The sequence below is a fragment of the Methylosinus sp. sav-2 genome (assembly GCF_004366495.1).
Lineage (GTDB): Bacteria > Pseudomonadota > Alphaproteobacteria > Rhizobiales > Beijerinckiaceae > Methylosinus.
The window spans coordinates 281,697-336,833 of sequence record NZ_SOEJ01000001.1; the positions used below are offsets into that span (position 1 = coordinate 281,697).

Annotated in this window: 56 protein-coding genes (2 of these 56 running past the window's edge); 27 read left to right on the top strand and 29 right to left on the bottom strand. The window is 65.6% G+C overall.

The window, feature by feature from the left end; all coding sequences use genetic code 11:
- A protein-coding gene (locus EDE12_RS01325; protein WP_026599940.1) for an RluA family pseudouridine synthase crosses the window boundary here: on the top strand, positions 1-586 show its 3' portion. 446 nt of this gene lie to the left of the window's left edge; the window shows 586 of its 1,032 coding nt (coding positions 447-1,032); its start codon lies beyond the left edge, outside the window; its stop codon occupies positions 584-586.
- Between the two features lie 24 nt (positions 587-610).
- Positions 611-1,042: a DUF2267 domain-containing protein gene (locus EDE12_RS01330; RefSeq protein ID WP_024878373.1), complete on the top strand. Its 432-nt coding sequence runs from the start codon at positions 611-613 to the stop codon at positions 1,040-1,042.
- Positions 1,043-1,057: 15 nt separating this feature from the next.
- Here the strand turns inward: EDE12_RS01330 and EDE12_RS01335 are convergent, their stop codons facing one another.
- Positions 1,058-1,918, bottom strand: a complete 861-nt coding sequence (locus EDE12_RS01335) for a LysR family transcriptional regulator (RefSeq protein WP_026599939.1) — start codon at positions 1,916-1,918, stop codon at positions 1,058-1,060.
- 97 nt (positions 1,919-2,015) lie between these two features.
- Here EDE12_RS01335 and EDE12_RS01340 point away from each other — a divergent pair, with 97 nt between their 5' ends.
- The 6 genes from EDE12_RS01340 (at position 2,016) to EDE12_RS01365 (ending at position 6,400) form a co-directional block, all read left to right on the top strand.
- The gene (locus tag EDE12_RS01340) at positions 2,016-3,005 is read left to right on the top strand and encodes a zinc-dependent alcohol dehydrogenase family protein (RefSeq protein WP_026599938.1); all 990 of its coding nucleotides are present in this window, start codon (positions 2,016-2,018) and stop codon (positions 3,003-3,005) included.
- Positions 3,006-3,238: 233 nt separating this feature from the next.
- Complete coding sequence (rpoH, locus tag EDE12_RS01345) at positions 3,239-4,129, top strand: RNA polymerase sigma factor RpoH (protein ID WP_026599937.1); 891 nt, start codon at positions 3,239-3,241, stop codon at positions 4,127-4,129.
- Positions 4,130-4,230: 101 nt separating this feature from the next.
- Positions 4,231-5,166 (top strand): protein-methionine-sulfoxide reductase catalytic subunit MsrP, encoded by a 936-nt coding sequence (gene msrP / locus EDE12_RS01350; protein ID WP_026599936.1) that lies wholly within the window; start codon positions 4,231-4,233, stop codon positions 5,164-5,166.
- Between the two features lies 1 nt (position 5,167).
- On the top strand, positions 5,168-5,797 hold the full coding sequence (msrQ, locus tag EDE12_RS01355; RefSeq protein WP_084768606.1) for a protein-methionine-sulfoxide reductase heme-binding subunit MsrQ: 630 nt from the start codon (positions 5,168-5,170) through the stop codon (positions 5,795-5,797).
- Between the two features lie 74 nt (positions 5,798-5,871).
- The gene (locus EDE12_RS01360) at positions 5,872-6,132 is read left to right on the top strand and encodes a type II toxin-antitoxin system RelB/DinJ family antitoxin (protein ID WP_024878367.1); all 261 of its coding nucleotides are present in this window, start codon (positions 5,872-5,874) and stop codon (positions 6,130-6,132) included.
- Positions 6,119-6,400, top strand: a complete 282-nt coding sequence (locus EDE12_RS01365) for a type II toxin-antitoxin system YafQ family toxin (RefSeq protein ID WP_024878366.1) — start codon at positions 6,119-6,121, stop codon at positions 6,398-6,400. The genes EDE12_RS01360 and EDE12_RS01365 overlap by 14 nt, the downstream gene beginning before the upstream one ends.
- Positions 6,401-6,445: 45 nt before the next feature.
- Here the strand turns inward: EDE12_RS01365 and EDE12_RS01370 are convergent, their stop codons facing one another.
- From EDE12_RS01370 to ileS, 7 genes are all read right to left on the bottom strand, one after another.
- Positions 6,446-7,327 (bottom strand): 3-hydroxybutyryl-CoA dehydrogenase, encoded by an 882-nt coding sequence (locus EDE12_RS01370; RefSeq protein WP_024878365.1) that lies wholly within the window; start codon positions 7,325-7,327, stop codon positions 6,446-6,448.
- A gap of 249 nt (positions 7,328-7,576) precedes the next feature.
- Complete coding sequence (locus EDE12_RS01375; protein ID WP_026599935.1) at positions 7,577-8,521, bottom strand: FAD-binding protein; 945 nt, start codon at positions 8,519-8,521, stop codon at positions 7,577-7,579.
- Complete coding sequence (locus EDE12_RS01380) at positions 8,522-9,268, bottom strand: electron transfer flavoprotein subunit beta/FixA family protein (protein ID WP_026599934.1); 747 nt, start codon at positions 9,266-9,268, stop codon at positions 8,522-8,524.
- 270 nt (positions 9,269-9,538) lie between these two features.
- Positions 9,539-10,312: a hypothetical protein gene (locus tag EDE12_RS01385; RefSeq protein ID WP_026599933.1), complete on the bottom strand. Its 774-nt coding sequence runs from the start codon at positions 10,310-10,312 to the stop codon at positions 9,539-9,541.
- Positions 10,313-10,323: 11 nt separating this feature from the next.
- Positions 10,324-11,037 (bottom strand): rhomboid family intramembrane serine protease, encoded by a 714-nt coding sequence (locus tag EDE12_RS01390; protein ID WP_245275835.1) that lies wholly within the window; start codon positions 11,035-11,037, stop codon positions 10,324-10,326.
- Positions 11,038-11,091: 54 nt separating this feature from the next.
- Positions 11,092-12,531, bottom strand: coding sequence for an oligosaccharide flippase family protein (locus EDE12_RS01395; RefSeq protein ID WP_026599931.1), 1,440 nt, complete (start codon positions 12,529-12,531; stop codon positions 11,092-11,094).
- Between the two features lie 276 nt (positions 12,532-12,807).
- Positions 12,808-15,918: an isoleucine--tRNA ligase gene (gene ileS, locus EDE12_RS01400; RefSeq protein WP_026599930.1), complete on the bottom strand. Its 3,111-nt coding sequence runs from the start codon at positions 15,916-15,918 to the stop codon at positions 12,808-12,810.
- 275 nt (positions 15,919-16,193) lie between these two features.
- Here ileS and EDE12_RS01405 point away from each other — a divergent pair, with 275 nt between their 5' ends.
- Positions 16,194-16,646: an antitoxin Xre/MbcA/ParS toxin-binding domain-containing protein gene (locus EDE12_RS01405; RefSeq protein WP_084768651.1), complete on the top strand. Its 453-nt coding sequence runs from the start codon at positions 16,194-16,196 to the stop codon at positions 16,644-16,646.
- Positions 16,647-16,655: 9 nt separating this feature from the next.
- A complete protein-coding gene (locus EDE12_RS01410) occupies positions 16,656-17,096 on the top strand; it encodes an RES family NAD+ phosphorylase (RefSeq protein ID WP_026599929.1) in 441 nt (146 codons plus the stop codon).
- A gap of 3 nt (positions 17,097-17,099) precedes the next feature.
- Here EDE12_RS01410 and EDE12_RS01415 read toward each other — a convergent pair whose 3' ends face one another.
- Positions 17,100-17,402 carry a hypothetical protein gene (locus EDE12_RS01415; protein ID WP_026599928.1) on the bottom strand — a complete coding sequence of 101 codons (303 nt, stop codon included), beginning with the start codon at positions 17,400-17,402 and terminating at the stop codon, positions 17,100-17,102.
- A gap of 142 nt (positions 17,403-17,544) precedes the next feature.
- Positions 17,545-19,794, bottom strand: a complete 2,250-nt coding sequence (locus tag EDE12_RS01420; RefSeq protein WP_026599927.1) for a lytic transglycosylase domain-containing protein — start codon at positions 19,792-19,794, stop codon at positions 17,545-17,547.
- A gap of 313 nt (positions 19,795-20,107) precedes the next feature.
- On the opposite strand from EDE12_RS01420, the gene dapA reads away from it, so the two are divergent.
- Together dapA and smpB are read left to right on the top strand one after the other, a co-directional pair.
- Entirely contained in the window at positions 20,108-21,001 is an 894-nt protein-coding gene (gene dapA, locus EDE12_RS01425; RefSeq protein ID WP_026599926.1) for a 4-hydroxy-tetrahydrodipicolinate synthase, read from the top strand.
- A 25-nt stretch (positions 21,002-21,026) separates the two neighbouring features.
- A complete protein-coding gene (smpB, locus tag EDE12_RS01430; RefSeq protein WP_024878353.1) occupies positions 21,027-21,503 on the top strand; it encodes an SsrA-binding protein SmpB in 477 nt (158 codons plus the stop codon).
- 15 nt (positions 21,504-21,518) lie between these two features.
- On the opposite strand, the gene EDE12_RS01435 is transcribed toward smpB, so the two are convergent.
- Positions 21,519-22,127 carry a uracil-DNA glycosylase gene (locus EDE12_RS01435; RefSeq protein ID WP_024878352.1) on the bottom strand — a complete coding sequence of 203 codons (609 nt, stop codon included), beginning with the start codon at positions 22,125-22,127 and terminating at the stop codon, positions 21,519-21,521.
- Between the two features lie 61 nt (positions 22,128-22,188).
- A complete protein-coding gene (locus tag EDE12_RS01440; protein WP_024878351.1) occupies positions 22,189-22,803 on the bottom strand; it encodes an NYN domain-containing protein in 615 nt (204 codons plus the stop codon).
- A 410-nt stretch (positions 22,804-23,213) separates the two neighbouring features.
- On the opposite strand from EDE12_RS01440, the gene rpoZ reads away from it, so the two are divergent.
- The 7 genes from rpoZ to era all read left to right on the top strand — a co-directional run bounded on the left by rpoZ (position 23,214) and on the right by era (position 29,852).
- Positions 23,214-23,600, top strand: coding sequence for a DNA-directed RNA polymerase subunit omega (gene rpoZ / locus EDE12_RS01445; protein WP_024878350.1), 387 nt, complete (start codon positions 23,214-23,216; stop codon positions 23,598-23,600).
- Between the two features lie 251 nt (positions 23,601-23,851).
- The gene (locus EDE12_RS01450; protein ID WP_024878349.1) at positions 23,852-26,062 is read left to right on the top strand and encodes a bifunctional (p)ppGpp synthetase/guanosine-3',5'-bis(diphosphate) 3'-pyrophosphohydrolase; all 2,211 of its coding nucleotides are present in this window, start codon (positions 23,852-23,854) and stop codon (positions 26,060-26,062) included.
- Positions 26,063-26,068: 6 nt separating this feature from the next.
- Positions 26,069-26,821 (top strand): pyridoxine 5'-phosphate synthase, encoded by a 753-nt coding sequence (locus tag EDE12_RS01455; RefSeq protein ID WP_026599924.1) that lies wholly within the window; start codon positions 26,069-26,071, stop codon positions 26,819-26,821.
- Entirely contained in the window at positions 26,818-27,213 is a 396-nt protein-coding gene (gene acpS, locus EDE12_RS01460; RefSeq protein ID WP_024878347.1) for a holo-ACP synthase, read from the top strand. Before EDE12_RS01455 ends, acpS begins: the two co-directional genes overlap by 4 nt.
- 125 nt (positions 27,214-27,338) lie before the next feature.
- On the top strand, positions 27,339-28,130 hold the full coding sequence (gene lepB, locus EDE12_RS01465; RefSeq protein ID WP_026599923.1) for a signal peptidase I: 792 nt from the start codon (positions 27,339-27,341) through the stop codon (positions 28,128-28,130).
- A gap of 26 nt (positions 28,131-28,156) precedes the next feature.
- On the top strand, positions 28,157-28,858 hold the full coding sequence (gene rnc, locus EDE12_RS01470) for a ribonuclease III (protein ID WP_024878345.1): 702 nt from the start codon (positions 28,157-28,159) through the stop codon (positions 28,856-28,858).
- Positions 28,859-28,952: 94 nt separating this feature from the next.
- Positions 28,953-29,852: a GTPase Era gene (gene era, locus EDE12_RS01475; RefSeq protein ID WP_024878344.1), complete on the top strand. Its 900-nt coding sequence runs from the start codon at positions 28,953-28,955 to the stop codon at positions 29,850-29,852.
- Between the two features lie 57 nt (positions 29,853-29,909).
- Here era and EDE12_RS01480 read toward each other — a convergent pair whose 3' ends face one another.
- Together EDE12_RS01480 and EDE12_RS01485 are read right to left on the bottom strand one after the other, a co-directional pair.
- Positions 29,910-31,403, bottom strand: coding sequence for a glycine betaine ABC transporter substrate-binding protein (locus EDE12_RS01480; protein ID WP_026599921.1), 1,494 nt, complete (start codon positions 31,401-31,403; stop codon positions 29,910-29,912).
- Positions 31,400-32,251 (bottom strand): ATP-binding cassette domain-containing protein, encoded by an 852-nt coding sequence (locus tag EDE12_RS01485; RefSeq protein WP_245275834.1) that lies wholly within the window; start codon positions 32,249-32,251, stop codon positions 31,400-31,402. The genes EDE12_RS01480 and EDE12_RS01485 overlap by 4 nt, the downstream gene beginning before the upstream one ends.
- An 81-nt stretch (positions 32,252-32,332) precedes the next feature.
- Between EDE12_RS01485 and dinB the strand changes: the two genes are divergently transcribed.
- Complete coding sequence (gene dinB, locus EDE12_RS01490) at positions 32,333-33,406, top strand: DNA polymerase IV (RefSeq protein ID WP_026599919.1); 1,074 nt, start codon at positions 32,333-32,335, stop codon at positions 33,404-33,406.
- A 12-nt stretch (positions 33,407-33,418) separates the two neighbouring features.
- Here the strand turns inward: dinB and EDE12_RS01495 are convergent, their stop codons facing one another.
- A complete protein-coding gene (locus tag EDE12_RS01495; RefSeq protein WP_026599918.1) occupies positions 33,419-34,981 on the bottom strand; it encodes a glucan biosynthesis protein G in 1,563 nt (520 codons plus the stop codon).
- A gap of 785 nt (positions 34,982-35,766) precedes the next feature.
- Between EDE12_RS01495 and EDE12_RS01500 the strand changes: the two genes are divergently transcribed.
- Positions 35,767-36,909, top strand: coding sequence for a type III PLP-dependent enzyme (locus EDE12_RS01500; protein ID WP_026599917.1), 1,143 nt, complete (start codon positions 35,767-35,769; stop codon positions 36,907-36,909).
- 123 nt (positions 36,910-37,032) lie between these two features.
- Positions 37,033-37,671: an N-acetyltransferase gene (locus EDE12_RS01505; RefSeq protein WP_084768605.1), complete on the top strand. Its 639-nt coding sequence runs from the start codon at positions 37,033-37,035 to the stop codon at positions 37,669-37,671.
- Between the two features lie 174 nt (positions 37,672-37,845).
- Here EDE12_RS01505 and EDE12_RS01510 read toward each other — a convergent pair whose 3' ends face one another.
- The 5 genes from EDE12_RS01510 to EDE12_RS01530 all read right to left on the bottom strand — a co-directional run bounded on the left by EDE12_RS01510 (position 37,846) and on the right by EDE12_RS01530 (position 40,419).
- A complete protein-coding gene (locus EDE12_RS01510; protein ID WP_026599915.1) occupies positions 37,846-38,322 on the bottom strand; it encodes an ATP F0F1 synthase subunit B in 477 nt (158 codons plus the stop codon).
- 11 nt (positions 38,323-38,333) lie between these two features.
- Positions 38,334-38,918 carry an ATPase gene (locus EDE12_RS01515; protein WP_026599914.1) on the bottom strand — a complete coding sequence of 195 codons (585 nt, stop codon included), beginning with the start codon at positions 38,916-38,918 and terminating at the stop codon, positions 38,334-38,336.
- A gap of 76 nt (positions 38,919-38,994) precedes the next feature.
- Positions 38,995-39,225 carry a F0F1 ATP synthase subunit C gene (locus EDE12_RS01520; RefSeq protein ID WP_018267102.1) on the bottom strand — a complete coding sequence of 77 codons (231 nt, stop codon included), beginning with the start codon at positions 39,223-39,225 and terminating at the stop codon, positions 38,995-38,997.
- Between the two features lie 53 nt (positions 39,226-39,278).
- Entirely contained in the window at positions 39,279-40,019 is a 741-nt protein-coding gene (locus EDE12_RS01525) for a F0F1 ATP synthase subunit A (RefSeq protein WP_024878335.1), read from the bottom strand.
- A gap of 64 nt (positions 40,020-40,083) precedes the next feature.
- Positions 40,084-40,419 (bottom strand): AtpZ/AtpI family protein, encoded by a 336-nt coding sequence (locus EDE12_RS01530; protein WP_026599913.1) that lies wholly within the window; start codon positions 40,417-40,419, stop codon positions 40,084-40,086.
- Positions 40,420-40,977: 558 nt separating this feature from the next.
- Between EDE12_RS01530 and EDE12_RS01535 the strand changes: the two genes are divergently transcribed.
- The gene (locus EDE12_RS01535) at positions 40,978-41,952 is read left to right on the top strand and encodes a LysR family transcriptional regulator (protein WP_024878332.1); all 975 of its coding nucleotides are present in this window, start codon (positions 40,978-40,980) and stop codon (positions 41,950-41,952) included.
- Positions 41,953-42,197: 245 nt separating this feature from the next.
- Here EDE12_RS01535 and ettA read toward each other — a convergent pair whose 3' ends face one another.
- Positions 42,198-43,850: an energy-dependent translational throttle protein EttA gene (gene ettA / locus EDE12_RS01540; protein WP_024878331.1), complete on the bottom strand. Its 1,653-nt coding sequence runs from the start codon at positions 43,848-43,850 to the stop codon at positions 42,198-42,200.
- 181 nt (positions 43,851-44,031) lie between these two features.
- On the opposite strand from ettA, the gene EDE12_RS01545 reads away from it, so the two are divergent.
- From EDE12_RS01545 to ppa, 4 genes are all read left to right on the top strand, one after another.
- Positions 44,032-45,024 carry an NAD-dependent epimerase/dehydratase family protein gene (locus EDE12_RS01545; protein WP_026599912.1) on the top strand — a complete coding sequence of 331 codons (993 nt, stop codon included), beginning with the start codon at positions 44,032-44,034 and terminating at the stop codon, positions 45,022-45,024.
- Positions 45,025-45,139: 115 nt separating this feature from the next.
- Positions 45,140-46,012, top strand: coding sequence for an undecaprenyl-diphosphate phosphatase (locus EDE12_RS01550; RefSeq protein WP_024878329.1), 873 nt, complete (start codon positions 45,140-45,142; stop codon positions 46,010-46,012).
- Positions 46,013-46,129: 117 nt separating this feature from the next.
- Entirely contained in the window at positions 46,130-46,651 is a 522-nt protein-coding gene (locus EDE12_RS01555) for a GNAT family N-acetyltransferase (protein ID WP_024878328.1), read from the top strand.
- Between the two features lie 26 nt (positions 46,652-46,677).
- Positions 46,678-47,211, top strand: coding sequence for an inorganic diphosphatase (gene ppa, locus EDE12_RS01560; RefSeq protein WP_024878327.1), 534 nt, complete (start codon positions 46,678-46,680; stop codon positions 47,209-47,211).
- Between the two features lie 57 nt (positions 47,212-47,268).
- Here ppa and EDE12_RS01565 read toward each other — a convergent pair whose 3' ends face one another.
- From EDE12_RS01565 to EDE12_RS01600, 8 genes are all read right to left on the bottom strand, one after another.
- Positions 47,269-47,640: a DUF1636 domain-containing protein gene (locus EDE12_RS01565; RefSeq protein ID WP_026599911.1), complete on the bottom strand. Its 372-nt coding sequence runs from the start codon at positions 47,638-47,640 to the stop codon at positions 47,269-47,271.
- Between the two features lie 17 nt (positions 47,641-47,657).
- A complete protein-coding gene (locus EDE12_RS01570) occupies positions 47,658-48,137 on the bottom strand; it encodes a hypothetical protein (RefSeq protein WP_026599910.1) in 480 nt (159 codons plus the stop codon).
- Positions 48,138-48,228: 91 nt separating this feature from the next.
- Positions 48,229-48,930: a cyclic nucleotide-binding domain-containing protein gene (locus EDE12_RS01575; protein ID WP_026599909.1), complete on the bottom strand. Its 702-nt coding sequence runs from the start codon at positions 48,928-48,930 to the stop codon at positions 48,229-48,231.
- A gap of 310 nt (positions 48,931-49,240) precedes the next feature.
- Positions 49,241-49,921 carry a methionine biosynthesis protein MetW gene (metW, locus tag EDE12_RS01580; protein WP_024878323.1) on the bottom strand — a complete coding sequence of 227 codons (681 nt, stop codon included), beginning with the start codon at positions 49,919-49,921 and terminating at the stop codon, positions 49,241-49,243.
- Positions 49,922-49,924: 3 nt separating this feature from the next.
- A complete protein-coding gene (locus EDE12_RS01585) occupies positions 49,925-51,088 on the bottom strand; it encodes a homoserine O-acetyltransferase (RefSeq protein ID WP_245267427.1) in 1,164 nt (387 codons plus the stop codon).
- 139 nt (positions 51,089-51,227) lie between these two features.
- On the bottom strand, positions 51,228-52,211 hold the full coding sequence (bcsN, locus tag EDE12_RS01590; RefSeq protein ID WP_026599908.1) for a cellulose biosynthesis protein BcsN: 984 nt from the start codon (positions 52,209-52,211) through the stop codon (positions 51,228-51,230).
- A 23-nt stretch (positions 52,212-52,234) separates the two neighbouring features.
- Positions 52,235-54,316, bottom strand: a complete 2,082-nt coding sequence (locus tag EDE12_RS01595) for a hypothetical protein (protein WP_051592613.1) — start codon at positions 54,314-54,316, stop codon at positions 52,235-52,237.
- On the bottom strand, positions 54,313-55,137 hold the 3' portion of the coding sequence (locus EDE12_RS01600) for a glycosyl hydrolase family 8 (RefSeq protein ID WP_026599907.1). The gene runs 318 nt beyond the window's last position; the window shows 825 of its 1,143 coding nt (coding positions 319-1,143); its start codon lies beyond the right edge, outside the window; it ends in the stop codon at positions 54,313-54,315. Before EDE12_RS01600 ends, EDE12_RS01595 begins: the two co-directional genes overlap by 4 nt.

Consider the following 55,137-nt stretch of genomic DNA (forward strand, 5'->3'; position numbering starts at 1 on the left):
CAAAAAGCCGGGCATCGTGCATCGCATCGACAAGGACACCTCCGGCCTGCTGGTCGTCGCCAAGACCGATGCAGCGCATAAGGGCCTGTCGCGCCTCTTCGAGGATCACGGCCGCAAGCTGCATCTGGTGCGCGAATATCTCGCCTTCGTTTGGGGCGCGCCGGAACGTCGCCACGGCGTGATCGAGGCGCCCATCGGCCGCCACTCGACGCAGCGCGAGAAAATGGCCGTCGTGCCCGAGGAGCGCGGCCGCGAGGCGGTGACGCATTGGGAGCTGGTCGAGAGCTTCGGCCCCGCTTCGCTGGTGGCCTGCCAGCTGGAGACCGGCCGCACGCATCAGATTCGCGTGCATATGGCGCATACCGGCCATCCGCTGATCGGCGACGCCACCTATGGCGCCGGCTTCAAGACCAAGACCGCCCTGCTCTCCCCCGCCGCCCGCGCCGCCGTGGAGACCCTCGGGCGTCAGGCGCTGCACGCGGCCTCGCTGGGCTTCACCCATCCGGTGACGCGCGAGGAGCTGATGTTCGAGAGCGAATTGCCGGAAGATCTCGCGGCTTTGCAGAAGGCGCTCGCAACGAGCTGACCCGCGACGACGAGACGACGAGCCATGCCGATTCCGATGGAGTATCAGCACGCCTCCGAGGAGTTCGAGCGCTTCCTGCGGCTCGTCGTCGAGCGAACGGGGCTGACGACGCGCAATCAAGCCTATACGACGGCGCAGAGCGTCCTGCTGACATTCCGCCGGCGCCTCGAAATTTCGGACGCCATTCGCTTCGCCGGCGCGCTTCCTCCAGTGCTGCGCGCGATCTTCGTCGCCGATTGGGACGTGGGGGAGCCGCCGCGTCCATTCTCGTCCCGAGCGGCGCTGACGGAGGAAGTCCGATCCTTACGGCGAGACCATAATTTTTCGCCCGACAGCGCCATCGTCGATGTCGCCGGCGCTCTGCGCGCCTGCGTGGATGGGGCGGAATTCGATCGCGCGCTGTCGGCGCTCCCGCCCGGCGCCGCGGAGTTCTGGCGCGTCGCCCCGCCCGGCTGAGGGTTTCGTTCCGCCTCACGGCCGCAAGCGCGGCTCGGCGGCGATGCAGTCGGCGAGAAAATCCATGACCGCGCGAACCGCCGGCGAGCGGCGCAGATCGGGATAGGCGATCAGCCAGAGATCGCGCTTGGGCGGCGGCGGCTCGATCGGCAAGACGACGAGCCCCGGATCGTCGTCGCCCATGAAATCGGGAAGAACCGCCGCTCCCGCTCCGACGCGCGCGGCGGCCTGCTGGGCGAAGAGATCATTGGCCTCGAAGATGATTTTGCGCCCGCCGGCGAATTTGCGGAGCCAGCGCTGCTGCGCCAGATGGCCGAGCGATTCGTCGAAGCCGACGAACTCCCATTCCTCCGCCGGCCGCCGCGCGACATCGGCGCTGGCGTAGAGACCGAAGCGCATGGCGCCGACACGCCGCGCTACGGCGCTCTCCTCTTCCGGCCGGCTCATGCGGATCGCAATATCCGCCTCGCCGCGATCGAGCGCCGCGAAGCTGGCGGAGGCAAGCAGCACCACGCGCAATTGCGGATGGAGGCGCTGCAACGCCCCTATGCGCGGCGCGACGCAGAGCGTCGCCAGCACCGGCGGAAGCGAGACGCGAACGGAACCGGCGAGCGTCAACGACGCCCCGCGCGAGCGCCTCAGAACCTCCTCGGCGATCGCCTCCATGCGCTCCGCCGTCGCCGCTATCGCCGCGCCATCTTCGGTCAGCGGCCGGCTGCGCGGCAGACGATCGATCAGCCGCAGGCCCAGCGACGCCTCCAGAGCGGCGATGCGGCGTCCGACCGTCGCATGGTCGACATCGAGCTCGCGCGCCGCGGCGGACAACGAGCCGCAACGCGACAGCGCCAGAAAAAAGCGGAGGTCTTCCCAATCCATCGGGGAATTATCGCACAGATCTTGTGAGCGCTCGCCGAATTTTCGCTCCATCGACGAATCGCTATCGTCGCCGCGGCGATCAACGAAGGAGCCGCAAATGTCTCGCATCATTCTCTTTCATCGTCTCGGCGGCCCGGAGGTTCTCCAGATCGACGAGATGGAGCTCGGCGCGCCGAAGCCGGGCGAGATTCGCCTGCGCGTCCGCGCGATCGGCCTCAATCGCGCCGAATCCATGTTCCGCTCCGGCGCCTATATCGAGGCGCCGCGCCTCCCCTCGCTGCTCGGCTATGAGGCCTCGGGCGAGATAGAGGCGATCGGCGAAGGCGTGACGGGCTTTTCCATCGGCGACGCTGTGAGCACGATGCCGGCTTTCTCCATGACCGAATATGGCGTCTATGGCGACGCCGCCATCGTCCCCGCTCATGCGGTGGCGAAGCATCCAAAATCGCTGTCTTGGAGCGAGGCGGCGGCGATCTGGATGCAATATCTCACCGCCTATGGCGCGCTGGTCGAGATCGGCGGCGTCTCCGCCGGCGATGCGGTGATCGTCACTGCGGCCTCGAGCAGCGTCGGCCTCGCCGCCATACAGATCGCCAGAGCCGCCGGCGCGACGCCGATCGCCGTCACACGCAAGAACGCCAAGCGCGAGGCGTTGCAGAAAGCGGGCGCGAGCCATGTCGTCGTGACCGAGAGCGAAGACCTCGTCGAAAAGACGCAGCGCATCACCAAAGGCGAAGGCGCGCGTCTCGTCTTCGATCCGATCGGCGGACCGGGTGTCGAAGCGCTCGCCGAAGCCGCGGCCGTCGGCGGAACCATTTTTCTCTATGGCGCTCTATCCAGCGAGCCGACGCCTTTTCCCTTGTTCGCCGCCATTCGCAAGCAGCTCACGCTGCGGGGCTACACGCTGTTCTCGGTGACGCGCGACGCGCAAAAGCGCGAGCGCGGCGTGCGCTTCATTCTGGACGGATTGGCGGCGGGGAGCCTGCGGCCCATCATCGCGCGCAGCTTTCCGCTCGAGAGAATCGTCGAGGCGCATCGCTTTCTCGAGTCGAATGAGCAGATCGGCAAGATCGTCGTCACGGTCTGAGCCGGCGCAGGCGCAGCGCGTGACACCGCGCCGCGCCGCGCTAAGTAGCGGTGACGACTTCTTCAAAGCCCCTACGCAGATTACAGAAATTTAACCCGGCGGCCATTTGGCGCTTAGCGAAGAGCCATCTTTCGGCCATGCTCGGATCGGTTTATATTGAGGCGTTGCGGCCGGCGCTCGCGGTCGCGCATTACGGGTTCGCCGCATTTCGGGAGCCCGTCAGGAGGTGATCAATGGCGAACGCCCTGCCCATCGTCTCCGGCGAAAGCGGCCTCGCGCGCTATCTCGCCGAAATCCGCCGGTTCCCCATGCTGGAGCCGCAGGAAGAATATATGCTCGCAAAGCGCTGGCGCGAGCACGAAGATCCGAAAGCCGCGCAAAAGCTCGTCACGTCCCACCTTCGGCTCGTCGCCAAGATCGCCATGGGCTATCGCGGCTATGGTCTGCCGATCGGCGAGATCGTGTCCGAGGGCAATGTCGGCCTGATGCAGGCGGTAAAGCGCTTCGAGCCGGACCGCGGCTTTCGCCTGGCCACCTACGCCATGTGGTGGATCCGCGCCTCGATCCAGGAATATATCCTGCGCTCCTGGTCGCTCGTGAAAATGGGCACCACCGCGAGCCAGAAGAAGCTGTTCTTCAATCTCCGCAAGGCCAAGAGCAAAATCTCGGCCTTCGAGGACGGCGATCTCACGCCCGAGCATGTCGCGACGATCGCCACCCGCCTCGGCGTCTCCAAGCAGGACGTCATCGAGATGAACCGCCGCATGGCCGGCGACGCCTCGCTGAACGCGCCGCTGCGCGAGGAAGGCGAAGGCGAGTGGCAGGACTGGCTGGTCGATGACGCCTCCACCGATCAGGAGCATGTGCTCATGCATCAGGAGGAGAGCAATAATCGGCTCGACGCGCTGCGCGGCGCGCTGACCGTGCTCAACCCGCGCGAGCGCCGCATCTTCGAGGCGCGTCGTCTCTCCGACGATCCGGTGACGCTCGAGGATTTGTCCGAGGAGTTCGGCGTCTCTCGCGAGCGCGTGCGGCAGATCGAGGTCCGCGCCTTCGAGAAGGTGCAGTCCGCGGTGCGCGCCGGAATTGCGCGGCTCGAGGCGATGCCCGCGGCCTCGCTCTGACGCTAGGGCAGAGAGCGGCGTAACGCTCTCGCGCCGGCTGACGAAATAGGAGCGGCGGACCCATGAGGGCCAGCCGCTCTTTCTTTTTGCCCGAGGCGCAAATGCTGATTCGTCATTCGCCCGATATCGCCCCATCCGAGATCACGCCGCGCTCCCTCTATCTGCGGCGGCGCGAGTTTCTCGCCGGGTTCGGCGCGAGCCTCGCTTTCGCGGGCGCGGCGCAGGCGACGCCGCTCGCCGCCACGCGCAGCCCTTTCTCGACGAGCGAGCCCAAGACGCCGCGGACGGATGTGCTCGCCTATAATAATTTCTACGAATTCGGCGGCCGCAAGAGCGATCCGGCCGACAACGCCCATACGTTGACCACCAAGCCGTGGAAGGTGCGGATCGACGGGCTCGTCGCCAAGCCTGCCGACTTTCTTCTCGAGGACCTCATCGAGCCGCATGCGCTGGAGGAGCGCGTCTATCGCATGCGCTGCGTCGAGGGCTGGTCCATGGTCATTCCCTGGATCGGCGTCCAGCTCTCGGAGATATTGAAGCGCGCCGAGCCTTTGGGCTCCGCCAAATATGTCGCCTTCGAGACTCTGGTGCGGCCGGAGGAGATGCCCGGCCAGAAGGGCCTGCTGCAGCTTCTGCCCTGGCCCTATGTCGAGGGGCTGCGGCTCGACGAGGCGCTGCATCCGCTCACAATTCTCGCCGTCGGCCTCTATGGCGAGACGCTGCCCAATCAGAATGGCGCGCCGCTGCGGCTCGTGGTTCCGTGGAAATATGGCTTCAAGGGCATCAAATCCATCGTGCGCATATCGCTGGTGGAGACGCAGCCCAAGACGTCCTGGAACATTCAAAATCCGCGCGAATACGGCTTCTATTCCAACGTCAATCCAAACGTCGACCATCCGCGCTGGAGCCAGGCGACAGAGCGGCGAATCGGCGAGGGCGGGCTCTTCGCCAAGCGGCGGCCGACGCTGATGTACAATGGCTATGCCGATCAGGTCGCCTCGCTCTATGGCGGCATGGACCTCGAGCGGTATTTTTAAAATGCGCGCCGCTCTCCGCATCCCGAAGCTCGCCGTCTATGTCGCGGGCCTGGTCCCGGCGGCATGGACCTTTTATCTCGGCCTTCAGGACCAACTGGGGCCGGAGCCGATCAAGACGCTCGAGCAGGAGCTCGGGCTCTGGTCGCTGCGCTTTCTGCTGCTGTGCCTGCTGATCTCGCCGCTGCGCCGCGTGGCGGGCGTCGATCTCTTTCGCTATCGCCGCGCGCTGGGGCTGCTCGCCTTTTATTATGCGGCGCTGCATCTTTCCGCCTATGTCGCGCTCGACCATGGCTTTGACTGGCCCGCCATCGGCCGCGATATTTTGAAGCGGCCCTATGTGACGATCGGCATGGCGGCTTTCGTCATCCTCGTCCCTCTGGCCGCGACCTCCAACAACGCCGCGATCCGCCGGCTCGGGGCCACGGCCTGGGCGCGGCTGCACAAGCTCGTCTATGTCGCGGCCATATTGGCGGCGGCGCATTTTCTGCTGATCGTGAAATCCTGGCCAGCGGAGCCCCTGCTCTACGCCGCGGCGACCGCCGCGTTGCTGGCCGTGCGGGCGTTTCCATCCGTGCTGCGCCACGCGAGACGCGCGGCGGAGAGCGTCATTCCCGGCAGGCCGCAGGCCTAACCGGGCTCCTGAGCAGCGTTTCCCGTCGAAGGGCCGCCGCCCGTGTGCTACATTGTGGCCCAAGGAGACGAGCCATGACCAACACCGTCGTCCGTGCGCGCATCGACGAGCATGTGAAAGAGGAAGCCGCCGCCGTTCTGGCGACCATCGGCTTGACTGTGTCCGACGCTTTCCGGCTCATGATGGTTCGGATCGCGACGGACAAGGCGTTGCCGTTCGAGCTGCTCGTGCCGAACGCCGAAACTATCGAGGCTATGAAGGCCGCTCGCCGTGGCGAGCTCGTCGATGTCGGCGCCGTCGAAAACCTACTCGGAAGCCTGAATGAGGGCGATTAAATATACCTCGCGCTTCCGGCACGATTATCGGCGCGAACGGTCAGGGGTATTGGGCAAGAAAATCGATCAACTGCTTTTGGACGCCGTCAACCTTCTGGCTGCAGATCAGCTGTTGCCAGCGCGATATTGCGACCATGAATTGATCGGGGAATGGAAGGATCACAGAGATTGCCACCTTCGCCCCGACCTATTGCTCATATACCGCAAGCCTGACGCTGAAAGGCTGGAATTGGTGCGCCTCGGCTCACACAGCGAGCTTGGATTCTGAAAGCCCGGAGCTTTCCGGCCGTGCGGCCCTGCTCCAGGCGTCGCCTCAGCGCGTCGGAACGGGCGTGCCGCTGCGGTAATCGTAGAAGCCGCGCTGCGTCTTGCGGCCGAGCCAGCCGGCCTCGACATATTTCACCAGCAGCGGGCAGGGGCGGTATTTCGAATCGGCCAGCCCCTCGTGCAGCACCTGCATCACCGATAGGCAGACGTCGAGGCCAATGAAATCGGCGAGCTGGAGCGGCCCCATCGGATGATTGGCGCCGAGCTTCATCGCCGTGTCGATCGCCTCCACCGAGCCGACGCCCTCATAGAGCGTGTAGATCGCCTCATTGATCATCGGCAGCAGGATGCGATTGACGATGAAAGCCGGAAAATCCTCCGAAACAGTCACCGTCTTGCCGAGCTCGCCGATGAACTGCTTGGCCGCCTCGAAGGTCTTATCCTCGGTGGCGATGCCGCGAATCACCTCGACGAGCTGCATCTTCGGCACCGGATTCATGAAATGAATGCCGATGAACTGCTCCGGCCGCCCCGTCACCGCGGCGAGGCGGGTGATCGAGATGGAGGAGGTGTTGGTGGCGATGAAGGCGCCCGGCCGCAGCTTGGGGCCGAGCTCGGTGAGGATGCCGCGCTTGACCTCCTCATTCTCGGTCGCGGCCTCGATCACGAGGTCGCTGTCCGAGAAAGCGGCGTAATCCTTGGCCGGATGGATGCGGGCGACGGCGGCCTTGCGGGCCTCCTCGTCGATCTGGCCGCGCTCCACCGCCTTGGCGAGATACGTCGCTATGTCGTCCAGTCCGGCGGCGATGCGGCTCTCCGATAGGTCGTTGAGCGCCACATCGAAACCCGCGACCGCGCAGACCTGAGCAATGCCCTTGCCCATCTGCCCGGCGCCGACAATGCCGATCTTGCGAATTTCAGAGCCCATCTTTCGAACACCACCAGCGAGAAGCGGGACGCTTCCAAGTCAGTATAGCGCGCGTTCGGCCTTTGTGAAAACCGGCGTTTGCACCGCAGCGAAACAGGCCGCTTCATCACCCTGGCCTGGGAGGGCGTCAATCCCGGCGGGCCGCCGGCCCGACCGGGAATCGAGAGCGGCGCCAGATATTTGCGACGTCGCCCCCGCCGGCTTCCGCCGCTCGCTGCGCGCGCGAGCGGGAATGGAGCCCCAAACCCCTCAGCGGCCGGCCTTGGCCAGCTCGGCGTCGAGCTCCTTCAAGGTCGGGAAGAGATCCGCCACCAGGCCGTAATCGGCCACCTGGAAGATCGGCGCCTCCTCGTCCTTGTTGATCGCCACAATGACCTTGGAGTCCTTCATGCCGGCGAGATGCTGGATCGCGCCGGAAATGCCGATGGCGACATAGAGGTCGGGCGCCACCACCTTGCCGGTCTGGCCGACCTGCAGATCATTGGGCGCGTAGCCGGCGTCGACCGCCGCGCGCGAGGCGCCGATGGCCGCGCCGAGGCGGGTCGCCACAGGCTCGATATATTCCTTGAAATTCTCCGAGCTCGCGAGGCCGCGGCCGCCCGAGACGATGATTTTGGCCGCCGTCAGCTCAGGCCGCTCGGATTTGGCCAGCGCCTCGCTCTTGAAGCTCGACACGGCCGGATCGGAGCCCGCGCCGATCACCTCGATCGCCGCCGAGCCGCCCTCGCCCGTCGCCGTGAAGGAGGCGGTGCGCACGGTGATGACCTTTTTGGCGTCCCTCGACCGCACGGTCTGAATGGCGTTGCCGGCGTAGATCGGCCGCTCGAAGGTGTCGGCGGAGACGACCTTGATGACGTCCGACACCTGCGCCACGTCGAGCAGGGCGGCGACGCGCGGCAGCACATTCTTCGAGCTGGAGGTCGAAGGCGCGAGAATGGCGTCATAGGCGCCGGCGAGGCCGACGATCAGCGCCGCCAGCGGCTCGGCCAGATGATGGCCATAGGCCACACTGTCGGCGACGAGCACCTTCTCGACTCCCGAGAGCTTGGCCGCGGCCTCGGCCGCCGGGCCGACATTCTCGCCCGCGACGAGAATATGGACGCCGCCGCCGATCTGCAGCGCCGCCGTCAGCGCCTTGGCGGTGGAGGGGGCGAGCGCGGATTCCGTGACTTCCGCGACGATGAGCGCCGTCATTTACAGAACTCCCGCAGTCTTGAGCTTTTCCAGCAATTCGGGGACGGAGCCGACCTTAATGCCGGCCTTGCGGGCCGGCGGCTCGGCCGTCTTCAGCACCTCGAGGCGCGGCGTGATGTCGACGCCGTAATCGGCCGGGGTCTTGGCCGCGACCTCTTTCTTCTTCGCCTTGATGATGTTCGGCAGGCTGGCGTAGCGCGGCTCGTTGAGGCGCAGATCCGTCGTCACCACGGCCGGCAGCTTCAGCGTCACCGTCTGCAGGCCGCCATCGACCTCGCGCGTCACATCCACGGAGCCGTCGGCGATCTCCACCTTGGAGGCGAAAGTGCCCTGGCCCCAGCCGAGCAGAGCGGCGAGCATCTGGCCGGTCTGGTTGCTGTCGTCATCGATCGCCTGCTTGCCGAGAATGACGAGGCCGGGAGCCTCCTCGGCGACGATCTTCGCGAGAATCTTGGCGACAGCCAGCGGCTCGACCAGATCGTCGGTCTTGACGTGAATGCCGCGGTCGGCGCCGATGGCCATGCCGGACCGCAAGGTCTCGTCCGCCTTGGCCGGGCCGATGGTGACGAGCACGACTTCCGTCGCCTTGCCGGCCTCCTTCAGGCGAATGGCCTCCTCGACGGCGATCTCGTCGAAAGGATTCATCGAAAATTTCACATTGGCGACGTCGACGCCCGAACCGTCCGGCTTGACCCTGATCTTCACATTGTAGTCGACCACCCGTTTGACGGGCACGAGAACCTTCATCGCGCAACTCCCGGCGAGATTGACCTTCGTCTCGATTGTTTCGAAAAATCGCGCTCTGTGGCCGAAAGGCCCCGATCGGCTTTTTCGAGCGCCGCGTCGAGAACGAATTAGCGCCGCGCGGCGCGAGGCGCGCGCGGAAAGCTCGGAAGACGTTCTGGTAGCCTCGGCTCGCCGCCCTGTCAAACCCGCGCGCGCCGAAACCTCCGGCGCCGCGAGCGCTCAGCCGGCGCGAAGCTCGGTCGCAGACACGGCCATTGCTAAAATTGCGGCTCAGATCCACAGCCAGGGGGCGACGACGCGCGCCAGGGCGCGGAGGCGGCGCTTGGCGCGAATGGGCGCGGAATCATAGTCGGAATCGTCCCGCGCGGCGTGGCCGGAGGCCGGGCATTCGATCGGCCATCGCAGCGTCAGGCCGTTATCGCGCCGCCGGCCGCGCAGCGGCGCGATCACGCGCGCGACGAATTCTTCCAGCACGAGGGGCGGCGCGATCATCTCGTCGCGCCGCTCGAAGAAATGCTCGAGGTAGAAATCCTTGGCGAAGAGCATCAATTCGGTGCGCGCCCGCAAAGGCGCCCCGCCTTCCTTGGAATAGGCGCGGCGGAAATCGGCGGCGAAGCGGCGATCCTCCGGCAGATGGTCCATCAGCGCGGAGAGCCGCTCGAAGGTCAGCCTGCCGGTGACTTTGAAAAAACGCTCGCTCTGCGCGAGAAAGCGGCTGCTCCGGCAGGCGTGATCGACGATTCCGAGCTCCGAATAGCCATAATGGAGGCCCTCCGGCCGGCGATTGCCATCGAAGCCGATGATCTCGAGCGGCCGCCCGGTCTCGCGGCGAAGCGCGTCCGCGTCCAGAAAAGCGAGATCGGCGCCGGAATTCTCGCAGAACACCACGCCCGAGATACGCGCGTCCGGCAGCCGCATGAAAAACTGCAATGCGTTTCGATAATCGCTTTTTCTCACCTCGAGGTCGCGACGCGCGATCTCGGGGGCGTAAGCGCCCGGATCGACGGTCGCGGTCAGCAGCAGGACGGTCGGCCGGATCATCATCTCCGATCGTCTCAGCCCCAGGGGCCGTGGAAGGGCCGCGGGCCGAACCATTGCACGCCGCGCCGCTTGAACAGCGGCGTCAGAATGAGCCCGGCCAATATGCCGCCGATATGCGCCCACCAGCCGACATGGCCCTGATCGTCGGTGAAGGCGTTGAAGAGCTGAAAAAGAATCCATGTGCCGACGAAGAGCGAGGCGGGTGCATGGATAGGGATGATCCCGGCGACGAGGCCGAAAATGGTCGAGCGCGGATAGAGCAGGATGAAGGCCGCGCAGACGCCCGAGATCGCCCCCGAGGCGCCGACGAGCGGCGTGATGGTGAGCGGCGCGCCCACAGCGAACAGCATGGCGGCGGAGACGCCGCACAGAATATAGAAGATGAGATAGCCGGCCGAGCCCATGGCGTCCTCGACATTATCGCCGAAGACATAGAGAAAGATCATGTTTCCCGCGAGATGGCCGAGCCCGGAATGGAAGAAGAGGCTGGTCAGCAGCGTCCACTCGGGTCCGGGGGTGACGATCCAGGGGGCGAGCTCGGCGCGGCCGAACAGCACCGCCGGTATGAGGCCGAAGCCGCGCACCACAGTGAGCGGATCGCCGAAAGATTCGCTGAACACGGCGACGAAGACGAAGATGTTGAGCGCCATCAGCGTCCAATTGACATAAGGCCGCCGCACATAATGGAGCGGCGCGTCGTCATGTAGCGGCAGCACCATCTCGACCATTCTCCCTCGGCTGCGCCGCCACTGATCCCGGATGCCGCTCGGCCTCGACCCAATTTATAGCGCGGCCCGAGCTCTGGCCAATATGGGGGCAGCGCGGGAGAACGCGAGGCCGCGCAGCCCGGCTATGTCGAGGGCCAGCGCTGCGCCGCAATAGACGAAGCCGCCGACGCCCACCTGCAGGAGCAAGGTGAGAATGCCGGGCTCGAGGCCCGCGAGCGGATGCAGCGCCAGAACCATCGCCCCGGTCGCCGCCAGCGCGCCGAACATGTCGCGTCCGCGCGGCCATTGCGGCGAGGTTCGCGCCGCGAACAGCACCAGCGCCGCCAGCGCCGCCACATAGGCGAGGCATTGGGCAAGGGCGAGGCTGGAGGCGTCCGCGCCGCGCGGCAGCGCCAGAGCGAAGCAGAGGCCCGCGACCACGGCGACCGAGGCCGCGCCGATGAGCGGCGCCGTCTTCTTCTCGATCTGAAACACGGGATTGATAGCGAATTGAATCAGCCCCATGGCGAAGAGGCCGGGCAGCAGAAGATCGAGATAATGGCCGAACGGCCCGCGAAATTGCGGCGGCACGATCAGCGCCTCGATCGAGGGCATTGTGAGCCAGATGCCAGCGCAGGCGGGCAGCAGAAAGGCCGCTACGATCGTCATATTGCGGGCGATCTGCTCCTTGCCCTTCTCCGCCCCGTGCCGCTCATGGGCGGCGACGGCGATCTGGAACAGCAGCACATCCAGCGCCGAGCCCATGGCGAAAATGGCGCGAATGCCGAGATCATAGGCGAGCGAGAATTGCCCCGTCTCGGCGAAGCCGTAATAGGCGGTGACGAGCGCCCGCGCCGCCAGCGGCACCGATTGATAGAGCATGTTCGCCGCGACGATGGGCGCGCTATAGGCGACGAGCGTGCGCGCCGTCGCCATGCGCGCGCCGCGCGGCGAGGCGCCGGGGTCCTTCAGCGAGGCGCGCGCGGTGAGCACGGCGCCGAAGAGGCTGGCGAGGCTGCCGGCGATCGCCATTCCCGCCGAATGAAAGACGAAGGCGCCGCCGCCAGTGAGGGCGAGCGCGAGAATATTCTTGGCGAGAACGACGCGGCTATAGCTCTTGTCCTCGAAACGCGCGCGCAGCAGCGCCGTGGAATAGTCGAAGAGCCCATTGATCGCCGCCGTCGCCAACGCCAGAGCGATGAGCGTATCGCCGAGCGCGAAGGGCGGCGCGATGAGGAGAAACAGCCCGCCGACGACAATGACCGCCGCCGTGGTCGCGAGATAGGCGAAATCGAGCGTGGCGCGTATGGCCGGCTCCGCCTCGCGCACGCGCGTCGAATAAAAGCGCGTCGCCGAAAGGCGCATCCAATCGAAAGCGCCTGTCTGAATGACGACGCCGATCGCGAAAGCCAGCGCGAAACGGCCATATTCCTCCGGCCCGAGGAATTTCGCCACGAGCAGGCCAATGAGGAAATTGGCCACCGTATTTGCGAGGAAGGCGGCGAGAACCTTCAATTTGCGACGTCTCCCGAGCGAACTCTAGGTGCGCGATCCCTTCTCCCGCTTGCGGGAGAAGGTGGCCCCGCCATAGGGCGTCCGTGAGGACGCCCGTCGCGAGCGACGGGCTTTGGCGGGGTCGGATGAGGGTCCACGAGGCGTCCCCGAATCCGACGAAACACGGGTTGCGGCGCGGACCCTCATCCGTCGCGCATTCGCGCGCTCCTTCTCCCACGAGTGGGAGAAGGAGCGCGCCCCAAGAGTGAGCCTAGAAGTTCACTCGCCAAGAAACCCTTACGCCGGCCATTTCCCTGCCGCCGTCAGCTCCCGCAGCGCCTGCGCGTCGCGGGGCGTGACGCCAGGGAAGTCGGCCTGCGCCGTCGCGGGGTCGAAATATTTCCAGGAGCGCGCGCATTTGACGCCCTCCGCCCGCCGCGGAACCACAGCCACGCCCGCGACCTCGGGCAGGCGGAAAGCCTCGGCCGGCCCCTCGCCCGCATCGATCGTTATATCCGACACGATGCAGATTTCGGCGAAGTCCACGCCCGTGAGCGCCGCGCGCAGATCGGCGTCCGTCACATGGACGAGCGGCGCCGCCTCCAGCGAGGAGCCGATGCGCTTTTGCACGCGCTCGATCTCCAGCGCGCCCGTCACCACGGAGCGGATGGCGCGTAGCTTCTCCCATTTCGCGGCGAGCGCCTCGGCGCGCCAGGACGCGGGCAGATCGGCGAAGGTCTCGAGATGCACGGAGACCGCGTCGGCGTAGCGCGACAGCCACGATTCCTCCGCCGTGAAGGCGAGGATGGGCGCGAGCCACAAAGTCACCGCGCGGAAGACCTCCTCCACCACGGTCAGCGCCGCTTTGCGCTTCACGCTCGACGGCGGATCGCAATAGAGCGCGTCCTTGCGAATGTCGAAATAGAAGGCCGAGAGATCGCTGGTGAGGAAGGGCGTCAGCAGCGCGACGACCTTCTTGTAATCGAACTCCGCATAGGCCGCGCCGACCTCGTCGCCTAGCTCCGACAGACGATGCAGCACGAGGCGTTCCAGCTCCGGCAGATCGGCATAGGCGACGCGCTCCTCGGCGCGATAATGCGCGAGCGTGCCGAGCATCCAGCGGATGGTGTTGCGCAGCTTGCGGTAATTATCGGTGACGCTTTTGAGGATTTCCGGCCCGATGCGCTGATCGTCGCTGTAATCGACGCTCGCCACCCACAGGCGCAATATATCGGCGCCGGCGTCGGCGATGACCTTTTGCGGCGCGACGACATTGCCTTTCGACTTCGACATTTTATGGCCGTGCTCGTCGAGCGTGAAGCCATGCGTCAGCACGATGTCATAGGGCGCGCGGCCGCGCGTGCCGCAGGATTCCAGCAGCGAGGAATGGAACCAGCCGCGATGCTGATCCGAGCCCTCGAGATAGAGCACCTCGTCGGCGCCGCCATCGCGCTTGCGCTTTATGCCCGCGAGGCCGGGGAAATGCACCGGGTCTTCCAGCGTGAAGGAATGCGTCGAGCCCGAGTCGAACCACACGTCGAGAACATCGTCGATCTTCTCGTAGTCGGCAGGGTCGTATTCGGGCGAAAGGAAGCGCTTCGCCGCGCCTTCCTCGTACCAGGCGTCGGCGCCCTCCTTCTCGAAGGCGTCCACGATACGGGCGTTCACGCGCGGATCGACGAGAATGTCGTGGCCGCCCTTCTTCACGAAGACCGCGATCGGCACGCCCCAGGCGCGCTGACGCGAGACCACCCAATCCGGCCGATTGGCGATCATGCCGCGGATGCGATTCTCGCCCGCAGCGGGAACCCATTGCGTGCGGGAGATTTCGTCGAGCGCGATGTCGCGCAGCGTGGGCGCATTGTCGCCGGGCGCGCCGTCGCCCTTCGCGACAGCGCCGGCATCCTGCGCGAATTTCTTGTCGAGCGCGATGAACCATTGCGGCGTGTTGCGGAAGATGACCGGCTTCTTCGAGCGCCACGAATGCGGATATTGATGCTTCAGCCGCCCGCGCGCGACGAGATTTCCCGCCGCGACCAGCGCCTGGATCACCGCCTCATTGGCGTCGCCCTTGTCGCCCTTTTCGGTCAGCACGCGCTTGCCGGGAAAACCGGGCGCTTCATCGGTGTAGAAGCCGTCGGCGTCGACCGTATAGGGAATGCGCGCATCGATGCCGCGCTCGGCGAGCATGCGCCCGCTCGCCATCCAAATGTCAAAGTCCTCGCGGCCATGGCCGGGCGCGGTGTGGACGAAGCCCGTTCCCGTATCGTCGGTGACGTGATCGCCGTCGAGGAGGGGGACTTTGAAACCGTAGTCATCCTCTGTAGCGAGGGGGTGAAAGCATTCGCCCAAGGCCAAAGTTTTCGGATCGACGCTTTGGACGCGCTCGAAAGCTTCGACCTTCGCCGCCTTGAAGACCTCTTCGGCGAGCTTGTCAGCGAGAATATAGGTCTGTCCAACCTTCGCCCAATTGTTCTCGGGAGCCTGCGTTACTCGATAGAGTCCGTAGGCGATTTTGGACGAAAACGAGATCGCGCGATTCCCAGGAAGCGTCCAGGGTGTGGTCGTCCAGATGACCACAGATGCAGGCAAGGCCTTGTCGCCAACAGGCGCTAGGTCCGCAAATGTGTTCCACTTATCGCGGTCTAATTCGAAGTGAGAACCGACGCCCACAACCTTTCGGCAAGGAAACGCCACGAACACCGTGTCGCTGACATGGTCCTCATACTCCACCTCCGCCTCCGCGAGCGCGGTCTTCTCGACCACGCTCCACATCACCGGCTTCGATCCGCGATACAGCAGCCCATTCGCGGCGAATTTCATCAGCTCGCGGGCGATATGCGCCTCGGCGGGGAAATTCATCGTGGCGTAGGGATTGGCCCAATCGCCCGTCACGCCGAGCCGCTTGAACTCCTCGCGCTGCACCGAGAGCCAATGCCCGGCATAGGCGCGGCACTCCTGGCGGAAGGCGACGATGGCGGTCGGATCGGCGAAGTCGGGCTTCTTCTTGCCCTTGGAGCGGTAATTCTCCTCCTCGATCTTCCATTCGATCGGCAGGCCGTGGCAGTCCCAGCCGGGGACGTAATTGCTGTCCTTGCCGCTCATCTGCCGGCTGCGGGTGACGAGATCCTTGAGGATCTTGTTCAACGCATGGCCGATATGGATGTTGCCATTGGCATAGGGCGGGCCGTCATGCAGCACGAATTTCGGCCGGCCCTTCGCGGTCTCGCGCAGCTTGGCGTAGAGGCCGATCTGCTCCCAGCGCGCGAGGATTTCCGGCTCGCGCTGCGGCAGGCCGGCGCGCATCGGAAAATCCGTCTGCGGCAGATAGAGGCTCTTGGAGTAATCGGGGCCCTTGTCCTGCTGGGACTTGTCGTCTTGGGCCTTGTCTTTGGTCTTCTCGTTCATCTTATCGGAAACCGCTGCGCTCGCGGGCTGCGCCCCGAGCCGGGGCGGCGCGCGAAAGGGAAGGGAAAACAAGTGGAAGGGCGCCGCGAATGGCGCGAGAACCCGGTCGCCGCGCGAGCTTTGTCACGCTCGAGCGCGGGCCGGGCCAATAATTCGTATGCTGCGGCGCAGGACCATGGCGGTTTTCTACCAGTGCAGACGGCCGCCGCAAAGCCGGAATATGGACCTTTCGCCCGCTCGGCGCCATATTGTCTGAAAATGAGGAAAATTGGCGCATGGTCACGCTCCCGCCGCCTTCCGCCGCCCCGCTCGATCCCCAGCGTCCCGATGCGCTCGAGAGCTTTGCGGAGAGAGCAGTCGAGACGTTCAAATCGCTGATCTCGCGAGGCGAGGAACCGCGCTTCGCTGTCGGCGCGCTCGAGGGCCTCTCGGGCGGCTTCACGCGCGAGGAGATAGAGGCGATCGTCGTGCCCAAGCGAACGCTGGCGCGCCGGCTCGCCAAAAAGGAGCCGCTGACCGTCGAGGAGACGGACCGCGCCCTGCGGCTCGCCCGCATCGGCGCGCAGGCGGAGCGCGTGTTCGGCAATCCCGAGAAAGCCGGGCGCTGGCTGCGCAAGCCTTCGCCCGCGCTCGCCGGTCAGACGCCCATCGCCATGCTGCGCAGCGAGACCGGGGCGCAGCTCGTCGCCGAGCTGCTCGGCCAAATCGCGCATGGCATGTTCGTCTGACCGTCAGCGATGCGGCTCTGGCGCATTTCGAATTTCGTCGATCTCGAGAGCGGCGGCGGACTGCTGTTTCCTGCGCGCTGGCACAATGCCGGACGGCCGATACTCTATACGGCGGAGAGCCCGGCCGGAGCTTTGCTGGAGGTGCTCGCCCATCTCGATCGCGAGGATTTTCCAGACGCGCTGCGTTTGATCGAGATCGATATCGCCGATCCGCCGGCGCTGGAGACGCTCTCGCCGGAGGCTCTTCCGCCCTTATGGCGCGACGAGATTTCCGTCACACGGTCGCTCGGAGACGCATGGCTCGCCAGCGGGCGCAGCCTCGCCTTGCGTGTCCCCTCGGTCCTCGCGCCGCGCACATGGAACCTGCTGCTCAATCCGCGACACGCGGACGCTGCGACGATGCGGATCGTCGCGACGGAACATTTTCCGCTCGATGGGCGGCTGAAATAGAATTCAGTGGCCGCGGCGGAAGGGATTGCCGCCGGCGCCGGTGAGATAGGCGATCACCCCGACGACCAGCGCGATGGGCAGCAGCACCACAAAAGCGCTGGCGAAGAAAATGAGCCCCATGGCGAGGATCACCGCGCTGGCGAGCGTCAGCAGAGCGGCGCCCACCGGCCCGACCTTGATGACCTTCACGCCGTCGGTCCCGCCGATCCATATGCGCGTGCGCGAGCGGAAGCGGGGACGGCTCTCGCTTTCGGGCGGGAGGATCTCGATCTCGGCGGGCTTGTCGATATCGTGCTTCTGCGACACGGGACGCTCGATTCCTTTATTCTGTTGTGTTTTCTTCACGCGAACCTATTCCCACTTCGCTCGAAAACACATTATTCGGCGACCTCGATATAGGAGCTCGCCGCGCCCGCGCCAATGAAAGGAGGAGAGAAATCGGCTCCCCTCAATTCGCCGCCTGCTGTCGCCACAGATCGCCCTGCGGCGCGCGGGTCTCGCGATCGCCGAAGCGCGCGCGATAAACGGTCAGATTCTCGATCACGCGCTGAACATAATTGCGCGTCTCGCTGATCGGAATGCGCTCCACCCAATCGATCGGATCGACCTCGTTCTTGCGCGGATCGCCATAGGCGTCGATCCACTCCTTCACCCTTTTGCCGCCGGCGTTATAGGCGGCGAAGGCGAGAATGTAGGAGCCCTTGTGCTCGTCGAGCAGCATGCCGAGATGCGCCGCGCCGAGCCGTGCGTTGAAGGCGGGCTCGTCGATCATGCGCTTCAGATCGAAGCCGACCCCCGTCTGCTGCGCGGTGTGGCGCGCGGTGGAGGCGATCATCTGCATCAGCCCCATGGCGCCGGCGCTGGAGACGGCCTTGGGATCGAAGGCGCTCTCCTGCCGGGCGATGGCGTAGACGATCGCCCGTGAGGCCGAGCCCGGCAGCGCCGCGAAAGTGGGGATGCCGAAAGACGGAAAAGCTGCGTCGTCTATCGCAATGCCGCGATAGGAGGCGAGCTTGCCGAGCGTCAGGGAAATTTTGGCCTCGCGGCGGCGTTGCGCCACATCGGTCAGCGCCGACAGTTGCGCCTCGCCGACCAGCGTCTTGGCGGCGTCGGCGGCGAGCTGCGCCGCCATCTCCTTCTCGCCGGCGGCGAAGAACAGCTCCACCGCGCGCACCGCTTCGTCGCGGGCGTCGCCATGGGCGGGCTCGGGCGTCGGTCGCACAGGCGAGTCGAAAGCGCCGAGCCGAGCGCGGGCGAGCTGGCCGTAGAAGGTCGTCGATTGCCGCGCGGCGGTCTCATAAGACGCGCGCGCCGCCTCGGCGGCGCCCGCGGCCTCACGGGCGCGGGCGAGCCAATAGGCGCCGCGTGACTTTTGAATCGGCGTCTCGGCGATGCGGGCGATCTCCTCGAAATGCCGCTGCGCCTTGACGGGATCGCTCAGGAATCGCAGCGCGATCCAGCCCGCATGGAATTCCGCCTCGACGCGATAGGAGAGCGAGCGCGCCGAATGCTGCGCGCAGAGCTCATAGGCCTGCGCGAATTGCCCGAGATCCATCAGCTTGCGCGAGATGAGCCGCCGCTCTACCCACCAGGCGTCGCCATCGACGATGAGGCGCGGATCGCGCGGGGCGGAGCGCAGCAGCGCCGCCGCCTCGACGAGCTTCTTTTGATGGCGCAGCATGTGAATGCGCGCGAAGAGGATTCCGGGGTCCTTCTGCGCCTCGGCCGGCAGAGCGGAGAAGGTCTTTTCCGAAGCGCTCTCATTGATCGCCAGCGCGCGGGCGCGGGCGAGATCGAGCGCATCCTTGCCGGCATGGGCGGCGATGCGCAGAGCCGGCCCGGTCTTCTCCGCGTAGAGCAGCCGATCGGCGCGGTATTTATGGTCGGCGACATCGAGATAATCGCCGAACTCTTTTTTCGCCGCCGCCTCCAGCTGCTCGTTGAAATCATCCTCGCGCCACATGGGCTTGATGAGCGCCGCGACCTCCAGCGGCTCGCCGCGGCGGGCCATGACGCGGGCGAGCGCCAGCCTTCCGGCCGGCGTCTTGGGCGGACGCTCGGCGAAATATTCGACGATCAGCCGATCGGGGTGCTTGTCGCCATAGAGCGCCTCCTCGACGCGCTGGCGCAGCCAGGCCGAGGCCGGCCATTCGGGATGCTCGGCGAGGAATTTCGACAGGCGCGCGAAGCCGGCCTCGCGCGGATGCAGCCGCAAGCCGGCCCATTGCGCGGCGGCGCGGGCGAGCGGGCCTTCGACGCCGGCCAGCGCCTGATCGCCGCCGAAAAAATCATTGGCTTTGTAGGCGGCGAGCGCGCGCCCGAAAGCGTCGTAATCGGTTCCGAGAAGAACGGCGGCCTCTGGCGGCTGCGCGACGCGCGCCTCGAGATCGAGCCCACCGTCCGGCGGCGCGTAAGAGAGCAGCTTGGACGCGGCCTCTCCCGCCGGCGGTCGGCGCAGCATGCCGGCGGCGCGCGGATCGGGCGGAGCGGCGGGACCGAGAAAATCATGCAGCGCCTCGCGCGCCGAATCGCGCGGCGCCCAGGGCTCTTGCGGGGAGGAGGCGGCGCCGGCGAGCGGCGGATCGTCGCTGTCGCGGTCCGGCGTGCGGCGCTGCGTGGACGGATAAAGGGCCGCCGCCACGCCCAGGGCGGCGACGATGAGAACGAGGCGCGCGGCCCCACTGTGGCGATTCGTCATCGGCCTAACGCTCCGAACTCTTAACGTAATCCAGCCTGCGGCCATTTCGTTGCGGAACTGTCAACCAAATCGCTAAGCAGCGGCATTTTCGAATTTTTCGCTCCGCGTCGACCCGCTGCTCGAGCTGTTCGCCGATTCCGCGCGGAGGGACGCCGCGGACCCTTTTCACCCAAACGCCCAGAGGCTATGACAGTTGCCGTCTTCCCAGGGCGGAACGGCCGCCGCGAGGACGGACCGAAATTTCTCCGTACCAATCCCAGTCAGTAAGCGCGGCGATTACGGCGCCCGCGTGGCGCAGCGAAAGCGACGGCAGATGAACGACAAGCCAGTGTTCCGAGGATCCTACACCGCTCTGGTCACGCCCTTCGCCGATGGCGTGGTCGATCACGCTGCTCTGCGCGCGCTCGTCGACTGGCAGATCGAGAGCGGGACGCACGGCCTCGTTCCCGTAGGCACGACGGGCGAGAGCCCGACCTTGAGCCATGAGGAGCATCGCGCCGTCGTCGAGACCGTGATCCGGCAGGCGGCCGGCCGCGTTCCGGTGATCGCGGGCGCCGGCTCCAACAACACGCGCGAGGCGGTGGAGCTCGCGCTCCATGCCCAGCAGGCGGGGGCGGATGGCGTTCTCGTGGTCACGCCTTACTATAACAAGCCGAATCAGGAAGGCCTCTACCAGCATTTCGCCGCTGTGGCGGAGGCGGTCTCCATTCCGATCATCGTCTACAATATCCCGCCGCGCTCGGTCGTCGATATGAGCGTCGCCACGCTGGCGCGCCTCGCCCAGCTAGAGTCCATTGTCGGCGTGAAGGACGCGACCGGCAATGTCGGCCGCATCCTCCAGCAGCGCGCCGCCTGCGGGCCGAAATTCGTGCAATTCTCCGGCGACGACATTCTCGCTCTGGCCAGCGTCGCCGTCGGCGCCATTGGCGTGATCTCGGTCGTCTCCAATGTCGCGCCGCGGCTCTGCGCCGATCTTCAGAACGCCGCTCTCGCCGGGGATTTCAAAACCGCTCTGGCGCTGCAGGACCGTCTGACCGCTCTGCAGCAGGCGATCTTCCTCGAGGCCGGCGTGACCGGGGCCAAATATGGCCTCTCTCTGCTCGGCCGCGTGGGGGAGGAAGTCCGGCTGCCGCTGGTCGCCTCCGCCGAGCCGACGAAAAAGGCCATTCGCGACGCGATGGTTCTCGCCGGCGTGCTGGACGCCTGAGCGGGCAGAAGCAGGACGCGCGCAAGTGGCCGAGAAGGAAAACCCCAATTTCAAGGTCGTCGCCGACAATCGGCGCGCGCGCTATGATTATGAGATCGGCGAGACCTTCGAGGCCGGCCTGTCGCTGACCGGCACGGAGGTGAAGTCGCTGCGCACCGGCAAGGCGACCATCGCCGAGAGCTACGCCCATGTCGACCGCAAGGGCGAGGCTTGGCTCGTCAACGCCACCATTCCCGAATATCTCTCCGGCAATCGCTTCAATCACGAGCCCAAAAGGCTGCGCAAGCTGCTGCTGAAGCAGCGCGAGATCGCCAAGCTGGCGCAGGGCGTCGAGCGCGAGGGCATGACCATCGTGCCGATGAAGCTCTATTTCAACGAGCGCGGCCGCGCCAAGCTGCAGATCGCGCTGGGGCGCGGCAAGAAGCTGCACGACAAGCGCGAGGTGGAAAAGAAGCGCGACTGGGGCCGCGAGAAGAGCCGGCTGCTGCGCGACCGCGGCTGAGGGAAATATTCAGTGTTATTTTTCTAAAATTTCCCGAGCCCGTGCGAAGATCGCACTGAACATCTGCGGCGTCAGCGCGCCCGTATTGGTGTTGAGACGGGAGCAATGATAGCTGTCGATAAGAATAATACGCGTATTCCGAGTATTCGTCGCGATCTCATGCTCATGACCATGGGCGAAGGGGAAGCCGCCGGGCTTCAATGAAAAGGCGCGCAGCACGCCGTCATGGGCGATGCGACCGAGCGCGACAATTAGTCTCACCCGCTTCAGCCGGCGCAAGGTGACGTCGAGAAAAGGGCGACAGGCCGAAAGCTCGGCGGGCAGCGGCTTATTGCCGGGCGGAACGCAGCGCAGGACATTGGTGATCCGGCAATCGACGAGCGCGACGCCATCATCGGCGCGGGCGTCATAGACGCCGCGGGAAAAACCGGTTTCCGCGAGAGTGGCGTAGAGGAGACGGCCGGCGTCATCGCCGGTGAAAGGGCGGCCGGTGCGATTGGCGCCCATCCGCCCCGGGGCGAGGCCGACGATCAGCAAGCGCGCGTCGCGCGGGCCGAAATCGGCGACCGGCGCATTATGCCAGTCGGGATGGCGCTCCCTCAGCTCATGCCGGTACGTGACCAAGCGCGGACAGAGCGGGCAATCATGGCCCGGCTCGTCCGCGCAGGAAGCTGATTTCGAAGGATCAGGCCTCGTGATCGTCCTCAGGGGCGCCGCCCGGCGTCACCGGCTGCGGCCGGCGCTCCTGGAAGCGCTGCATGCGCTCGGCGCGCTCGCCCGGATCGCGGCCGATCTTGCCGACGAGATGGATGAGATCGACGAATTCGTCGGCCTGACGGCGAAGCTCGTCGGCGATCATCGGCGGCTGGGTGGTGATCGTCGAGATCACCGAGACGCGAACGCCCTTGCGCTGCACGGCCTCGACCAGCGAGCGGAAGTCGCCGTCGCCCGAGAAGAGAACCATATGGTCGATATGCTCGGCCATCTCCATCGCGTCGACAGCGAGCTCGATGTCCATATTGCCCTTGACCTTGCGGCGGCCGAGCGAGTCGACGAATTCCTTGGTCGGCTTGGTCACGACGGCGTAGCCATTATAGTCGAGCCAATCGATCAGCGGACGAATCGACGAATATTCCTGATCCTCGATCAGCGCCGTATAATAGAAAGCGCGAATGAGGCGGCCCTTGCCCTGGAACTCGCGCAACAGCCGTTTGTAATCGATATCGAATCCGAGCGATTTGGCCGTCGCATAGAGGTTGGCGCCGTCAATGAATAAGGCAATTCGTTCCGGGTCTGCCATCGTAGTTGGTCTCGCTTGTCGGGTCCAGTATGGAGGGGCCGCCGCTTGCCGCACGCGCTGTCGACCCTACTGGCAGCACGCATCTCTAACTGTGACGCGAATCGACAGTGACGAAAATCTCGAAGCCGTCGTCGATCGCGGTCGTAGACAGGCGCGCCATCCACGAACAGCTTTTTCGTCACATGAAAGTCACGCCCTTCGTTAAAGTCGTAAATCGACCATGTATCGGCGATCGTCAAGGGGGTACGCGAAAAATCTGTCTGGAAATACTACAGCAATAGATGGTTCGACAAGCGGTTCATGCTCTCCCGGCCGCGGCGACCCTGCCATCCCGCGCCGTCGCGCATTGCCAACGGCAAAAAATTAGTGTAGCAGCCCGACCGATCGAACGCTAGAGGAGTCCGCAAGTCATGGCGCGCGTCACCGTCGAAGACTGCATCGACAAAATCGAGAACCGCTTCGATCTGGTCCTGCTCGCAGCCCATCGCGCGCGGCTGATCTCCTCCGGCCAGTCCATTCTGGTCGAGCGCGACAAGGATAAGAATCCCGTCGTCGCGCTGCGCGAGATCGCCGAGACCGCGCTTTCGCCGGACGATCTGAAGGAAGACTTCATCCATTCGCTGCAGCGCCATGTCGAGGTCGACGAGCCCGAGACCGAGACTGTGCCGTCCCTGGCCGCCTCGCCGGATTCCGACGGCGGCGGCGACGCGCAGTTCGACCGCATGACGGAGGAGGATCTTCTCCGCGGCCTCGAGGGTCTGGTGCCTCCGGCCGAGGTCGAGGACGAAGGCGAGTAATTCGCCTACCGACGGGCGAACGAAAACGCCACCCCGGACGGCTTTGCCGTCCGGCTGCCTCGCTACCTTCGCCTAATCTCCCATGCTCGCTCGCCGAAAACACTAGGGGCCGGCGGCGAGCTGTTCTACAATCGAACGTGAATGCGGCCGTCGGCCGGTTTCGGGCGCTCGCGCCGCCTCCCGTCCGATCTTCCCCGTGAGCTCCGCGACGCCCCCGACGATCCGCGCAACCAGATCGCCGGTCGACGCCTATGATGCGCCAATACGAGCTCGTCGAGCGAGTTCGAAAATATAATCCGCAGGTCGACGAGGACCTGCTCAATCGCGCCTATGTCTACGCCATGAAGGCGCATGGCCAGCAGACGCGCGCCTCCGGCGACCCTTATTTCTCGCATCCGCTCGAAGTGGCGGCGATCCTCACCGACCTCAAGCTCGACGACGCCACCATCGTCGCCGCCGTGCTGCACGACACGGTGGAGGACACGAGCTCCACGCTCGACGAGATCAATCGCCTGTTCGGCCCGCAGATCGGCAAGCTGGTCGATGGTCTGACCAAGATCGAGAAGCTCGACCTCGTTTCCAAAAAGGCCGCGCAAGGCGAGAATTTTCGCAAGCTTTTGCTCGCCGTCTCCGAGGACGTCCGCGTTCTGCTGGTCAAGCTCGCGGACCGGCTGCACAATATGCGCACCCTGCATTTCGTGCCGCCGGAGAAGCGCGCCCGCATCGCGCAGGAGACGCTGGACATCTATGCGCCGCTCGCCGGCCGCATGGGCATGCAGCGGCTGCGCGAGGAGCTGGAGGGCCTCGCCTTCCGCCATCTGACGCCGGAGGCCTATCAGGCGATCGAATCGCGCCTGCACGATCTGCGCGCCAAGAATGGCCGCATCATCAAGAAGATCGAGAAGGAGCTGACGCAGGAGTTCGCCGCTCGCGGGATTCATGCGGCCGTCACCGGGCGGCAGAAGACGCCCTATTCCGTCTGGCGCAAGATGGAGCGCAAGTCGATCGCCTTCGAGCAGCTCTCCGATATTTTCGGCTTTCGCATCATCGTCGACGGTGTGGAAGATTGCTATCGCGCGCTCGGCATAGTGCACACCAAATGGCCGAGCGTGCCGGGGCGGTTCAAGGATTACATCTCGACGCCCAAGCAGAACGACTATCGCTCCATTCACACCACTGTGATCGGCCCCGGCCATCAGCGCGTCGAGCTGCAGATCCGCACCGCGACCATGCATGAGATCGCGCGCTTCGGCATCGCCGCCCATGCGCTCTACAAGGATTCCTCCAGCGACGAGGGCAAGGAGGAGCTGGCCAAGGAGAGCCGCGCCTTCAAATGGCTGCAGGACACGCTGGAATTGCTCGCCCACGGCGACAGTCCGGAAGAATTCCTCGAGCATACGCGGCTCGAATTGTTTCAGGACCAGGTGTTCTGCTTCACGCCCAAGGGCGGGCTGATCGCTCTGCCGCGCGGCGCGACGCCGATCGATTTCGCCTATGCGGTGCATACGCGGGTCGGCGATTCCGCTGTCGGCGCCAAGATCAACGGACGCATCGCGCCGGTTCTGTCGCAATTGCAGAATGGCGACGAGGTGGAGATCGTCCGCGCTGAAAGTCACGTGCCGCCGGCGGCCTGGGAATCGCTCGTCGTCACCGGCAAGGCGCGTTCCGCCATTCGCCGCGCGACGCGCGAGGCGGTGCGGATGCAATACGCCGGGCTCGGACGGCAGATCGTCACCCGCGCTTTCGAGCGCGCCGGGCGAGCGGTCTCGGACGAAAAGCTCAAGGCCGCGCTGCCGCGGCTCGCCCGCGCCTCGCTGGAGGATGCTTTCGCCGCTGTCGGCCGCGGCGAGATCTATTCCGGCGATGTGGTGAAATCCGTCTATCCGGATTTCAGCGAGGAGCGCAAACCCGCACAGCAAATGCGCCTCGAGCCGGGCGAGCCCGGCTGGTTCGGCATGAAGTCCAACGCCAATGTCGTGTTCAAGGCCCCCGGCTCGCCCGATCAGGCGAGCGCCATTCCGATCCGCGGTCTGCGCGGCGACGTGCCGGTGCGCTTCGCCCCGGAGGGCGGCGCCGTGCCGGGCGACCGCATCGTCGGCATACTGACGCCGGGCGAAGGCATCACCATATATCCGATCCAATCGCCGGCGCTGACCGCCTTCGACGATCAGCCCGACCGCTGGCTGGACGTGCGCTGGGACATAGACCCGGAGAGCCGGGAGCTGTTTCCGGCGCGGCTCGTGGTGACGGCGATCAACGAGCCGGGAACGCTGGGCGGGCTGGCGACGCTGATCGGCGAGACGGGGGCCAATATCGACAATGTCGCCTTCGCCATTCATTCTCCCGACTTTCGTGAGATGCGATTCGATCTCGAGGTCGCCGATCTGAAACATTTGAACGACATCATCGCCCGGCTGCGGGCGAGCGCTCTGGTCAGCAAGGTCGAGCGCGTCATCGGGTGAGGAAACATGACTGCTCGCCGCATACGTCTCGGCGTGAATGTCGATCACGTCGCCACCATTCGCAACGCCCGCGGCGGCCTCTCGCCGGACCCTGTGCGCGCCGCTCTGCTCGCCATCGAGGCGGGCGCGGACGGAATCACTGCGCATTTGCGGGAGGATCGCCGCCATATTCGCGACGCCGACATGGCGCGGCTGAAGGCGGAAATATCCAAGCCGCTCAATTTCGAGATGGCCGCGACCGAGCAGATGCTGGACATTGCGCTGCAGACCAAGCCTCACGCCGTCTGCCTGGTGCCGGAGCGCCGCACCGAGCGCACCACCGAGGGCGGGCTCGACGTCATCGGCGGGCATAATCACCTCGTCCCCTTCGTCGACGAGTTGAACCGGGCCGGGATTCGCGTCTCTCTGTTCATCGAGCCGGGCGCCGAGGCGATCGACGCCGCGACCTCGATCAAGGCGCCGGTCGTCGAGCTGCATACGGGCGCATGGTGCCATGCGGTCGAAGTGGGGGACCACGAGACCGCCGAGCGCGAGTTCGCCCGCATCGTGGCGGCCGCGGCGCACACGTCGGAGCGCGGGCTCGAGTGCCACGCCGGCCATGGGCTGGACTATGCGACGGCGAAGCGCATCTCGGCGCTGCCGCAGATCGTCGAGCTGAACATCGGGCATTTCCTCATCGGCGAAGCGGTCTTCGTCGGCCTCGCCGAATCGATCCGCGCCATGCGGCGGGCGATCGACGAAGGCGCGGGCGCCGCATGATCATCGGCTTCGGCAGCGATCTCTGCGACATTCGCCGCATCGAGCAGGCGCTCGAGCGCTATGGCGAGCGCTTCATCCGCCGCTGCTTCACCGATGTCGAACGCGAGAAATCGGAAGGACGCGCCGCTCGCGCGGCCTCCTACGCCAAGCGCTTTGCCGCCAAGGAGGCCTGCGCCAAGGCGCTCGGCACCGGCATAAGCGAAGGAATCACCTGGAAAACCATGGGCGTCGTCAATCTGCCCTCCGGCAAGCCGACGGTGGAGCTGACCGGCGCCGCCGCCGAGCGTCTGGCCGAGATCGCGCCGCAGGGCGCGCGGATCGTCATTCACCTCACATTGACCGACGAATATCCGCTCGCGCAGGCCCAGGTTCTCATAGAGGCGCTGACGTGATAGACGAGCTTTGCGAGCGAGCCTGAAGGCGCGCGGTCCGGGGCTTGATGGACCGCGCGCCTTCAGGCTCGCTCGCAAACGGACGGCCAGGAGCGGCTTCGGCCACAACTAAGGAGTGACGTGGTTTGAGCAGGAACGTCTCGGTCGCCGAACGGCGCGACGAAGGTGGATTGCTCGAGACGATCAAGGTGATCGTCCAGGCGCTGGTCATCGCGCTCGTCATTCGCACGCTGCTGTTTCAGCCCTTCAACATTCCCTCGGGCTCTATGATCCCGACATTGCTGATCGGCGATTATGTCTTCGTCTCGAAATACGCCTATGGCTATTCGAACTACTCGCTGCCCTCCGTGCCTTATCTCGACTGGCGGCTCGATCTCTTCTCCGGCCGCGTGCTCGGCTCGCAGCCCAAGCGCGGCGATGTCGTGGTGTTCAAGCTGCCGCGCGACAATGAGACCGATTACATCAAGCGCGTGATCGGCCTGCCCGGCGACCGCGTCCAGATGATCGATGGCCGCCTTTATATCAATGGCGAGATCGTGCCGCGCGAGGTCAAGGCCAAGGAGAAGCACGAGGGCCGCGACGGCCACGAGGTCGAGGTGCCGACCTATACCGAGACTCTGCCCGGCGGCGTCGCCCATACGATCATCGAGATCGAGGGCGACCACGGCTATAAGGACAACACCGAGCTCTTCGTGGTGCCGCCGAACAATTATTTCATGATGGGCGACAATCGCGACAATTCCACCGATTCGCGCTTCGCGCCGGAAGAAGGCGGCGTCGGCTATGTGCCCTTCGAGAATCTGGTGGGCCGCGCCGAGATCATCTTCTTCTCGGTGCAGAAGGACGAATATGCTCTGGCCTTCTGGCGCTGGCCCTGGACGGTCAGGTGGGATCGGCTGTTCAAGCCAGCGCATTGACGCCGCTCGGCATAAAGCAGACGCAAATGGGAGTTCTCGGTCGGGAGGACCTCGCCACGCTCGAGGCGAGCGTCGGTCATGGCTTCGCCAATCGCGGCCTGCTGGAGCATGCGCTGACCCATGTCAGCGCCTCGGCGGCGCGGCCGGAGTCCTATGAGCGGCTGGAGTTTCTCGGCGACCGCGTGCTCGGCGTCGTCATCGCCCATATGCTCTATGAGAATTTCCCGCAGGAGAGCGAGGGCGAATTGTCGCGGCGGCTCGCCGACCTCGTGCGCAAGGAATCCTGCGCCGAGGTTTCCGAGCGCTGGGGCGTCGGCCCTTTCATGCGGCTCGGCGACGGCGAGGCGCAGACGGGCGGACGGAAAAAACGCGCCATATTGGGCGATATGTGCGAGGCGATCATCGGCGCGGTCTATCTCGACGGCGGCCCGCAGGCGGCCGAGGCCGTGGTGCGCGCCGCCTTCGCCGAGCGCATGCACGCGCCGGGGCGAAGGCTGCGCGACGCCAAGACCGCGCTGCAGGAATGGGCGCAGGCCCGCCGCCTGGCCACGCCGCGCTACCGGCTCGCCGCGCGCAGCGGGCCGGACCATGCGCCCTTCTTCGAGGTAGCGGTGGAGGTCGAGGGCTTCGTGGCCGCGCAAGGCGCTGGCGCCTCCAAGCGCGCCGCGGAGCAATCCGCCGCTCAGGCCTTTCTCGACCGCGAGGGGATAGAGAGGGAGGACGTGTGAGCGCCAGCTTCGCGGGCTCGACACGACAGTCCCCTCATCCTGAGGGCGCTGATTTGGACCAGGGCTTCATGCCAACATCGAAAGGCGCATTCTCGTGACCGAAACAAGCTGTGGCTTCGTCGCCTTGGTCGGCGCGCCCAACGCCGGCAAATCGACGCTGCTCAATCAGCTCGTCGGCGCGAAAGTGTCCATCGTCTCGCGCAAGGCGCAGACGACGCGCGCCCTCGTGCGCGGCATAGCGCTGGAAGGCGAGGCGCAGATCATTCTGGTCGACACGCCCGGCATTTTCGCGCCCAAGCGTAGGCTCGACCGCGCCATGGTGGCGAGCGCCATCTCCGGCGCCGGCGACGCCGACGCCATTGTGCTGCTCGTGGATGCGCGCCGCGGCCTCGTCGCGGAGGTGGAGGAGATCGTCGCCAAGCTCGCCACGCTCTCCGCGCCGAAAATTCTGGCGCTCAACAAGATCGATCTGGTGCCGCGAGACTCGCTGCTGGCGCTCACGGCGGCGCTGACGGAAAAGGCGAATTTCATCGAGACCTATATGATCTCGGCGCTGAACGGCGATGGCGTCGCCGATCTCAAAGCCAAGCTCGCCGCGCTGATGAAGCCCTCGCCCTGGCTCTATCCGGAAGACCAGCTCTCCGACGCGCCGCTGCGACTGCTCGCCGCCGAGATCACGCGCGAGAAGATCTTCGAGCGTCTGCATGATGAATTGCCCTATCAATCGACGGTCGAGACCGATTCCTGGCAAAATCAGAAGGACGGCTCGGCCCGCATAGAGCAGACGATCTATGTCACGCGCGACGGGCAGAAGAAGATCGTCATCGGCGAAGGCGGCCGCACCATAAAGGCGATCGGCCAGGCCGCGCGCCGCGAGATCGCGGAGGCCGCCGAGCAGAAGGTGCATCTCTTTTTGTTCGTGAAGGTGCGCGAGAATTGGGCCGACGATCCCGAGCGCTATCGCGAGATGCGGCTGGATTTCCCGAAGGAGTGACGCGCGTCTCCTTCTCCCGCGAGCGGGAGAAGGAGTGGTCGGCGTTGCACGAAAAGATCATCCGGTCGCCTTCAGCCGCAAGCCTCGCGGCACGATACGCGACTCCGCGAGATCGAACAGCCCCTGCGCGGCGAGCGCCATGAGCGCCGCAGGAATCGCCCCCTCGAGGATCAGCGCGAAATTGTCGAGGCGGACGCCGGTGAAAATCGGCTGGCCATAGCCGCCGGCGCCGATCAGCGCGCCCAAAGTCGCCGTGCCCACATTGATGACCGCCGCCGTCTTCAACCCTGCGAGAATGGCGGGCGACGCCATCGGCAATTCGACGAGAAGCAGCCTGCGCCAGGGCGTGAGCCCGATGGCGATCGCCGAATCGCGGATCGCGCGCGGAATGCTCGAAAGGCCGGTCGCGACATTCCGCACGATCGGCAGCAGGCTGTAGAGGAACAGCGCCGCAATGGCGGGCGGCGCGCCGATGCCGAGCAGCGGAATCATGAAGACGAGCAGAGCGAGCGAGGGAATCGTCTGCAGCACGCTGGCGACGCCTAAAATCGCATGGCCGAGACGCGGTCGTTTCGCCGCCGCGACGCCGAGCGGCACAGCGACGAGGATCGCCGCGGCGAGCGAGACGCCGACGAGAAAGAGATGCTCGCGCGTGCGTCGCCACAGCCGCTCGGCGAGGCTCTGCGAAGGCGCGGGCGCCTCGACGCCGAATTGCGTGGCGCCGAAATTCGCCGCCGCCTCGCGCTCTGTGCGAAGGCCTGTCTTCACCGCGATATTCATCGCGATCATCGCCGGCGCGTCTATGCGACCCTCGAGCCTCAGCATGGACATGACCGCCTGCGGCGCGCGCTGCTCGAGATCGACGCGATAGAGCAGAACGGCGCGATTTTCCGCGAACAGCTTGCGGTCGTCGTCGAGCACGAGAATGCGCCGATCGGCGATCTGCGGATCGGTGGCGTAGAGATCGACGACATCGATGGCGCCGTCGAGAAGCCCCTTATAGGCGATATCGTGATCGAGCCCGCGCACATCCTCCGCCGCGAATCCATAGGCGGCGCGCAGCGCCGGCCAGCCATCGGCGCGAGCGAGCAATTCCTCGCTCAAGGCGAAGACGAGCGACGCCTGCCGCGCGAGATCAGAAATGGTCCGCACGCCCAGCGCCTCCGCCTTGTCGCGCCGCATGCCGAGCGCATAGCCATTGCCGAAGCCGAACGGCAGGCTCATGCGCAGTCCGAGATCGCCGAGCGCGTCGGCGAGCTGGCGATCGTTGGAGAGCCGCAGCTGCGCGAGAATTTCCTGCCGCAGCGTGCCCGTATATTCGGGATAGGCGTCGATCTCGCCGGAGAGCAGCGCATTCCAGACGAGCCGCGTGCCGCCGAGCGCCGGTCGGCGGATCACGCGCGCGCCAGAAGCGGCGGCAAGATCGGCGACGATATCCGAGAGAATGACGGATTCGGTGAAGGTCTTGGAGCCGATGCGCACGACATCGCCCTCACGCGCGCAGGCGCCGAGCAGAAGGAGCGCGAGCAAAATTGCAAGAGCGCCCCTCATCGCGCGCCCTCCGGCGGAAGCGGCAGATCGGCGAGGCGCCGCGCGCTGGCGCGCACGAAGCGCGTGACGAACTCCTCCGCCGGCCGCTCGACGAAATCAGCGAAACGGCCTTGCTGTGCGATGCGGCCGTGATTCATCAGCACGATCTGCTCGGCGAAGAATCCGGCCTCGGCGAGATCATGCGTTACGATGACGACGGTCTTGCGCAGCCGCGCGAATATGGCGGCGAGATCGTCCTGCAGATCGGCGCGGATCAGCGGATCGAGCGCGCCCAGCGGCTCGTCCATCAGCAGAATCTCCGGATCGAGCATGAGCGCGCGCATCAGCGCCACGCGCTGCCGCTGGCCGCCCGAGAGCTCGGCCGGAAAGCGATCCAAAGCCTCCGCCGGAAAGCGCGTGAGACGCAGCAGCTCCTCGAGTCGCGCCGTGCGACGTTCCGCGGGCCAGCGCATCTCGCGCGCCATCAGCTCTATGTTGCGGCGCGCGGTAAGATGCGGGAAGAGGCCGCCCTCCTGAATCACATAGCCCATGAGGCTCCGGAGCTTCGCCGCTGAAAGCGGCGTCAGCAGATGGCGCGCCACCTCTATCTCGCCCTCGTCCGGCGTCACGAGCCCGACGATCATGGCGAGAAGCGTGGATTTGCCGGAGCCGGATGGGCCGATCAGCGCCGTCGTGCGCGCGGGCTCTATCGTCAGCGTGACGTCGTCGACGACGCGCGCGCCGCCGAAACATTTACTGACATGCTCCAGTCGGATCATGACTGCGCCGCGGCGTCGGGTGACGTCGCTCAAATGGCGCGCGCGGGCGTGGTTCCAAGGGTCGGCCACCGCGAAGATGCGGGACGTCACGCGCGGCCTCGGCTTGAATCCGGCCGACCGACGTGAGAGCTTCCCGCTCCCGCGGCGTCGCCGCTCGGCGTCTCCTCACCCATGGCGTCGCAACGCAAGATCATCCACATCGACATGGACGCTTTCTATGCGTCGGTCGAACAGCGCGACGATCCGCGATTGCGCGGACGGCCGGTCGCCGTCGGCTCGCCGCGCGAGCGCGGCGTCGTGGCGGCGGCGAGCTATGAGGCGCGCGCTTTCGGCGTGCGCTCCGCCATGCCCTCAGTCACCGCGATCAGGCGATGTCCCGATCTCCTCTTCGTTCCGCCGCGCTTCGATGTCTATCGCGAGGTGTCGCGGCGCATTCGCGCGATCTTCCTCGATTACACGCCGCTGGTCGAGCCGCTCTCGCTCGACGAGGCCTATCTCGACGTCACCGAAAATCGCAAGAAGATCGCCTCCGCGACCCATATCGCCGAGGAGATAAGAGCGCGCATTCGCGAGGAGACTCGGCTGACCGCCTCGGCGGGCGTCTCCTACAACAAATTTTTGGCCAAGCTCGCTTCCGACCAGAACAAGCCGGATGGTCTCTTCGTCATCACGCCGGACAGAGGCGCGGAATTCGTCGCCACGCTGCCGATCGGCAAGTTTCACGGAGTCGGGCCGGCGACGGCGAAGAAGATGAATGCGCTCGGCATAGAGACGGGGCTCGATCTGCGCGCCAAGCCCCTGCCCTTTCTGCAGCGGCATTTCGGCAAATCGGGAAGCTATTTTTACGGCATCGCGCGCGGCGTCGACGATCGTCCGGTACGGCCAGACCGCATTCGCAAATCGATCGGTGCGGAAGTGACCTTCGCGCATGATCTCGTCGCGCTCGAGGAAGCGATCGCCGCTCTCGCGCCCATCGTCGCGCGCGTCGCCGCCCATTGCGAGGGGGCGGGCATAGAGGGACGCACGGTGACGCTCAAAGTCAAATATGCGGATTTTCAGCAGATCACGCGGCGCAGCACCGGCGCCGCGCCGATCGCCTCGCGCGCCGCGCTGGAAGCCTGCGCGCTGGCGCTGCTGCGCCCGCTGTTTCCGTCAGAGAAAGGCGTGCGCCTGCTCGGCGTCACGCTCTCCTCGCTCGCGCCCGCGGGTGGAAGCGACGATCCGCAGATGAGCCTCGCCGTCTGAGACGGCGAAGCCTCACGGCGCGGTCCAGGGATAGGTCCAAGTCTCCGTCAACGTCAGCGGGCCGGCCTTGAGGAAGGCGCGAATATCCGCCGTCTGGCCGGATTTCACCACTATGTCGAACATCACGCGCATGCCGTCTATGTGCGGATTGGCGGCGACGCTCGAGCGGATGACCGTGCCATTGGTCGCCGAGGCGACGACTTCCACCTGGGAAGGATCATTGACGTAATAAGCGAGATCGCCGCCGGCGAAATCGACGATGAAGCGATGCGCGCCCGCAGTCGCCGCCTCGCCCGAGCCGAGCGCCCGCGCCGGCGCCTCGAATGTGTTAACCGCACGGCCATTGGGCGAGAGCCGCGGCAGATCGAGCAGCGAGGTGATGCGATAGGCGTAGGAGAAGGGCTTGCCGATCTCCAGCGGCTGCGCGCCGACCCAGGCCGCGACGATATTGTCATTGGTCTCGTCGAGCGTCGGCAGTTCCAGCAGCTCGACGGCGCCCTCGCCCCATGACCCTTGCGGCTCGATGAAATAGCTCGGCCGCCGCTCATAGGCGAGGTCGATGTCCTGATAGGTCTCGAAATTGCGGTCGCGCTGCAGCAGGCCGAAGCCGCGAATATTGGGATCGGAGAAGGACGTCAGCCGCGCGATCGGCGCATTGGCGAGCGGGCGCCAGAGCCATTCCTTCGACTCGCCATGGACGAGCAGCCCGTCCGAATCATGCAGCTCGGTGCGGAAGCCGTCGCGCATGCGGCGGTCGTTCTCGCCGGTGAGATACATGGAGGTGAGCGGCGCGAGGCCGAATTTCGCCTTGCGACGCGGGAAGATGGTCGCCTGCACGTCGATCGTGCTGTCCTGGCCGGTCGTCAGATCGAAGCGATAGGCGCCGGTCGCCGCCTCGCCGTCGAGCAGCGCATAGAAGGTGATGCGATTGCTGCCCGGCTGCGGCGTCTCGATCCAGAACTCGCGGAAGAAGGGGAAGACTTCCGAATTGTCGCCGCAGTCGACGCAGAGCGCACGCGCCGAGAGGCCATAGCGCTGGCCGCGGCCGAGAAAGCGGAAATAGCTCGCGCCGAGGAAGGAGATCACCTCGTCGTGCACATGCGGATCATTGAGCGGGAAATGCAGGCGGAAGCCGGCGAAGCCGATGTTGATCGGCAGCGTCCGCTCGAATTTGTTGCGGCCATAGTCGAACAGCGCCGCCGAATAGGGAATGGGCGTCGGAATGCCGTCCCTTATCGTGTTCACCGTCACCGGGCGCTTGTAGAGAAAGCCGAGATGGAAGGTGTGCAGCCGGAACGAGCCCGGAATATTGGAGAACAGCGCCTTTTCCGGACGGAAGCGAAGATCGCGGAAGGAGTCGAAGTCGAGCTTCGCCAATTCGTCCGGCAGCTGCGGCGGCGCCGCCTCGAAAGGCGCGCCGGCGAGGTCGCGGGCGCGGCGCGCCACGTCCTCGAGGCCGAAGCGCGGCTGCGTTCCGTTCTGCACGGATTGCGCGACGGCGCGTCCGAGCGGCGCGGCCTGAGCGCCCGCCGCGACCATCGCGCCGAGAAGCCGGCGGCGTGTGATGTCGATCATTTCAGTCAGTTTCCGGAAAAATTGAGCGACGAGCGGAAGCCCGTCTTCGGGTCGCAGACGAATCGGGGTCGCAGACGAATCGGGCGTTCTTGGGGACGCCGCCCCGTCTACGAGCGCGGCGCGCGTCGCCCGGCCCCGTCCGAGCTTCTGCCTATCCGGCTTTGGGCCGGGCTGCAAGACGGTGGAGCTATCACCCCGCGGAGGGCGCAAAATGGGCGAAAGGGCGACAAATTTCGCCGGCGGGCGAAAAAGCCCTTGCAGAGCCGGCGAAAGCGCGTATTTACGTTCTCGCCCACTTTCGCACGTGCCTGTGGTCGTGTGTCGGTCGATGGGGATCCGGACAAGAGGCCGGTCAACCATCGGAATAAAACCGGCAGCCGGAGGCGAAACCGGCGAACCTCGCCTGAGCGAGGGATCGCGACTTAAAGCAACGACGGACCGGGCTTTTTCGTCTCTGTCGACCCTCCAAAGGTCGGCGTACCGAAGAGGCTTGTCTTTCTTGCCGGGCGTGCGGAAAGGGAAAAATCCCCTTCCAAGCGATGGCTATTCGACACGGGATTCGATGTCCGTCTGGACATGCGAGTCCGCGTTTCGTCTAGCCGACGGCGCATCACCCGACCGTCCTGCGCTTCGCCGCGAGCGAAGCCGTGACGGTCATGGAACGCAGTCGTCTCGATGTTCAGCTCGCCTCCACAGCGTGCTGCGCAAACGACGTCGTGCATCCGATCGAAGCCCTTGGCCACTCCGCGGCGCTACATGCCGCGACTTCGTTGGGGATGCCGCAAATGACGGATCGTATTCGCGAATTTTTGGAGGCCCGTCGTCGCGCCGGACGCGATGTCGGCCCCTGCCTCGTCGTCGACCTCGAGGTCGTGCGCGACAATTACACGAGCTTCGCCAAGGCGCTGCCGGACACGCGCGTGTTCTACGCCGTGAAGGCCAATCCGGCGCCGGAGGTGCTCTCGCTGCTCGCCACGCTCGGCTCCTGCTTCGACACGGCCTCCGTTGTCGAGATCGAGCAGGCCATGGCCGCCGGCGCGACGCCGGATCGCATCAGCTTCGGCAACACGATCAAGAAGGAGCGTGACATCGCCCGCGCCTATGCGCTGGGCGTGCGTCTCTTCGCGGTCGATTGCGAGGCGGAGGTCGAGAAGATCGCCCGCTCCGCGCCGGGCTCCAAGGTCTTCTGCCGCATTCTCTGCGATGGCAGCGGCGCCGAATGGCCGCTGTCGCGCAAATTCGGCTGCACGCCGGATATGGCGCCGCGCGTCCTCGAGCACGCTCATCGCCTCGGCCTTGTCGCCTATGGCGTGTCCTTCCATGTCGGCTCGCAGCAGGGCAATCCGAACATGTGGGACGGCGCGCTGAAGTCGGCCTCGTCGATCTTCCGCGATCTCGCCGAGCGCGGCATTCAGCTGCAGATGGTCAATCTCGGCGGCGGATTTCCGACCCGTTACCTCAAGAATGTGCCGGCGGTGAAGGCCTATGGCCAGGCGATCTTCCGGGCGTTGTCGAAGCATTTCGGCAATCGCATTCCCGAGACGATCATCGAGCCGGGCCGCGGCATGGTCGGCAACGCCGGCGTGATCGAGGCCGAGGTCGTGCTGGTGTCGAAGAAGTCCCGTGAGGACGAGGTCCGCTGGGTCTATCTCGACATCGGCAAGTTCAACGGTCTCGCCGAGACGACCGACGAGATGATCCGCTATCCGATCCGCACCGAGGCGGACGGCTCCGCGACCGCGCCTTGCGTCATCGCCGGGCCGAGCTGCGATTCGGTGGACGTGCTGTATGAGAAGGAGCCCTACCTCCTGCCCATCAGCCTGGAGATCGGCTCGAAAGTGCTGATCGAGGGAACCGGCGCCTATACGACGACCTATTCGTCGGTGGGCTTCAACGGCTTCCCGCCGCTGGAATCCTTCGTCATCTGACGCCTGCGGGCCGCGAGCCTTCTGGCTCGCAGCCGCCCCGCCCAAAATTATCTGTCCCGTTCGGCGGGCGCGCAGCGATGCGCGCCAGGCGCGAGGGTCGTCCGTCCTCGAAGGGAGGAACCGATGGCCTTTGAACTTTCTCATCATGAGATCCGGTCGCTCGGCTTTACGCGCAACAGCGTGATTGCGGAAGCGAGCCTCGAAGCGCGCCGTCCCGTCTGCGCGATCGCGGAAGAAACCCCGGAAGACATTGCCGCGCGCGAGGCTCTGCTCGACGCGGCCTTCGGCCCGGCGCGCTTTCTGAAGACTTGCGAGCGGCTTCGCGAAGGCCGCATGCCGGCGCGCGGGCTCGCGCTGGTCTGCAAGGACGAGGACCGGCTCGTCGCCACAATGCGCATGTGGGCGATCTTCGCCGGGCCGGGGCGCCCGGCGCTGCTGCTCGGCCCGCTCGCGGTGGCGCGGGACTATCGTTCGCTGGGGCTCGGCGCCGCCATGATAAAGGCGGGCCTCGCGCGCGCGGCGACCCGCAATCATCGCGCGGTTCTGCTCGTCGGCGACGCGCCCTTTTATGCGCGCTTCGGCTTCGAGACGCGTTTCACCGAAGGGCTGACAATGCCCGGCCCCGTCGAGCGCGAGCGTTTCCTCGGCCTCGAGCTGACCAAAGGCGCTCTGACCGGCGCGGCCGGCCGAGTGTCCGGAGCCGGCCTGCCCGCCCGGGCGGCTGCCCCGGCGGTGATCGGCGAGCTGGCGCGCGCGGCGTGACGTCGCGCGGCGAAGGGCAAAGGTAAGCGCGGGCGGCCTTTGTCCGGGGAGCCGAACCGGCGCCGGACATTCGATAAAAGCAAAACGCCCGAAGTCTCGCGACTTCGGGCGTTTTGAATTTGGTCAGGCTTCGGCGGGGTGAGGCGAGCCCGCCTCCCCGGCGCTAAGCCGCGGTCAGTGCGCTAGCGATTTCACATCCGCAATGCCGGCGGAGACGAAATCGGTTCCGGCGACGCCCTTGCGCAGCACGGCCTCGGCGACCTTCACCGCGGCGTCGGCGGCGCTGGCGCGCACCTCGGCGGCGGCCTGAGCCTCGGCCTGGGCGATCTTGTCCTCCACCTGCTTGGTGCGGCGGGTGATATAATCCTCGAGGCGCTGGCGCGCTTCGGTCGCCAGCAGATCGGCCTCGCTCTTGGCCTGAGCGACGATCGCCTTCGCCTCTTCCTCGGCCTCCTCGCGCTTCTTCTCGAAGGAGGCGAGCAGGCTCTCGGCCTCGCTGCGCAGGCGCTCGGCCTCGGCGAGCTCGCTCTTGATCCGGATCACGCGCGAATCGAGCGCGGCTCCGAGCTTCTTATGCGCGCCCACATAGAGGAGCAGGAAGACGAAAATGCCGAAGCCGATGGCGACGAAAACTTCCGCGTCGAAATGCATGGCTCGACCTCTCAGCTCGCCTTGATGTTACGGTATTCGCCTTGCAGCGTCTCGGCGGCGAAGCGGGCGCCCGTCAGCTTCTCGAGGATCGCGCCGGCGGCTTCGGTGGCGATCGTCTCGACATTGGACAGCGCCTCGGATTTGGCGGCGAGAATCTGCGTCTCGGCGGCGGCGACCTTCTCGGCGAAGGCGGCCTCCTCGCTGGCGCGACGCGTGGCGGTCTCGGTGGCCGCCTGCTGCTGGGCGGCGCGGCCGATATCCTGCGCCTGCGCCTTGGTGACGCGCAAGGTCTCGTCATGCGCGGCGGCGGCTTCCTGCGCCTTCTCCTGCAGCTCGCGCGAGGCGAAGAGATCGCTCTCGATGCGGCTCTCGCGGTCGTGCAGAATGGAGCCGATACGCGGCAATGCGATGCGCGACATGAGAAGATAGAGAAGTCCGAAGGTCAGCGCCAGCCAGACGAGCTGCGGAACGAAATTCTCCGTCTGGAAGGGCGGAAACTCGCCTCCACCGTGATGTTCGACGCTCGTTTGCGTCGCGCTCGGCTCACGGGCTCCATGCGGCGCCGCCTCTTCGGCGGCGAGAACGATATTCGCCATGACGGCTTCCAGCCTCTTGTCTGCGTGGGAGACGACAAAGGCTCGGGACGCGTCCCGAGCCTTCGTTCATACGGCCTCAGGCCTTGAGATAGAGCAGGATCGCGATCAGGAACGCGAAGATGCCGAGACCTTCGGCCAGCGCCGCGCCGATGATGGCGTTGGTGAACTGAGCCGCAGCGGCCGACGGATTGCGCAGAGCGCCATTGAGATAGTTGCCGAAGATGATCGCGACGCCGATCGCGGCGGCGCCCGTTCCGATGGCGGCGAGACCAGCGCCGATCGGGCCGTAGACGGAAACATCAGCCATTGTTAACTCCTGCTCTTTTTTAGGCGGGCGACCATTTATTGTTCAAATATTTATCAGTGGCCCGGGTGGATCGCGTCATTGAGATAGACGCAAGTGAGGACGGTGAAGACGAACGCCTGAAGGCAGTTGACCAGCAGCTCCAGGGCGTAGAGCACGACGACGCCGAGCACAGGAACCGGCGCGAGCGCCGCCCAGGAGCCGGCGCCGAGAAGCATCACCGCGAGACCGCCGAACACGGCGAGCGTGATATGGCCCGCGAGAATGTTGGCGAAGAGACGAACGGAGAGCGACACGGGCCGCGACAGGAAGGAGATGATCTCGATCGGGATCAGAATGACCAGCACCGGCCCCGGAACGCCATGCGGCACGAACAGCCGCAGAAAGCCGAAGCCGTGGCGATAGAGCCCGTAGAGGATCACCAGAAGGAGAACGAAGGCCGCGAAGGCGAAGGTGAGGACGATCTGGCTCGACAGCGAATAGGTGTAGGGGACGAGGCCGATCAGATTCGACATCAGAATGAAGGTGAACAGCGTGAAGACGAAGGGGAAGAAGCGCATCCCTTCCTTGCCCGCCGTAGAGCGCACCGTATTGGCCACGAATTCGTAGAGAACCTCGGCGAGCGCCTGTCCACGACCCGGCACCAGCGCGCGCTTGGACGTCGCGAATATGGTGAGGATGATGGCCGCGGAAGCGGCGAGAAGCATGTAGAGCGAGGCGTTGGTGAAGGAGACGTCGACGCCATTGATGAAGTAAGGCGCAATACGCTGGAGCTCGAACTGCTCGGTAGGATTCATCGCTCGATCCGGACGGCGCCCGGCCCTTCATCTCCGCGGCGCCGAGGGAGTCGGGCCGCCTGTTTCATCCGCCGCCTCGCGCGTCTTTCGGCGCAACGAAGCGAAACACATTGTAGAAGCCCGCAGCGACGCCGAGCCCCAGAAACAGGATCAGCAGCCACGGCCCGGTGCCGAACCAGCGATCCGCCTGCCATCCGATCAGCGTGCCGACGAGAATCGCGGCGACGAATTCGGACAGCACGGTGAAACCCGCGCTCAGCGCCTTTCCGAACGACCCGCCGACCGGCAATCCGCCGCCAGTCTCGGCGCGTCGCTCCTCTTCCTTGCTGCCGAGCTCGGCCTGGAGCCTCTCCAGTCTCGCGCGCAGCTCTTGGTCGCTCTCGTTCTTGTCCGTTGTCATCGGCTCTCCTCCTCGCGCAAAAGCTTTAGAGCGCGCGCGAGCAGCATAGATGATTGCCGAAGAAACGCCCGGACAGGGGCGACGGAAGGGATTTCGACGCGACGCGATATCGGCCGGGCGGCCAAGTCGTTCGAGCCGCGCGCAACATATGGGCAGCGCCATTTCGTGTCAAGCCGCAGCCCCCGCCGCGAATCGCCCGGAAAACCAGGGTTTTTCCGCGATTGTCCATTTCTTGCGCAGACTCCTTTTCGCGGTTGCGAGATGGTCCGCAGCCGCAATGCGAGAAAGCCGCCCCGTCGCCGCGCCCCGCGGCCCCGTGAGGAACGGCTCGCTTTCCCTCGTCGAGGGAGCATGCTGGGGACGGAAAGCCGCCCGAAGGATCCGACGGGCCGGCAGGCGACTGCGCTCTTCCGTAGCGAGGCGCGGAGAGGTAAGGTCCGCATAAATGCATTGATTTCATCGCGCTATCAAAAATTTTCAGTGGCGTCGGAGGCGCCGTTCTGGCGTCATCTTCACGAACGATCCTCCCTTTTGCGCGACGATGCGGATGGCGGACATATGACCGAGCTGCGGAACTTCGATCTCAATCTCCTCGTCGCCTTCAATTTTCTGATGGAGGAGCGCAATGTGTCGCGCGCGGCGCAGAAGATGTTCATCACCCAATCGGCGATGAGCCATGTGCTGCAGCGATTGCGGCAGCAGCTCGACGATCCGGTGCTGGTGAAGACGCCGCAGGGCATGAAGCCGACCCAGCGCGCGCTCGCCCTGGTGGAGCCGGTCGCTTCCATCTTGAACGAGGTCGAGCAGGTGATCCGCGGCTCGAAGGAGTTTTCGCCGGCGACGACGCAGCGGCGCTTCACGATCGCGACGAATGATTATGTCGAGTTCTGCCTGCTGCCGCCGCTGATGAAATCGGTGAGCCGGCAGGCGCCCAATGTGGAGATCCATCTGGTGCAGACCTCCGGCTCGCTGCGCGAGGCGGCGGACGCCGGCGATGTCGATCTCGTCATCGGCTTCGACGTGATCCTGGATTCGACGCCCTATGTCCGGCGCGAGCGGCTCTACACGGATCGCATCGTCGCTCTAGTGCGCCGCGACCATCCTGATTTTCCGACCGATGAGCCGACGCTCGAGCAATTCGTCGCGGCGCGACATATGCTGATGTCGCGGCGCGAGGCGGGCACGGGAATCATCGACGACTGGCTGGAGCGCCGCGGCCTCGCGCGCAAGGTCTCGCTCGTCGTGCCGAATTTTCTATCTGCGCCCTGGATCGTGGCGAGCAGCGATCTCGTCTTCTCATTGCCGCTGCGCATCGCCGAGCATTTCGTGCGTCTCGCGCCGCTGCGAATATTGGAGATACCGATCGAGTTCCCGACCTATGATCTGCTGATGGTCTGGCACTCGCTGCAAGATCGCGAGCCGGCGCACGCATGGCTGCGGCGCGAAATCGTCGATATTTGCCGCGGCGTCGTGGAGCCGCCGGTCGAGGAGACGCCGCGGCCGGCGCGCGCAAAGGGCCGAGAGCCTGCGTGAAGAATGCGCTCGCCACTCATCATAGGGTTTCCATCTGATTCTTCGCTCGAAAAAGCGACGACCGCACAGCTGTCATTGCGAGCGAAGAGAAGCAATCCAGAGCCGTGGGGCGGTTCTGGATTGCTTCGTCGCTCCGCTCCTCGCAATGACGACCATGCGGGAATGCGTGGCATTCACGCGGAAACCGTAGCACGCCTTCGCAAAAGCCCTCTTCCGCGCAGCGGGGGAGGGCCGGGGAGAGGGCCTCAGCGCGAGAATTTCTTATATTTCAGCCGATGCGGAATGACGCTGTCGATTCCGAGGCGACGCTTCTTGTCCTCCTCGTAATCGGCGAAATTGCCCTCGAACCACTCCACATGCGAATCGCCCTCGAAGGCGAGCATGTGCGTGGCGATGCGGTCGAGGAAGAAGCGGTCATGCGAGATGATGACCGCGCAGCCGGCGTAATCCACCAGCGCTTCTTCCAGCGCGCGCAGCGTGTCGACATCGAGGTCGTTGGTCGGCTCGTCGAGCAGCAGAACATTGGCGCCCTGCTTCAAAATCTTGGCTAGATGCACGCGGTTGCGCTCGCCACCCGACAGCATGCCGACCTTCTTCTGCTGGTCGGTTCCCTTGAAGTTGAAGGCGCCGCAATAGGCGCGTGAGTTGATCTCGCGCTTGCCGAGATAGATGATGTCATTGCCGCCGGAAATCTCTTCCCACACGGTCTTCTTGTCCTCGAGCGCGTCGCGCGATTGGTCGACATAGCCGAGCTGCACGCTGTCGCCGACCGTGATGGAGCCCTTGTCCGGCTTCTCCTGGCCCGTGATCATGCGGAACAAGGTCGTCTTGCCGGCGCCGTTGGGGCCGATCACGCCGACGATGCCGCCCGGCGGCAGCTTGAAGGAGAGATCGTCGATCAAGAGATGATCGCCGAAGCCCTTCGACAAATGATCGAAGGCGATGACATTGTCGCCGAGGCGCTCGGCCACCGGAATGACGATCTGCGCCGTCGTCGGCGCCTTCTCGTTCTGCTTGGCGACGAGATCCTCATAACGCTGGATACGCGCCTTGGATTTGGCCTGGCGGGCCTTGGGCGAGGCGGCGATCCACTCGCTCTCCGCCTCGAGGGCGCGCTGGCGGGCCTTGTCCTCGCTGTTCTCCTGCGCGAGGCGCTTCTGCTTCTGCTTCAGCCAGCTGGTGTAATTGCCTTCGTAGGGAATGCCGCGGCCGCGATCGAGCTCGAGAATCCAGCCGGTGACATTGTCGAGGAAGTAGCGGTCATGGGTGACGATGAGGATCGCGCCCGGATAATTGCGCAAATGTCCCTCGAGCCAGTTCACCGTCTCGGCGTCGAGATGGTTGGTCGGCTCGTCGAGCAGCAGCATTTCCGGCTGCTCGAGCAGCAGGCGGCACAGCGCCACGCGGCGCCGCTCGCCGCCGGAAAGCTTGGTGACGTCGGCGTCGTCGGCCGCGCAGCCGAGCGCCTCCATGGCCTGATCCACCTGGCTGTCGAGATCCCAGAGGCCCTTGGCCTCGATCTCGTCCTGCAGGCGGGTCATCTCGTCGGCGGTCTCGTCGGAATAATTCACCGCGAGATCATTGTAGCGATCGAGAATGGCCTTCTTGTCGGCGACGCCGAGCATCACATTGCCGCGCACGTCGAGCTCTGGATCGAGCTGCGGCTCCTGCGGCAGATAGCCGACGCGCGCGCCCTCGGCGACGAAGCCCTCGCCAGTATACTCCTTGTCCATGCCGCCCATGATGCGCAGCAATGTCGATTTACCGGCGCCGTTGACGCCGAGAACGCCGATCTTCGCGTCCGGGTAGAAGGACAAATGGACATTGTCGAGGACCTTCTTGCCGCCCGGATAGGTCTTGGTGAGACCCTGCATATGATAGATGAACTGCCGCGCCATGGGTGATCGGTCCCGCTAGAGAAAAATGCTCGGCGCGATGTTTAGCGCCTTTTGGGCGGAAGTGAAAACCGGCTTTTTGCGTGAGGGGCGGCGTGGTCGCGGAAGGCCCGTACGTCGCCGGAAGTTGACAGCGGCGGGGCTTTTCCGCCAGAGGTTGCCCGTCTCCAACGAGAGCGGGCTCATGCGCGTCTTCGTGACCGGCACGGCCGGATTCATCGGCTTCCATCTCGCACAGCGCCTGCTCGAGCTCGGCCACAGGGTCGATGGCTTCGACGGGCTCACGCCTTATTACGATGTGACGCTGAAAGAGGCGCGCCACGCCCGGCTCGCTGGCTTCGAAGCGTTTCGCCCCCATATCGCCATGCTCGAGGATATGGAGGCGCTGACCCGCGCCGTCACGGCGGCGGAGCCGGAGGTCATCGTCCATCTCGCGGCGCAGGCGGGCGTTCGCTACAGCCTCGAGAACCCGCGCGCCTATGTGGACGCCAATCTCGTCGGCGGCTTCAATGTTCTCGAGCTGGCGCGGCTGCAGGGCGTTCGCCATCTGCTGATGGCCTCCACCAGCTCCGTCTATGGCGGCAATCAGGACGTGCCCTTTTTGGAGAGCGAGCGCGCCGATTTTCCGCTGACGCTCTATGCGGCGACGAAAAAGGCCAATGAGGCGATGGCGCATTCCTATGCGCATCTGTGGTCCATTCCGACGACCATGTTCCGCTTCTTCACCGTCTACGGCCCCTGGGGCCGGCCGGATATGGCGCTGTTCAAATTCGTCGACGCCATCGAGAAGGGCCGGCCGATCGACATCTACAATCACGGCAAGATGCAGCGCGATTTCACCTATGTCGGCGATCTCGTCGAGGCGATCCTGCGCCTCGTCGACCGCGCGCCGCAGATCGGCGCGGACGCATCCGTCTCGCCGGTCGCCCCGTTCCGCATCGTCAACATCGGGCGCGGCGAGCCCGTGGGCCTGCTCGATTTCATCGAGGCGATCGAGCGCAAATTGGGCAAGACGGCGGTCCGCAACTATCTCGAGATGCAGAAGGGCGACGCCCCCCGCACCTTCGCCGATTGCTCGCTGCTCGAACGGCTGACCGGCTTTCGCCCGCAGACCTCGGTGGAGGAGGGCGTCTCGGCCTTCGTCGACTGGTATCGCGCCTATTATGACGCCGCCTGACGCCGGAGCCGTGAGCAATCCTTAACCATCTGTCTGAGACAAGACCGTAACCGCCGCGCGGGGGCGATTCGCGCCCTTTCGGCGCGGCCTTGGGCCTCGTTTCGGAGAGCGTTTCATGGCCTTGGCTTGCACTTCAGGTCTCGATACCGGCTTCGTCGAGCTCGGCTATGCGAAAGTGGCGGCGCTCGGCGTCGTGCAGGGCATCACCGAGCTTCTCCCCATTTCCTCCACGGCGCATATGCGGATCGTGCCGGCGCTGCTCGGCTGGAAGGACCCGGGCTCGGCGTTCTCGGCCGCCATGCAGCTCGCCGCTTTGGCCGCCGTGGTCAGCTATTTCTGGAAGGATATTCGCGGGATCGCCTTCGGCTCCGTCCATGCGGCGCTGCGGCGCGATTTCAGCGATTGGAACTTCCGCTTCCTCATCTGGATCGTCCTCGCCACCATTCCCATCGGCCTCGCCGGCATCGCGCTCTCTGGCGTGCTGAACGCCTGCGGCTCGCCGCTGCGCTCGCTGCCGGTCATCGGCATCTCCTGCATCGTCATGGCGGCGCTGCTCGCCATCGCCGAGCTCTATTGCAACCACTCCCGCACGCTGGACCATGTGAGCCTGAAGGATGCCCTGGTCGTCGGCTTCGCCCAGGTGGGCGCGCTGGTGCCGGGCGTCTCGCGCTCCGGCTCCACCTTGACCGCGGCCCTGTTCCTAGACCTCAAGCGCGAGCAGGCGGCGCAATTCTCCTTCCTGCTCGGCCTGCCGGCCATCACCCTCGCCGGCCTCAAGGAGCTCTATGAGCTGCACAAGGCGCATCTCGACGGCCATGGCTGGTCGGTGCTGGCGGTCGGCCTCGTCGTCGCCTCCGTTTCGGCCTTCGCGGCCATATGGGGACTGATGCGTTTTCTGGAGCGTTTCTCCACCTGGCCCTTCGTCGTCTACCGGGCCTTCATCGGCGTGGTTCTGCTCGTGGGCGCCGCCACCGGCCTATTGTCTTGAGCCGCAAGGGAGGCGGCGCCGATTCGGTCATTTCGGCGCCGCGATCTTTTATTTTTGTTCGCTTTGTCGGCGCCCGGCTCTTGCCCAAACAGGCCCTCGGGACCTAACATCGGAGCCATGGTCGAGACCACCACCCTCATTCGCCATGCTGGACCCGGCGACGCCGAGGCGATCACGCATGTGCACGACGCCTCCTGGCGGGACGCCTATCGCGGCGTCATTCCGGGCGGGGAGCTCGAGCGCATGATCGCCCGCCGCGGGCCGCAATGGTGGGCGCGGGCGATCGTGCGGGGCAGCGGCATTCTGGTGCTGGAGTTCGACCAGGACGTCGTCGGCTACGTCACCTACGGCCGCAATCGCGTGCCCTCCATGCCTTACTCGGGCGAGATCTTCGAGATCTATCTGCTGCCCGAATATCAGGGCCTCGGCTTCGGCCGACGCCTGTTCAACGCCGCGCGGCAGGAGCTCGCCGCGCATGGCTATCTCTCCACCATCGTCTGGGCCTTGGCCGATAATGACAAGGCTCTCGCCTTTTATCGCCGGCTCGGCGGCCTCACCGTCCGCCGCGCGGAAGAGCGCTTCGGCGAAGACATGTTGGCGCGCGTCGCCTTCGGATTCGTCTCCGCGCCCGTCCGCTGACTTTTCCCACTGTCAGGAGCTGCTAGATGCGTCTCGACGCCATTGAAATCGGCGCGAATCCTCCATTCGAAGTCAATGTCGTGATCGAAGTGCCGCTCGGCGGCGAGCCGATCAAATATGAGCTCGACAAAGCCTCGGGAACGCTCGTCGTCGACCGATTCCTCTATACGTCGATGCGCTATCCCGGCAATTACGGCTTCATCCCGCACACTCTGTCGGAAGATGGCGACCCCTGCGACGTGCTGGTCGCCAATACGCGGCCGATCGCGCCCGGCGCGCTGATCGCCGTGCGCCCGATCGGCGTGCTCTACATGCGCGACGAGGCCGGCGGCGACGAGAAGATCATCGCCGTGCCCGCGCCCAAGCTGACCAAGCGCTACGACAAGGTGCAGAACTACACCGACCTGCCGGAGATCACGACTCGGCAGATCGAGCATTTCTTCGCCCATTACAAGGACCTCGAGCCCGGCAAATGGGTCGAGGCGGCCGGCTGGGGCGACGCGGAAGCGGCCCACAAGATCATCAATGAAGCGATCGCGCGGGCGAAAAAGGGCGAATAGAGAGTAGCGAATAGCGAGTAGCAAAAACTATTCGCTACTCGCTATTTCGCTATTCGCTCACCCCTTCGGCGCCGGCGGCGTGCGCGAGATTATCCCCTTGCGCATGGCGTCCGGCCGATCCTTCTTCGGCACCAGGCCGGTTTCCGACGCCGTATAGCGGCGCGCCGCTTCGATGAGATCGTCAACATCGGCGACATTGTCGAAATCGCCCAGCACATAGGTCCACTTGCCGCGGGCGGCCATGGCCACGGTGCAGGGGCGCGAGCACACGCCGAGACACTCCACCGGCTCCGCCGCGACGATCGCGCGATCCTCCGCGGTGAGGCGCGCGCCGAGCGCCTCGAGCAGCGCATGGCCCGGACGCACCTCCGGATCATCCTTGGCTCGGCAGACAGTGCACACATAGACCGTCGTTTCCGGCTGGCTCACCTGACCTCCTTCGCCGCTCACTTCGGCGGCTCATATTTGCACTGCGCCCCGCCGCCGGCCTTTTGCGCCACCTCATCCGGATCGACCGTGCAGTCGAGAGCGGACGCCGCAGCATAAATCGTTCCGGCTGCGCCGTCGGGCGGCACGCCCACTTCCAGCAGCGTCGCGTATATCTCATGCGCGAGGCGGCCGGAGAGCTGGACCTTCTTCTGGCCGAACGTCAGCTCGCATGCATGCTGCGTAATGTCCACATTGCTCGCGCGGCAGCTGATCGAATCGACGACCACCTCTATCGTCTTGCCCTTGGGAAAAGCGACCTTCGCATGTCCGTCGGCGAGCTTGCCGAGCGCCGCCTTCTCGGCGGGCTTCACCGCCGGCGAATGCTTGCCGGCGAGGGCGGCGAGCGACAAGGCGCCGGCGCCGTCCGTCGTGGAGGCGGCAAGGGCGGCGCCATCGGCCGCGAGAATGAAAAGAGCGGTCGCGAAAATCCGTTTCATGCGCAATTCCTTCCGAGCTTCGCGCCTTGCGCGCGAGGGGCGGAGAATTGCGGCATGCGGGGCCGAAATCATGGCGCGAAGGCGGCGAAGCTCAGGCGAGCGCGCCACGGCTCTCGATCAGATCGCGCCGCTCGGAGGGCAGAGTGGGCTCGCGCTCGCCGCCGCAACATTCGATCGACAGACGCGCGACATTCTCAATGGTGACGTCGCGCGTCTCCGTGCGCACGCCGATCTCGCGCAGCTTGGCGAAAGCGCGCGACAATGTCTCCTGCTTGACGCCGAGCCGCGCGGCGATGAGCCGCTTGTCATAAGGCAAGCGCAGGCTGCAGCTTTCGACATTCGGCGGACACAGCGTTAGCAGGAAGCGTGCGAGCCGCTGCTCGGCGGTCTGGCCTTTGAGCGATTCGATCTCGCCGATCAGCCCGCCCAATTTGCGCGCGGTCTCCTCGATCACCGCCGATGCGAGCGAAGGGGATTCACGCAGCATGAAACGAAATCGCGGCGCGGAGAGCTTTATGAGCTGCGTCGGTCCAACTGCTTCCGCGCCGACGCGATAGCTCTCGCCGTCCGGGCTCAGCGCCTCGAAGAGAGTCTCGCCGATATTGCAGATATTGATGAGAGTCTCGTCGCCGCAGGAGGCGGTGCGCATCAGCTTCACGAATCCGTCGAGCACGATCGCCACATGAAGCGCGTGATCGCCTTGACGAAAAATCGTCTGACCATCTTCGAATTGTTCTAATTTCGCATCGCGGGTGAGCCGCTGCATCGACTGCGCATCGACAGTCGCAAACATCGGCACGCCTCTAAGAGACGGCGGCTCCAGCATTAGCGCGCTCCCGCGGTCGCCGACTTTTCCGCGCAAATCGGCGCGTTCATCGGTCATTGTACGCAATCTATCGCGAAGCTTCCCCCTGGGAAAGCGCTCGCTCTTGGACAGGAAGTCGCATGAAGCGCGCGCTCCGCCTCCGCGAGCGCTCGTAAAACGCCGCGATCCGCCTTTGATTTCTGGACTTTTCGTGATTTGCGCGGCGCTGCATGAAAAAGAGAGAGCGTGGAGTCTCGGCATTATTGCGCAGACGCCGAGCCCCGCGAGATTCAATCGCCTAAGTATTTTTTGCAGCGATGAGCGATATTTTTTTCGGCGGATCGCGCTCGAGCAGGAAGATCGCCTGCGCGCCGAAGAGATTCCACACCCACCAAGGCGCGTTCACGCGGATGGGCGCGCCGGCGTGATCCAGCGCCGCGCCGCGTTCGATATGCGCCCCCAGCGCTTCGACGAGATCGACGAAATCCCTGATCGTGCAGAGATGTATGTTGGGCGTGTCGTACCAGGCGTGCGCCAGCGTCGTGGTCTGCGGCATGCGGCCTTTGGCCAGCAGCGACAGCCGCACTTTCCAATGTCCGAAATTGGGGAAGGACACGATCGCGCGCCGACCGATTCGCAGCATGTCGACCAGCACCTGACGCGGATGATGCGTCGCCTGCAGCGTCTGCGACAGAATCACATAATCGAATCCGTCGGTCGGATAGTCGCGCAGATCGGTGTCGGCGTCGCCTTGAATCACCGACAAGCCTTTGGCCACGCAATCATTGACGCCGCGCTGCGACAATTCCACGCCGCGTCCGTCCACCTGCTTGGTCTCGGCCAGCAATTTCAGCAGCGCGCCATCGCCGCAGCCGACGTCGAGCACGCGGCTGCCCGGCGCGACCATCGCCGCGACGGCGGCGAGATCGAGACGAACGGGGCGTTCCTGCGCGCTCTGAGGAAAGATGGGAGCGTTCATCGGCTAAGCCTCCTCGGCGCGCGGCAGGCCGCGCGCCGCAGCGGCCGCCTCCAGAAATCCGCGCGTCGTCGCAATGAAATCCGGCTCATAGACGAGAAATGCGTCATGGCCTTTGTCGCTGTCGATCTCGACGAAGGAGACCGAGGCGCCGCCGGCGTTGAGCGCATGCACGATGGCGCGCGAAGCGGAGGTCGGATAGAGCCAGTCGGTGTTGAAGGAGACGACGCAAAAGCGCGTCGTCGTGCCCTTGAACGCCTGCGCCAGCGAGCCGCCGTAATCGGCCGCGAGATCGAAATAATCGCAGGCGCGCGTGACATAGAGATAGGAGTTGGCGTCGAAGCGATCGACGAAGGCCATGCCCTGGTGACGCAGATAATTCTCGATCTGAAAATCCGCGTCGAAGGAGAAGGTCGGCGCCGCGCGATCCTGCAGCTTGCGGCCGAACTTGCGTTGCAGAGCCGGCTCCGAGAGATAGGTGATATGCGCGGCCATGCGCGCGACGGCGAGGCCCTTCTCCGGCCGCACGCCCTGCTCGAGATAACGCCCGCCGCGCCAATCGGGATCGGCCATCACCGCCTGCCGGCCGACCTCGTGAAACGCGATATTCTGCGACGAATGCTTGGGCGCGGTGGCGATCGGCATGGCGGAGAAGACGCGCTCTGGATAGCTCGCCGCCCATTGCAGAACCTGCATGCCGCCCATGGAGCCGCCGGCGACGCAGAAGAGCTGGTCTATCCCGAGGTGATCGATCAGCATCGCCTGCGCGCGCACCATGTCGCGAATGGTGACGACCGGAAAATCGAGGCCATAGGCGTGGCCCGTCGTGGGATTGATCGAGGACGGACCCGATGTGCCGAGGCAGCCGCCGACGACATTGGAGCTGACGATAAAATAGCGCTCCGTGTCGAAGGGCTTGCCGGGGCCGACCATCACATCCCACCAGCCGGGCTTGCCGGTCAGCGGATGCACATTGGCGGCGTGCTGGTCGCCGGTCAGCGCATGGCACAGCAGAATGGCGTTGGAACGCTGGGCGTTCAGCTCGCCATAGGTCTGATAAGCGATCGTCAAAGGCGCGACGCAGCCGCCCCCATCGGTGAGGAGCGGCCGGTCCAGCGGGAACTCGACGATGCGCCCATTGAGCGGGTCCGAAGAGGACAACGTCTCTATGGCTGGAAGCGCATTGGCCAAATTCTTCTCTCCTGTTCGATATGCCGAACAATTTGTTCGGCAACATCGGCGGCCGAGAGGAGAGTGTCAAGGCCTTGGGCGTCTCCGGCAATCGTCTTAGGCCCGCCTCTGCGGCCTCTCACCGCGCCGCGGGCTTGGGCGGGCCGGCGAAGGCCTGGGGCGGTAGGCCGGGGTCGAAATGAACCGCCGCCGCCCGTGTCTCCACCGGCTTTGTTTCCATCGGCTTGGCCGGCTCGCTGTAGCGGCGAACCTCGGTCGTCGTCTCCTCATGGCGATGGAGAGGCCGCGCCTTGGCCTTATGGACCGGCGGCCGCTTCGCCGGACCGGCGATGCTCGCCACCGTCGCCGGCGCCGCGGGACGCTCGCCAGCGGCGGGCGGAGGCGTGGGCGTATCGACGCCGCTGCGGGCGGCGTCGACGACGCGCTCCACATTGGCGGCCTCGGTGGCGCGCAGTCGCGCGAACCATTCGGCGAATTGCTGCTCGGTGACGCCCTTGCGGCAGAGGCGCATGCGGATCGAGGCGGGAATCTCGTCGCCCCGGACGATGGTCGTAGCGGCGGCGTCCGGGCGGGCCACGGCGCGCAAATCATCGACCCATTGCCAGGCGAAGGCGCAGCGCGTCCCTTCCGGTCCCGGCCCCACGGCGAGGCCGAAGGGTCCGAGCTCATTATGCAGCGGCTTGGCGACGATACGCATGCGCGTCGTCGGAAAGCGCAGCGCCAGCTCCTGGCGCACGCCGACCTCGGTCGGCCTGCCCATGGGGATCTCGCCCTCATGGCCGCTCCCGGCGGCGGCCGCGCGAATGTCGATGGTCAGCTCGTTCCAGCCCTTGCCCATGAGGGCGCGGTCGAGCGCGACGCTCTGACGCCAGCCATTGGCGTAGCGGCGCTCCTCGAGGCCGCCGCGCACGCGCGCCTCGGCCGGCAGCGCCAGAATGGAGGCCGCGCCGCTGCGCGCCTCGACGCCCTGCGCCGGCGGCGGTCCGGCGGTGGCGCCGGTCGGCGTCGTATCGACGGCGAGAATGCCGCGCGTCGGGGAGCAGGCGGAAAGGCCGAGCGCGAGCAGCAGCAGCGGGGGCGAATGTCTCGAGAAATGGCTCATGACGAAATCTCCGAAAAACGAATTCAGCGGGTCTGGCTCTGCTTGGACGAGGGCAATGAAAGCACCGCGGCGAGATCGGGCGGCGGCGGCGCGGCGCCATAGCGATTGCGCGGCGCCATGGCGGTGGCGACATGCTCGGCGGCGCTGGCCGTGAGCTGTGTGGCGGCGTCGGCCTTCTGCTGGCCGATCCAGGCCGGATCGGCCTCCTGATTGGCCCATTGCGTGCCGGTCGGCGCGACCTGCTCGGAGGCCGGCGGCCAGCTCGCGAGATCGACGGCGTTCCAGCCGGGCGAGAGGATGAAGCCGTAGCGCTCCGAGGGCATGGGTCCGACGCCGGGCACGCGCCGCGCCACCAGCGGCGCCTTGCCGCCGAGCGGCTCCGTCCGCAGCCCGACCGGAACGGCGGCGGCTACGACCGGCGCCGGCTGGGCGGAGGCGGAGCGCGCGGCGACCAGCGGCAGCGGCGCGAAGCGCAGCGGATTTTCCGCCGTCACCGCTAGCGGGAATCTGCCGCGCACGGCTTTCAGCACGCGCTCGCGCTGCTGCTCCTGCGCCGCCACCTTGGCGGCGTCCGGCGTGGTCGCCTCCTTCTTCTCGGCCTCGACGCGCAGGCGGTCGCGCTCGGCGGCGAGCGCCGGCCCGGCCGGCCCTGGCACCACATAGCCGGCCATTTTCACCGCCGGCCCATGCGCCTTGGCGGCGACGCGCGAGTCGCAGGGGAAGGGCGGATGATAATAATCATCCGGGAACAGCAGCTCGACCAGCTTGGGGAACAGCCCGTCATAGCGGTTGATGAGCTCCAGCGCCTCCTTGTCCTTGCGCAGGCGCTTCAGCGTCAGCACATAGCCATAGAGCGTCGCCTCCTTCGGAAACCAGGCGACCGCGCGCTCGAACCAGAAGCGCGCCACATCGAACTGGCAGGAATTATAGGCGTACCAGCCGAGACCCTGCGCGCCCTCGCCGGAGGCCGATTCGATCGTCACCGCCGCATAGCGGGCGAGGCGCGCCGGCTCCAGATATGGCGGAGTCTCCTGCGTGAGATCGCGCTCCAGCAAATCGAGAAAGAGAATGCCATTGTTCACCAGCGGAACGCGCCAGGCGTAGGAGACCTCCTCCGCCTCGCGGCGCAGATCGAGCGCGCGCAGCGTATGGGCGAGCCCATGCGCGATCATGGCGTCGCCGCCATTCTCGATCGCCGCCTTGAAGGATTCGAGCGCGTTACGAAAATCGCGGCGCTTGTATCGCAGCCAGGCGACGAGGCCGAGCTGCTGCGGCTCGCGCGTGAATTTGGCGAAATTCTCGAAGCGCTGCAGCTCGTCGGCGGAAATCTCGTCCTTGCGCTCGTCGCGCAGCACGGCGACGATGCGCGCGCGGGTGATGTCGATGGCCACAGCGGCGAATTCGTCTTCCGGCCCTTTCGAGCTCTTGCGCGCCTCGACCAGCAGCGTCTCGACATCGTTCATACGCAGCGTGGCCATCGCCTTCTGCATGGTGGCGAGACGAATATGCTTGTCCTCATTGGAGACGAAGATCGCCTTATAGACCTCGATCGCCTCATTGATCTGCCCGGTGCGCGCAAAAGCTTCCGCGATCGTCCATTGCGCCTCCGCATCGGCGTTGGCGATGAAGAAGCGGCCGTCGCGCGCGAAGGAGGCAATGTCGAGCCAGCGCCCCTCGCGCCAGAATGCGAAGATCTGATTGCGCTGCTCCTTCTGCTTTAGCTTTTGAATGAGATCGTCGGATGGACGCCAGCCGGGCATGTCCTTGCGGCGCGCGGCGATGTTCTCGCGCAATTCGTCGAGCCTGTCGCTCGAGAACAGCTCCCACAATCCCGCCTCGTCGACATCGCCGCGACGCGGTCCGTAGAGATCGGCCGGCGGCTCGAAATTGGGATAGAGCCGCCGCAGCCGCGAGAATTCGGCGCGCACGCGCGCGCGCTGATCCAGCGATGCGTAATAGCGCAGCGCGAGATCGTCGGGCTTTTCGGAGGCCGCGGCGGCGGGCGCCGGCGCGGCCAGAATGGATTGGGGCGCGGCGCCTTGGGCGTGCGCGTGCGGAGCCGCCGCAAAGGAAACGGCGCAGGCCGCGAGGATAAGGGCTCTCATTTGGCGAGACACGACGAATACCTCATTTGCGCGGCGAGCAGCGCCAGCAGATGCAGAGTGGCGGGGTAATAATCTTCATTGGCTTTGGGCGCGGCGAAATCGGCGGGCAGCTTGGCGCCGTCGACGACGCAGGCGACGAGCGCGGCGATCGACGCTATGCCATTGCCGCCGAACTGGCCGACCTCCTTGCCGGAAGCGACATCGACGATCGGCGGCGCCTCCTTGGCGCGCTGCGCCCAGGCGAGGAAGGGCGCGTAATGCGCGCGCTCGCCGACGCCGGCCCAGGCGAGATAGAGCGGAATGCGCACGGCGTTATAGGCGAACTCCGGCGCGAAGCCTTCGGCCGGCCGCGCACGCCAGCCCTCGAGCGCGATCCAATCGGCGGGCAGAGTCTGCGGCGTCGGCCGCGACGCTTCCAGCAAATCGAGACCCGTCTGGGTGAGGCCCGCCCAATCGACTTCCGGCGCGACGCTGTCGAGCCGCGCAAGGGCCGGGAAGACGTAATAGGAGAGATTGATCACCGGCCCGTCGGAGCGATCCGAGGCGTTGAAGCCCGCGACCGCCGGCAGCAGCAGCGCGCCCATCCTGGTCTTGAACAGCACCACCTTGCGCGACAGCTCGACGGCGATGCGCCGCGACGCCATGCGCAGCGGCAGATCGTCCCAATATTCCGCCGCCTCCGCCAGCGCCCAGGCGATGAGGAGATCGCCGTCCGAGGCGTTGTTCATGTCGCCGACGGCGGGACGACGCTGCGGATCGAAGCGCCAGGCGACCAGCTCGTCATTGCGCACCATGAGATTGGCGCGCGTCCAGCCCCACAG

What these genes read in the sequence shown, in the direction of transcription:
- EDE12_RS01440 (WP_024878351.1), bottom strand. Translation starts at nt 22,803, where the DNA reads ATGGCAGACCCGGAACGAATTGCCTTATTCATTGACGGCGCCAACCTC.
- EDE12_RS01370 (WP_024878365.1), bottom strand. Translation starts at nt 7,327, where the DNA reads ATGGGCTCTGAAATTCGCAAGATCGGCATTGTCGGCGCCGGGCAGATG.
- rpoZ (WP_024878350.1), top strand. Translation starts at nt 23,214, where the DNA reads ATGGCGCGCGTCACCGTCGAAGACTGCATCGACAAAATCGAGAACCGC.
- ppa (WP_024878327.1), top strand. Translation starts at nt 46,678, where the DNA reads ATGCGTCTCGACGCCATTGAAATCGGCGCGAATCCTCCATTCGAAGTC.
- dapA (WP_026599926.1), top strand. Translation starts at nt 20,108, where the DNA reads ATGAACGACAAGCCAGTGTTCCGAGGATCCTACACCGCTCTGGTCACG.
- EDE12_RS01420 (WP_026599927.1), bottom strand. Translation starts at nt 19,794, where the DNA reads ATGACGAATCGCCACAGTGGGGCCGCGCGCCTCGTTCTCATCGTCGCC.
- EDE12_RS01385 (WP_026599933.1), bottom strand. Translation starts at nt 10,312, where the DNA reads ATGATGATCCGGCCGACCGTCCTGCTGCTGACCGCGACCGTCGATCCG.
- EDE12_RS01545 (WP_026599912.1), top strand. Translation starts at nt 44,032, where the DNA reads ATGCGCGTCTTCGTGACCGGCACGGCCGGATTCATCGGCTTCCATCTC.
- metW (WP_024878323.1), bottom strand. Translation starts at nt 49,921, where the DNA reads ATGAACGCTCCCATCTTTCCTCAGAGCGCGCAGGAACGCCCCGTTCGT.
- EDE12_RS01335 (WP_026599939.1), bottom strand. Translation starts at nt 1,918, where the DNA reads ATGGATTGGGAAGACCTCCGCTTTTTTCTGGCGCTGTCGCGTTGCGGC.
- msrQ (WP_084768606.1), top strand. Translation starts at nt 5,168, where the DNA reads ATGCGCGCCGCTCTCCGCATCCCGAAGCTCGCCGTCTATGTCGCGGGC.
- rnc (WP_024878345.1), top strand. Translation starts at nt 28,157, where the DNA reads ATGGGAGTTCTCGGTCGGGAGGACCTCGCCACGCTCGAGGCGAGCGTC.
- EDE12_RS01505 (WP_084768605.1), top strand. Translation starts at nt 37,033, where the DNA reads ATGGCCTTTGAACTTTCTCATCATGAGATCCGGTCGCTCGGCTTTACG.
- EDE12_RS01380 (WP_026599934.1), bottom strand. Translation starts at nt 9,268, where the DNA reads ATGAAGGTTCTCGTGCCCGTCAAACGGGTGGTCGACTACAATGTGAAG.
- EDE12_RS01390 (WP_245275835.1), bottom strand. Translation starts at nt 11,037, where the DNA reads ATGGTCGAGATGGTGCTGCCGCTACATGACGACGCGCCGCTCCATTAT.
- bcsN (WP_026599908.1), bottom strand. Translation starts at nt 52,211, where the DNA reads ATGAGCCATTTCTCGAGACATTCGCCCCCGCTGCTGCTGCTCGCGCTC.
- EDE12_RS01365 (WP_024878366.1), top strand. Translation starts at nt 6,119, where the DNA reads ATGAGGGCGATTAAATATACCTCGCGCTTCCGGCACGATTATCGGCGC.
- EDE12_RS01410 (WP_026599929.1), top strand. Translation starts at nt 16,656, where the DNA reads ATGCGGCTCTGGCGCATTTCGAATTTCGTCGATCTCGAGAGCGGCGGC.
- EDE12_RS01520 (WP_018267102.1), bottom strand. Translation starts at nt 39,225, where the DNA reads ATGGCTGATGTTTCCGTCTACGGCCCGATCGGCGCTGGTCTCGCCGCC.
- EDE12_RS01510 (WP_026599915.1), bottom strand. Translation starts at nt 38,322, where the DNA reads ATGCATTTCGACGCGGAAGTTTTCGTCGCCATCGGCTTCGGCATTTTC.
- rpoH (WP_026599937.1), top strand. Translation starts at nt 3,239, where the DNA reads ATGGCGAACGCCCTGCCCATCGTCTCCGGCGAAAGCGGCCTCGCGCGC.
- EDE12_RS01555 (WP_024878328.1), top strand. Translation starts at nt 46,130, where the DNA reads ATGGTCGAGACCACCACCCTCATTCGCCATGCTGGACCCGGCGACGCC.
- EDE12_RS01535 (WP_024878332.1), top strand. Translation starts at nt 40,978, where the DNA reads ATGACCGAGCTGCGGAACTTCGATCTCAATCTCCTCGTCGCCTTCAAT.
- EDE12_RS01495 (WP_026599918.1), bottom strand. Translation starts at nt 34,981, where the DNA reads ATGATCGACATCACACGCCGCCGGCTTCTCGGCGCGATGGTCGCGGCG.
- EDE12_RS01340 (WP_026599938.1), top strand. Translation starts at nt 2,016, where the DNA reads ATGTCTCGCATCATTCTCTTTCATCGTCTCGGCGGCCCGGAGGTTCTC.
- msrP (WP_026599936.1), top strand. Translation starts at nt 4,231, where the DNA reads ATGCTGATTCGTCATTCGCCCGATATCGCCCCATCCGAGATCACGCCG.
- EDE12_RS01525 (WP_024878335.1), bottom strand. Translation starts at nt 40,019, where the DNA reads ATGAATCCTACCGAGCAGTTCGAGCTCCAGCGTATTGCGCCTTACTTC.
- EDE12_RS01500 (WP_026599917.1), top strand. Translation starts at nt 35,767, where the DNA reads ATGACGGATCGTATTCGCGAATTTTTGGAGGCCCGTCGTCGCGCCGGA.
- EDE12_RS01455 (WP_026599924.1), top strand. Translation starts at nt 26,069, where the DNA reads ATGACTGCTCGCCGCATACGTCTCGGCGTGAATGTCGATCACGTCGCC.
- EDE12_RS01330 (WP_024878373.1), top strand. Translation starts at nt 611, where the DNA reads ATGCCGATTCCGATGGAGTATCAGCACGCCTCCGAGGAGTTCGAGCGC.
- dinB (WP_026599919.1), top strand. Translation starts at nt 32,333, where the DNA reads ATGGCGTCGCAACGCAAGATCATCCACATCGACATGGACGCTTTCTAT.
- EDE12_RS01550 (WP_024878329.1), top strand. Translation starts at nt 45,140, where the DNA reads ATGGCCTTGGCTTGCACTTCAGGTCTCGATACCGGCTTCGTCGAGCTC.
- EDE12_RS01375 (WP_026599935.1), bottom strand. Translation starts at nt 8,521, where the DNA reads ATGACGGCGCTCATCGTCGCGGAAGTCACGGAATCCGCGCTCGCCCCC.
- ettA (WP_024878331.1), bottom strand. Translation starts at nt 43,850, where the DNA reads ATGGCGCGGCAGTTCATCTATCATATGCAGGGTCTCACCAAGACCTAT.
- EDE12_RS01575 (WP_026599909.1), bottom strand. Translation starts at nt 48,930, where the DNA reads ATGTTTGCGACTGTCGATGCGCAGTCGATGCAGCGGCTCACCCGCGAT.
- EDE12_RS01570 (WP_026599910.1), bottom strand. Translation starts at nt 48,137, where the DNA reads ATGAAACGGATTTTCGCGACCGCTCTTTTCATTCTCGCGGCCGATGGC.
- EDE12_RS01480 (WP_026599921.1), bottom strand. Translation starts at nt 31,403, where the DNA reads ATGAGGGGCGCTCTTGCAATTTTGCTCGCGCTCCTTCTGCTCGGCGCC.
- acpS (WP_024878347.1), top strand. Translation starts at nt 26,818, where the DNA reads ATGATCATCGGCTTCGGCAGCGATCTCTGCGACATTCGCCGCATCGAG.
- EDE12_RS01515 (WP_026599914.1), bottom strand. Translation starts at nt 38,918, where the DNA reads ATGGCGAATATCGTTCTCGCCGCCGAAGAGGCGGCGCCGCATGGAGCC.
- EDE12_RS01595 (WP_051592613.1), bottom strand. Translation starts at nt 54,316, where the DNA reads ATGAGAGCCCTTATCCTCGCGGCCTGCGCCGTTTCCTTTGCGGCGGCT.
- EDE12_RS01450 (WP_024878349.1), top strand. Translation starts at nt 23,852, where the DNA reads ATGATGCGCCAATACGAGCTCGTCGAGCGAGTTCGAAAATATAATCCG.
- EDE12_RS01360 (WP_024878367.1), top strand. Translation starts at nt 5,872, where the DNA reads ATGACCAACACCGTCGTCCGTGCGCGCATCGACGAGCATGTGAAAGAG.
- EDE12_RS01530 (WP_026599913.1), bottom strand. Translation starts at nt 40,419, where the DNA reads ATGACAACGGACAAGAACGAGAGCGACCAAGAGCTGCGCGCGAGACTG.
- ileS (WP_026599930.1), bottom strand. Translation starts at nt 15,918, where the DNA reads ATGAACGAGAAGACCAAAGACAAGGCCCAAGACGACAAGTCCCAGCAG.
- EDE12_RS01405 (WP_084768651.1), top strand. Translation starts at nt 16,194, where the DNA reads ATGGTCACGCTCCCGCCGCCTTCCGCCGCCCCGCTCGATCCCCAGCGT.